The 55394-nt window shown below is 69.2% G+C and carries 54 protein-coding genes (2 of these 54 running past the window's edge); 19 read left to right on the top strand and 35 right to left on the bottom strand.

Annotation, left to right across the window (positions count from 1 at the left end):
- From fliD to ASF54_RS14845, 3 genes are all read right to left on the bottom strand, one after another.
- Positions 1–922 carry the 5' portion of a flagellar filament capping protein FliD gene (gene fliD, locus ASF54_RS14855; protein WP_055964821.1) on the bottom strand. It extends 461 nt beyond the left edge of the window, so 922 of the gene's 1383 nt are visible here — the first part of the coding sequence; the start codon lies at positions 920–922; its stop codon lies off the left edge, out of view.
- A 128-nt stretch (positions 923–1050) separates the two neighbouring features.
- A complete protein-coding gene (locus tag ASF54_RS14850) occupies positions 1051–1899 on the bottom strand; it encodes a flagellin N-terminal helical domain-containing protein (RefSeq protein WP_055964817.1) in 849 nt (282 codons plus the stop codon).
- Between the two features lie 113 nt (positions 1900–2012).
- The gene (locus ASF54_RS14845; protein WP_055964815.1) at positions 2013–2846 is read right to left on the bottom strand and encodes a sigma-70 family RNA polymerase sigma factor; all 834 of its coding nucleotides are present in this window, start codon (positions 2844–2846) and stop codon (positions 2013–2015) included.
- Between the two features lie 539 nt (positions 2847–3385).
- Here ASF54_RS14845 and ASF54_RS14840 point away from each other — a divergent pair.
- The 7 genes from ASF54_RS14840 (at position 3386) to ASF54_RS14810 (ending at position 8990) form a co-directional block, all read left to right on the top strand.
- On the top strand, positions 3386–3874 hold the full coding sequence (locus ASF54_RS14840; protein WP_055964810.1) for a flagellar protein FlgN: 489 nt from the start codon (positions 3386–3388) through the stop codon (positions 3872–3874).
- A complete protein-coding gene (flgK, locus tag ASF54_RS14835; protein ID WP_055964807.1) occupies positions 3874–5292 on the top strand; it encodes a flagellar hook-associated protein FlgK in 1419 nt (472 codons plus the stop codon). The genes ASF54_RS14840 and flgK overlap by 1 nt, the downstream gene beginning before the upstream one ends.
- Positions 5292–6182, top strand: coding sequence for a flagellar hook-associated protein FlgL (gene flgL / locus ASF54_RS14830; RefSeq protein WP_055964804.1), 891 nt, complete (start codon positions 5292–5294; stop codon positions 6180–6182). The genes flgK and flgL overlap by 1 nt, the downstream gene beginning before the upstream one ends.
- A complete protein-coding gene (locus ASF54_RS14825; RefSeq protein ID WP_084816331.1) occupies positions 6179–6610 on the top strand; it encodes a flagellar assembly protein FliW in 432 nt (143 codons plus the stop codon). Before flgL ends, ASF54_RS14825 begins: the two co-directional genes overlap by 4 nt.
- A gap of 61 nt (positions 6611–6671) precedes the next feature.
- Positions 6672–7832: a tetratricopeptide repeat protein gene (locus ASF54_RS14820; RefSeq protein WP_055964801.1), complete on the top strand. Its 1161-nt coding sequence runs from the start codon at positions 6672–6674 to the stop codon at positions 7830–7832.
- 3 nt (positions 7833–7835) lie between these two features.
- Complete coding sequence (locus tag ASF54_RS14815; RefSeq protein ID WP_055964798.1) at positions 7836–8291, top strand: SprT-like domain-containing protein; 456 nt, start codon at positions 7836–7838, stop codon at positions 8289–8291.
- A gap of 45 nt (positions 8292–8336) precedes the next feature.
- Positions 8337–8990: a CGNR zinc finger domain-containing protein gene (locus ASF54_RS14810; protein ID WP_055964796.1), complete on the top strand. Its 654-nt coding sequence runs from the start codon at positions 8337–8339 to the stop codon at positions 8988–8990.
- Positions 8991–9052: 62 nt separating this feature from the next.
- On the opposite strand, the gene ASF54_RS14805 is transcribed toward ASF54_RS14810, so the two are convergent.
- The 4 genes from ASF54_RS14805 to ASF54_RS14790 form a co-directional block, all read right to left on the bottom strand.
- Positions 9053–9346, bottom strand: coding sequence for a DUF427 domain-containing protein (locus tag ASF54_RS14805; RefSeq protein WP_055964793.1), 294 nt, complete (start codon positions 9344–9346; stop codon positions 9053–9055).
- A gap of 38 nt (positions 9347–9384) precedes the next feature.
- Positions 9385–9930 (bottom strand): hypothetical protein, encoded by a 546-nt coding sequence (locus tag ASF54_RS14800; protein ID WP_055964791.1) that lies wholly within the window; start codon positions 9928–9930, stop codon positions 9385–9387.
- A gap of 110 nt (positions 9931–10040) precedes the next feature.
- A complete protein-coding gene (locus ASF54_RS14795; protein WP_055964789.1) occupies positions 10041–10688 on the bottom strand; it encodes a DUF1684 domain-containing protein in 648 nt (215 codons plus the stop codon).
- Positions 10685–11212: a hypothetical protein gene (locus tag ASF54_RS14790; protein ID WP_055964785.1), complete on the bottom strand. Its 528-nt coding sequence runs from the start codon at positions 11210–11212 to the stop codon at positions 10685–10687. The genes ASF54_RS14795 and ASF54_RS14790 overlap by 4 nt, the downstream gene beginning before the upstream one ends.
- Before the next feature lie 333 nt (positions 11213–11545).
- Here ASF54_RS14790 and ASF54_RS14785 point away from each other — a divergent pair, with 333 nt between their 5' ends.
- Together ASF54_RS14785 and ASF54_RS14780 are read left to right on the top strand one after the other, a co-directional pair.
- On the top strand, positions 11546–13378 hold the full coding sequence (locus tag ASF54_RS14785; RefSeq protein ID WP_235481101.1) for a DEAD/DEAH box helicase: 1833 nt from the start codon (positions 11546–11548) through the stop codon (positions 13376–13378).
- 176 nt (positions 13379–13554) lie between these two features.
- A complete protein-coding gene (locus ASF54_RS14780; RefSeq protein ID WP_055964782.1) occupies positions 13555–14493 on the top strand; it encodes an alpha/beta hydrolase in 939 nt (312 codons plus the stop codon).
- A 128-nt stretch (positions 14494–14621) separates the two neighbouring features.
- On the opposite strand, the gene ASF54_RS14775 is transcribed toward ASF54_RS14780, so the two are convergent.
- A complete protein-coding gene (locus ASF54_RS14775) occupies positions 14622–15383 on the bottom strand; it encodes a GDSL-type esterase/lipase family protein (protein ID WP_055964779.1) in 762 nt (253 codons plus the stop codon).
- Positions 15384–15647: 264 nt separating this feature from the next.
- Here ASF54_RS14775 and ASF54_RS16565 point away from each other — a divergent pair, with 264 nt between their 5' ends.
- The gene (locus ASF54_RS16565) at positions 15648–15830 is read left to right on the top strand and encodes a hypothetical protein (RefSeq protein WP_157510221.1); all 183 of its coding nucleotides are present in this window, start codon (positions 15648–15650) and stop codon (positions 15828–15830) included.
- A gap of 78 nt (positions 15831–15908) precedes the next feature.
- Here ASF54_RS16565 and ASF54_RS14770 read toward each other — a convergent pair whose 3' ends face one another.
- On the bottom strand, positions 15909–16556 hold the full coding sequence (locus ASF54_RS14770; protein ID WP_055964776.1) for a TetR/AcrR family transcriptional regulator: 648 nt from the start codon (positions 16554–16556) through the stop codon (positions 15909–15911).
- A gap of 73 nt (positions 16557–16629) precedes the next feature.
- Here ASF54_RS14770 and ASF54_RS14765 point away from each other — a divergent pair, with 73 nt between their 5' ends.
- A complete protein-coding gene (locus ASF54_RS14765; protein ID WP_055964774.1) occupies positions 16630–16815 on the top strand; it encodes a hypothetical protein in 186 nt (61 codons plus the stop codon).
- A 130-nt stretch (positions 16816–16945) separates the two neighbouring features.
- Here ASF54_RS14765 and ASF54_RS14760 read toward each other — a convergent pair whose 3' ends face one another.
- The 5 genes from ASF54_RS14760 to ASF54_RS14740 form a co-directional block, all read right to left on the bottom strand.
- The gene (locus ASF54_RS14760) at positions 16946–18898 is read right to left on the bottom strand and encodes a hypothetical protein (RefSeq protein WP_055964771.1); all 1953 of its coding nucleotides are present in this window, start codon (positions 18896–18898) and stop codon (positions 16946–16948) included.
- A gap of 211 nt (positions 18899–19109) precedes the next feature.
- Complete coding sequence (locus ASF54_RS14755) at positions 19110–20660, bottom strand: GMC family oxidoreductase (RefSeq protein ID WP_055964768.1); 1551 nt, start codon at positions 20658–20660, stop codon at positions 19110–19112.
- Positions 20657–22123: an alpha/beta hydrolase gene (locus ASF54_RS14750; RefSeq protein WP_055964765.1), complete on the bottom strand. Its 1467-nt coding sequence runs from the start codon at positions 22121–22123 to the stop codon at positions 20657–20659. The genes ASF54_RS14755 and ASF54_RS14750 overlap by 4 nt, the downstream gene beginning before the upstream one ends.
- Before the next feature lie 205 nt (positions 22124–22328).
- Positions 22329–22871, bottom strand: coding sequence for an NUDIX hydrolase family protein (locus ASF54_RS14745; RefSeq protein WP_055964762.1), 543 nt, complete (start codon positions 22869–22871; stop codon positions 22329–22331).
- Between the two features lie 36 nt (positions 22872–22907).
- Entirely contained in the window at positions 22908–23318 is a 411-nt protein-coding gene (locus ASF54_RS14740; protein WP_200919633.1) for a DUF5684 domain-containing protein, read from the bottom strand.
- A gap of 69 nt (positions 23319–23387) precedes the next feature.
- On the opposite strand from ASF54_RS14740, the gene ASF54_RS14735 reads away from it, so the two are divergent.
- On the top strand, positions 23388–24041 hold the full coding sequence (locus ASF54_RS14735) for an alpha/beta hydrolase (protein ID WP_055964759.1): 654 nt from the start codon (positions 23388–23390) through the stop codon (positions 24039–24041).
- Between the two features lie 115 nt (positions 24042–24156).
- Here ASF54_RS14735 and ASF54_RS14730 read toward each other — a convergent pair whose 3' ends face one another.
- From ASF54_RS14730 to ASF54_RS14710, 5 genes are all read right to left on the bottom strand, one after another.
- Positions 24157–25077 carry a quinone oxidoreductase family protein gene (locus tag ASF54_RS14730; protein ID WP_055964757.1) on the bottom strand — a complete coding sequence of 307 codons (921 nt, stop codon included), beginning with the start codon at positions 25075–25077 and terminating at the stop codon, positions 24157–24159.
- Between the two features lie 48 nt (positions 25078–25125).
- The gene (locus ASF54_RS14725; RefSeq protein WP_055964754.1) at positions 25126–25656 is read right to left on the bottom strand and encodes a gluconokinase; all 531 of its coding nucleotides are present in this window, start codon (positions 25654–25656) and stop codon (positions 25126–25128) included.
- A gap of 153 nt (positions 25657–25809) precedes the next feature.
- Positions 25810–27084: an MFS transporter gene (locus tag ASF54_RS14720; protein WP_055964751.1), complete on the bottom strand. Its 1275-nt coding sequence runs from the start codon at positions 27082–27084 to the stop codon at positions 25810–25812.
- A complete protein-coding gene (locus tag ASF54_RS14715) occupies positions 27081–28064 on the bottom strand; it encodes an aldo/keto reductase (protein WP_055965430.1) in 984 nt (327 codons plus the stop codon). Before ASF54_RS14715 ends, ASF54_RS14720 begins: the two co-directional genes overlap by 4 nt.
- A 66-nt stretch (positions 28065–28130) precedes the next feature.
- Positions 28131–28775 carry an FMN-dependent NADH-azoreductase gene (locus tag ASF54_RS14710; protein WP_055964748.1) on the bottom strand — a complete coding sequence of 215 codons (645 nt, stop codon included), beginning with the start codon at positions 28773–28775 and terminating at the stop codon, positions 28131–28133.
- 156 nt (positions 28776–28931) lie between these two features.
- Between ASF54_RS14710 and ASF54_RS14705 the strand changes: the two genes are divergently transcribed.
- The 3 genes from ASF54_RS14705 to ASF54_RS14700 are packed head-to-tail and all read left to right on the top strand — an operon-like array spanning position 28932 to position 34667.
- Positions 28932–33725: an Lhr family ATP-dependent helicase gene (locus ASF54_RS14705; RefSeq protein ID WP_055964745.1), complete on the top strand. Its 4794-nt coding sequence runs from the start codon at positions 28932–28934 to the stop codon at positions 33723–33725.
- Positions 33722–33898 (top strand): hypothetical protein, encoded by a 177-nt coding sequence (locus ASF54_RS16560; protein WP_157510219.1) that lies wholly within the window; start codon positions 33722–33724, stop codon positions 33896–33898. Before ASF54_RS14705 ends, ASF54_RS16560 begins: the two co-directional genes overlap by 4 nt.
- On the top strand, positions 33891–34667 hold the full coding sequence (locus tag ASF54_RS14700) for a DNA-formamidopyrimidine glycosylase family protein (RefSeq protein WP_055964742.1): 777 nt from the start codon (positions 33891–33893) through the stop codon (positions 34665–34667). Before ASF54_RS16560 ends, ASF54_RS14700 begins: the two co-directional genes overlap by 8 nt.
- A gap of 119 nt (positions 34668–34786) precedes the next feature.
- On the opposite strand, the gene ASF54_RS14695 is transcribed toward ASF54_RS14700, so the two are convergent.
- The 9 genes from ASF54_RS14695 to ASF54_RS14655 all read right to left on the bottom strand — a co-directional run bounded on the left by ASF54_RS14695 (position 34787) and on the right by ASF54_RS14655 (position 44918).
- A complete protein-coding gene (locus tag ASF54_RS14695; RefSeq protein ID WP_055964739.1) occupies positions 34787–36763 on the bottom strand; it encodes a glycosyl hydrolase in 1977 nt (658 codons plus the stop codon).
- Between the two features lie 119 nt (positions 36764–36882).
- Positions 36883–37614, bottom strand: coding sequence for an HlyD family efflux transporter periplasmic adaptor subunit (locus tag ASF54_RS14690; protein WP_055964736.1), 732 nt, complete (start codon positions 37612–37614; stop codon positions 36883–36885).
- Positions 37611–39560 carry a glycosyltransferase family 2 protein gene (locus ASF54_RS14685; protein WP_055964733.1) on the bottom strand — a complete coding sequence of 650 codons (1950 nt, stop codon included), beginning with the start codon at positions 39558–39560 and terminating at the stop codon, positions 37611–37613. The genes ASF54_RS14690 and ASF54_RS14685 overlap by 4 nt, the downstream gene beginning before the upstream one ends.
- Before the next feature lie 352 nt (positions 39561–39912).
- Positions 39913–40797, bottom strand: coding sequence for a hypothetical protein (locus ASF54_RS14680; protein ID WP_235481100.1), 885 nt, complete (start codon positions 40795–40797; stop codon positions 39913–39915).
- Positions 40798–40821: 24 nt separating this feature from the next.
- Positions 40822–41109, bottom strand: a complete 288-nt coding sequence (locus tag ASF54_RS14675) for a hypothetical protein (RefSeq protein ID WP_157510218.1) — start codon at positions 41107–41109, stop codon at positions 40822–40824.
- A gap of 203 nt (positions 41110–41312) precedes the next feature.
- Positions 41313–41636, bottom strand: a complete 324-nt coding sequence (locus tag ASF54_RS14670; protein WP_055964725.1) for a hypothetical protein — start codon at positions 41634–41636, stop codon at positions 41313–41315.
- A gap of 136 nt (positions 41637–41772) precedes the next feature.
- Positions 41773–42900 (bottom strand): DUF2510 domain-containing protein, encoded by a 1128-nt coding sequence (locus ASF54_RS14665; RefSeq protein ID WP_055964722.1) that lies wholly within the window; start codon positions 42898–42900, stop codon positions 41773–41775.
- Between the two features lie 137 nt (positions 42901–43037).
- On the bottom strand, positions 43038–43889 hold the full coding sequence (locus tag ASF54_RS14660) for a helix-turn-helix transcriptional regulator (RefSeq protein ID WP_055965427.1): 852 nt from the start codon (positions 43887–43889) through the stop codon (positions 43038–43040).
- A 189-nt stretch (positions 43890–44078) separates the two neighbouring features.
- A complete protein-coding gene (locus ASF54_RS14655; RefSeq protein ID WP_084816326.1) occupies positions 44079–44918 on the bottom strand; it encodes a glycosyltransferase family 2 protein in 840 nt (279 codons plus the stop codon).
- Between the two features lie 520 nt (positions 44919–45438).
- Between ASF54_RS14655 and ASF54_RS14650 the strand changes: the two genes are divergently transcribed.
- Positions 45439–46464, top strand: coding sequence for a glycosyl hydrolase family 18 protein (locus ASF54_RS14650; RefSeq protein ID WP_055964719.1), 1026 nt, complete (start codon positions 45439–45441; stop codon positions 46462–46464).
- A 112-nt stretch (positions 46465–46576) separates the two neighbouring features.
- On the top strand, positions 46577–46867 hold the full coding sequence (locus tag ASF54_RS14645) for a hypothetical protein (RefSeq protein WP_162237148.1): 291 nt from the start codon (positions 46577–46579) through the stop codon (positions 46865–46867).
- Between the two features lie 133 nt (positions 46868–47000).
- Here ASF54_RS14645 and ASF54_RS14640 read toward each other — a convergent pair whose 3' ends face one another.
- The 3 genes from ASF54_RS14640 to ASF54_RS14630 form a co-directional block, all read right to left on the bottom strand.
- The gene (locus ASF54_RS14640) at positions 47001–47297 is read right to left on the bottom strand and encodes a hypothetical protein (protein ID WP_055964713.1); all 297 of its coding nucleotides are present in this window, start codon (positions 47295–47297) and stop codon (positions 47001–47003) included.
- On the bottom strand, positions 47297–47893 hold the full coding sequence (locus ASF54_RS14635; protein WP_055964710.1) for a GNAT family N-acetyltransferase: 597 nt from the start codon (positions 47891–47893) through the stop codon (positions 47297–47299). The genes ASF54_RS14640 and ASF54_RS14635 overlap by 1 nt, the downstream gene beginning before the upstream one ends.
- Positions 47894–48134: 241 nt before the next feature.
- Positions 48135–48839 (bottom strand): ScbR family autoregulator-binding transcription factor, encoded by a 705-nt coding sequence (locus tag ASF54_RS14630; RefSeq protein ID WP_162237147.1) that lies wholly within the window; start codon positions 48837–48839, stop codon positions 48135–48137.
- 185 nt (positions 48840–49024) lie between these two features.
- Here ASF54_RS14630 and ASF54_RS14625 point away from each other — a divergent pair, with 185 nt between their 5' ends.
- Positions 49025–50128 carry a glycerate kinase gene (locus tag ASF54_RS14625; protein WP_055964705.1) on the top strand — a complete coding sequence of 368 codons (1104 nt, stop codon included), beginning with the start codon at positions 49025–49027 and terminating at the stop codon, positions 50126–50128.
- A gap of 92 nt (positions 50129–50220) precedes the next feature.
- On the opposite strand, the gene ASF54_RS14620 is transcribed toward ASF54_RS14625, so the two are convergent.
- Together ASF54_RS14620 and ASF54_RS14615 are read right to left on the bottom strand one after the other, a co-directional pair.
- Positions 50221–51306 (bottom strand): alkene reductase, encoded by a 1086-nt coding sequence (locus ASF54_RS14620; protein WP_055964702.1) that lies wholly within the window; start codon positions 51304–51306, stop codon positions 50221–50223.
- A 30-nt stretch (positions 51307–51336) separates the two neighbouring features.
- On the bottom strand, positions 51337–52326 hold the full coding sequence (locus tag ASF54_RS14615) for an MBL fold metallo-hydrolase (RefSeq protein ID WP_084816324.1): 990 nt from the start codon (positions 52324–52326) through the stop codon (positions 51337–51339).
- A gap of 157 nt (positions 52327–52483) precedes the next feature.
- On the opposite strand from ASF54_RS14615, the gene ASF54_RS14610 reads away from it, so the two are divergent.
- Positions 52484–53377, top strand: coding sequence for a glucose 1-dehydrogenase (locus tag ASF54_RS14610; RefSeq protein ID WP_055964699.1), 894 nt, complete (start codon positions 52484–52486; stop codon positions 53375–53377).
- 38 nt (positions 53378–53415) lie between these two features.
- On the opposite strand, the gene ASF54_RS14605 is transcribed toward ASF54_RS14610, so the two are convergent.
- Together ASF54_RS14605 and ASF54_RS14600 are read right to left on the bottom strand one after the other, a co-directional pair.
- Positions 53416–54630: a GAF domain-containing protein gene (locus tag ASF54_RS14605; RefSeq protein ID WP_162237146.1), complete on the bottom strand. Its 1215-nt coding sequence runs from the start codon at positions 54628–54630 to the stop codon at positions 53416–53418.
- A gap of 76 nt (positions 54631–54706) precedes the next feature.
- Positions 54707–55394: the 3' portion of a GH25 family lysozyme gene (locus ASF54_RS14600; protein WP_055964693.1), read on the bottom strand. It continues 227 nt past the right edge of the window; only the last 688 of its 915 coding nucleotides appear in the window; its start codon lies off the right edge, out of view; it ends in the stop codon at positions 54707–54709.

Below are 55394 nucleotides of genomic sequence, written 5' to 3'. Positions count from 1 at the left end.
CGATGGCCTTGCCGGCCGAGTCGGTGCTGTTGACGATGGCGCTCTTGGTCGAGATGAGGCCGAAGACTCCGTTGAGACCGTCGACGAGGCTCGAGGCCACTTTCGACGCGGCGGCGGTGTCTTGCCCGATCGTGATCGTGACCGGATCGGCGGAGGTCTTGCTGACCGTGACGGCGACCCCGGGAAGCAGGTCGCTGAAGGTGTTGGTGCTCGACGTGACCGTCTGCTCGGCGCTGGTGCCGGCCCAGAGGGTGACGCTGGCGTCCTGCGCGGGCTTGGTGACGGCGGCGCCCGGCGCAGTGAGCAGGTTGGTGGCCGTGCCCGACGCGACGTCGGCGGCGGTGCCCTGGTAGACGTCGAATCCGCCCGAGACACCGGTGGTCTGCGACGTGAACTGGAGGCGATATTGCGCGGTGCCGTCGGCGGCGGTGCCCGACAAGACCTTGACGGCCTTGACTCCCGCGCCCGAACCGTTGACGGCGGTGACGACGTCGTCGAGCGATGTCGACGCGGCCGAGATGTCGAACGACTTGCCCGAGGCCGAGACGATGGTGAGCTTCGCAGGATCCGCGGGCCACGTCGAGAGGGCCGCCGTAACCCCCGTCTTCGCCTGCGCCACGGACCCGACCGTGAACTCGATCGAACCGGCGGCCGCGGACTTTCCGGCTGTTGCCGTCGCGGCGGTCGACGAGCTCGTCGCCGTGAAGAGGGAGAGCGAGGTGGCCGACTTGGCCGACGTCGCGGCGGTCGCGAGTGCCGCCACCTGAGAGTTGAGACCCTGGAGCGCCGTGATGGTGCTCTGGGTGGAGGTGACCTTGGCTTTGAGGAGGGTCTGGGGCTGCGACTCGGCGGTCATCAGCGAGTTGATGAGCGACGTCGTGTCGAGGCCGGAGACGAGGCCGTCGACGGCGAGTCCTGCCATGACCTGCTCCTAGGCGATGAGGGCGAAAAGGGGTGGTCCGCGGCGGGGGTGGGGAGAAGACCCGAACTTCCTCTCCTCACCGCCTGCCGCGGATGGGTGGTGCTGTGGTGCTACCGGCTCGCTAGGGACTAGCGGAGGAGGCTCAGCACACCCTGCGTGCTCTGGTTCGCCTGAGCGAGCATCGCGGTGCCGGCCTGGCTGAGGATGTTGGCTCGTGTGTACTTGACCATCTCCTGCGCCATGTCGGTGTCGGTGATGCGCGAGGAGGCGGCCGTGAGGTTCTCCTTGGCGACGTTGGTGTTGTTGATGGCGTGCTCGAAGCGGTTCTGGACCGCACCGAGGCTGGCGCGAGCGGTCGAGATCTTGGTGATCTCGTCATCGATCGTCTTGATCGCAGCCGACGATCCGGCAGCGGTCGAGAGGTCGATTGCTCCGACAGCGGTCGCGGTCTTCGACACGTCGGCCGGCGCGAGGTCGACGGTGATCGTGTTCGAGGCCGCGTCCGAACCAGCACCGACCTGGAAGCTCAGCTTGCCGTCGCCGCCGGTGCCGCCCTTGCCGTCCAGCAGCTGGATGCCGTTGAAGTTGGTGGAGGCGGAGATGCGAGTGAGCTCCGTCGTGAGGGAGTCGGTCTCGGTCTTGATCGCAGCACGCGAGGTCGCGTTGTTCGAGTCGTTACCGGACTGAACAGCGAGGTCGCGCATGCGCTGGAGGATCGACTGCGTTTCGGTCAGTCCACCTTCAGCCGTCTGGACGACGGAGATGCCGTCCTGAGCGTTGCGAGCGGCGACCGTGAGGCCACCGACCTGCGACTTGAGGCCCTCAGAGATGGCGAGACCCGCAGCATCGTCAGCGGCACGGTTGATGCGGAGACCCGACGAGAGCTTCTCGAGGGACTTCGACAGGTCGCCCTGCGTGCTGTTGAGGTTGCGGTAGGTGTTGTTCGCCGCGAGGTTGTTGTTGATCTGGAAACCCATGATGGTTCTCTCTTCCGTGATTTATGGGGTGTGGTGCTGCCGCCCATCCGTGGGCTGACATGGATAGCTATCGGCGGGGGTGTCCGGTCCGTTAGCGGAATGGTGAAAAAGTTTTACGAGGCTGCCGCGGTCTGCTGCACAGGCACGCTCTCGCGCATGGCGGTACCGATACCGACGACCGCGTTGCTGGCCACGCGGGCCAGGTAGGCGGCGCGGCGGGCGGGAGCGGTACGCGACTCGTACGACACCTCGGCGGTCTCGTCGGCGGCTGCGCCGGCATAGTGCGTGTTGAGGCCGTCGCGGAGGAGGCGGATCGCCTCGGTGCGCTGCTGCGACACCGCGGAGTGGGTGATGCCGAGCTCGTCGGCGACCTCGGTGACGCTGCGGTCGCCGAAGTAGACGTTGTCGATGATGAAGCGCATCTTCTCGGGCAGAGCGTCGACCGCGGCACGCAGGTAGCGGGTGCGCTCCTGCTCGAGCAGCGTCTCCTCGGGGAGGATGATGTCGGCGGCGAGCTGGTCGGCGACGGTCTCGTCGATGGCCGTAACGGTGCGGGCGGCATCGGTCAGAGCGTCGGTCGCCGTCTTGCGGTCGACACCGAGCGACGAAGCGATCTCGTCGACGTTGGGGGTGCGGCCGAGGGCGGCAGTCAGGGTCTCCTGCGTCGCAAGCGTCTCTTTGATGCGCTTGCGGGTGCCGCGGCTGGCCCAGTCGCTCGAACGCATGTCGTCAGCGAAGGCACCCATGATGCGGGTGCGGGCGTAGGCGCCGAACGGCACACCCTGGGTGGGGTCGAAGGCGTCGGCCGCCTGGACGAGAGCGAGGGCACCGGCCGAGGCCAGGTCGTCGCGGCTGAGGTGCGTCGCCTTGGCGCACACCTCCGAGACGAGGTAGCCCACGAGCGGGAGGTTCTGAACCACCATCGTGTTGCGCTCTGTCTTGTTCATCGCGGTAACCCTGTCGTTGTCGGCCGAGTGGAAATCGGCATGGCGAAGCACCCCGGCATGACGGCGCGCCGGAGTGAATCGGAAGAAGTGATGGGCTGACCGCTGAGCCGATGGCCCTGTCGGTCGGTGCCGCCGGTGATCTCGGCGACACCCTCAACGCTAGTGAGAGCAGGGGGCCGAAAACTAGGCGTAAAAGACCCCACTCCGGGGGTTTGAGGTGTCATCATTTAGGGGGACAGCCAGCGTTTTTCCCGAATTTTTACCCCCGGACGGGGTGTTGTGAGGCCCCCGCCAACCACCTGGTTCGGTCTCCTTTGCAAATTCGAAGGAGAAACTCGCGCTGGCCCGCCCCGATCCGCATGAATCCGTTCGGCCCGGTGCGTTTCTCCTTCAAATTCGGAGAAAAGAGGGCGAAGGATCCCGGTGCTCACCTAACGACGCCGGGCCACCGGCCGATAGTGGCCGGTGAGAGCAAAACAGCTCCCTGCGGCGGCCACTCGAAAAGGCGGCCGGCACCGCAGCCGACACTTGGAGGGACCGTGGGCGTGAACGAATTGTCCGCCGTGCTCTGGCGTGAGAGAGAGCTCCTCGAGCTGCTCACGTTCAAGCTGGAAGAGGAGCAGCTGCTCCTCACCGCCGGAAAATCCCGCTGGATCGAGCACGCCACTCGCGAGGTCGAGCAGGTCCTCGACCGCCTCCGCACCGCCGGCCTCGAGCGGACCGTCGAGGTCGCCGTCGTCGCCGAGGAATGGGGCACCTCGTCCGAGGCGCCTCTGCGCGAGCTCGTCGACCACGCTCCCGAGGGCCCCTGGGCCGATATCTTCTCGTCGCACCTTCGGGCGATGACCGAGCTCACGCGTCAGATCAAGCAGCTTCGCGACGAGAACGAGCAGTTCTTGCGGGCCGCCGCGCGCTCGACGCAAGAGACTCTCGCGACGGTGTCGTCGGATCCTTCGCTCTATGACTCGCACGGCGCCGGTCGCGCCGCGACGGTCTCGTCGAGCCACCTCTTCGACGGGCGGCTGTAGTGAGCACGTTCTCCGGGCTGAACACCGCGTACCGGGGCCTCACTGCCGCGCGCGCCGGCCTCGACGTCGTCGGCCAGAACATCGCCAACGCCACGACCGAGGGCTACACCCGACAGCGCGTGACGACGTCGTCGATCTCGGCGGTGCAGCCAGGCCTCTTCTCGACGGGCACGGCCATCGGCCAGGGCGTGTCGATCGACGGCTATTCGCGCATCGGCGACGCCACCCTCGACGCGCAGGTGCGCGGCACCGCCTCGTCGGCCGGATACGGCTCGGTCCGCGCCGGTGTGCTCTCGACTCTCGAGACCTCTCTCAACGAGCCCGGCAAGAACGGCCTCTCGACGCAGCTCTCGAACTTCTGGGCCGGCTGGGGCGACGTCTCGAACGATCCGACCGACACCTCGGCGGCGGCGAACCTGCTCGGCCAGGCGCAGGGCATCGCCAGCACGATCGCCACCGGCTACCAGGGTGTCAGCAACCAGTGGAGCGCCGCGCGCAGCAGCGTTGCGACCATGGCCAGCGACCTCAACGCGGCCGCCAAGCAGGTCGCCGACCTGAACGGGCAGATCCAGCAGGGTCTGACCACCGGCGGCAGCGTCAACGAGCTCGTCGACCAGCGGAACCTCCTGACCGAGAAGATCTCGTCGCTCGCCGGCGGCTCGGTCCACGCCAACTCCGACGGCACGGTCGATGTGCTCATCGGAGGCAATGCCATCGTCAGCGGCACGACCCCGCGCACCGTCCAGGTCTCGGGGTCGACGACTCTCGAGGGTGCCGCCGCAGCTCCCGTGACGCTCGAATGGACGCACCGACCGGGTGCCTCCGTCGGCCTCGACGGCGGGCAGTTGGCCGGTACGCTCTCGGTTCTCGCCCCCGCCGACGGCTCGGGCTCGGGTGGCGTCCTCGCCGAGGCGGCCGCCAGTTACAACGCCTTCGCGACCAAGCTCGCGACGAGTGTCAACGCGGTGTACTCCGGTGGATCCTCGCCTAGCGGCACGACCGGCGCCGACTTCTTCTCCGTCTCGTCGACCGGCCCCGCCGCCCTCGGCCTCGGCGTGATTCCGACCTCCGCCTCGGGCATCCAGGCGAGCGCACCTGGCTCGGGCAACACCGGTGGGGTCGCCGACAAGCTCTCCACCCTCGGCGTCGGAGCAGCTTCTCCCGACCGCGTCTGGGCCTCGTTCGTCACGTCCACCGGGGCTGCGGCGAAGTCCGAGATCGCCTCGTCCGACCGCGCGACGCTGGCCGCCACCGCCGCCAAGACTCAGCAGACCTCCACCGCCGGTGTCGACCTCGACGAGGAGAACGTCAACATGCTGACGTTCCAGCACGCCTACCAGGGCGCCGCCCGCGTCATGACGGCCATCGACGAGATGCTCGACACCCTGATCAACCGCACCGGACGGGTGGGCCTGTAATGCTCGGACGTGTCACCAACCAGACCGCCGCCCTCGCGTCATCGCGGATGCTGCAGGCCAACGCTGCTCGACTCGCGCAGCTGCAGGGCCAGGCCTCGTCGCTCAAGGCGATCTCGGTGCCGTCAGACGACCCGACCGCCACCGGTCAGTCGCTGCTGGTCCGTGGTCAGCAGGCCGCCAACGCGCAGTACTCCCGCAACGCCGACAACGGTGTGGGCTGGCTCGCGACGACCGACTCCGCCCTCAGCGACACCAAGAACATCCTCGATCGGGTGCGGTTCCTCACCGTGCAGGGAGCCAACGACGGAGCCATGTCGGCCACCGCCAAAGAAGCGATCGCGACCGAGCTCGACGGCCTCAAGACCGACCTGCTGGCGACCGCGAACACGTCGTTCCAAGGCCGATCCGTCTTCGCCGGTTCGTCCGACGCGGGCGCGGCCTTCACCCCGGGCACGCCGCCGGCGTTCACCGGAATCGCCGGCAGCTCGGTGCAGCGTCGGATCGCCGACGGCACGACAGTCCAGGTCGACACCGACGGTGCAGCGGTCTTCGGCACGGGAGCCGACTCGGTCTTCTCGATGATCGACTCGATCTCGGCCGATCTGCGAGCCGGCGTCAACATCGGCGGCAAGCTCGCCGACATCGACACCCGCCTCACCGCCGTGCGCGGCGCCTGGGGCGACGTCGGAACCCGCCAGGCGCAGCTCGAGCGCGCCCAGGACACCCTGAAAAACACCTCCGTCTCGCTCGAGAACCAGCGATCCGGAATCGAGGATCTCGACCTCGCCAAGGTCGCCCTCGACCTCCAGACCCAGCAAGTCACCTACCAAGCCGCCCTCGCTGTCACCGCCAAGGTGATCCAGCCGACCCTGATGGACTTCCTCCGATGAGCGCTTCTCTCTCCTTCGTCACTCCTCCGCCCGGGCTCGACCCCGTCGTCGACTTCTCCCTCGACGAGGTCAAGGGCGCCAACGGCCTGTATGCCCTGCACGCGGTCGCCGAGCCGTCGACGCGCATGTTCGTCGTGGACGCCGCGATCCACCTCCCCGACTACGCCCCCGAGATCAGCGACGAGCAGGGCGAGGCCCTCGGCCTCTCCGGCCCCGAGAACGCGCTGCTCCTGGTCGTCGCGAACCCGGCCGCGTCGGGCACCACCGTCAACCTCATGGCGCCGATCGTCGTCAACTCGGTCTCGGGTGCCGCCGCGCAGGTGATCCTCGAGAACCAGGACTTCCCGCTGCGGGCCGCTCTCATGCCGGTGTCGGCCGCTCCGGTCGCCCAGCCCGTCGCCCCGGCCCGCGTGGCCGTTCCGGCCTAGCTCGGGCCCGTTCGCGCGCCGATCAGGCCAAAAGCCCCGCGCTCGACTACCCTCGACACCGATGACCGAGCACGACCGTACCGACGACGCCCAGGGCGGCACCACGAGCCACCCTGTGCCCTCGAGCCTGACCGCACCGATCGTGCCGACGGGCCCTTCGGGCACCTCGCACTTCGATCCCGTCAGCCTGCGACCCGCCATCGACGCCTCGGCGCTCGAAGACCGCCTGGCCGAGCTCGGGGCGAGCCGCAGCACCGCCGCCCTCGGCGAACGCGCCGACCTCCTTCGCATGCTGGGCCGCCTCGACGAGGCCCTCGCGATCAGCGAGGAGGCCTTCCGGCTCGCGCACTTCACCGGCGACCGGGCCGACTCGACTGCCGCGCGCATCCGCCGCGCCTACGTCTTCAAAGAGCAGGGCCGCCTCGAGCGTGCTCTGAGCGACCTCCACACCAGCCGCCTCAGCGCCTCGACCGAAGAATGGCACGAGCTCGAGGCCGCCGCCGCCGAGCTCGAGGGCTACACGCTCTACGACCTGCAGCGCTACGAAGAGGCCCGTCAGTCTCTGGCCGCTGCGCTCGAGGCCTACGAGAAGGCCGGTGCTCCCGCCGAGCGCACCAACGGCCTCCGCGTCGCCATCGAGGGCGTCATGCGCGCTGTGCTGCAGGGGTCCGCTCCCGCCGCACCCGAGCCGATCATCGAAACCGAGCCCGAGCCCGCCGCCGAGCCGATGGTCTCGACCGTCGTCGTCGACGCTCCCGTCTTCGCCGACGAGGTGGCCGCCGAGACCACTGCCGTGACCTCAGAAGACGACACCGACGCTCGCGTCACCGACGACCGCGACGACGCTGACGCCACCGGCGACACCAACCCGGCCCCGCTCTTCCGCACCACCGGCTCCCCCGCGTTCCTCGTCTCGCCGTCCGAGCAGGGCTCCCCCGCCCGACTCGACCCGTCGGCCCCGCGCCTCGACCCGTCGGCTCCGACCTCCGAGTCGATCACCGATGCAGCGTCGATCGGAGTCGAGACCCAGGCGATCGCGATCCCGCACGCCACGGCTCCCGGCCGCAGCCGCCGCGACATCGACGACGAAGACCGCAACGAAGACGACGAGCCGGCCAATGGCTTCGACGCCGAGGTGAATCGCGCCCGGAAGGCCGCGCGCAGCATCTGGGGCGCCTTCGACGCCTCGCAGTCGAAGACGCCGCCGAGCGACCGCTCCTAGCGGGTGGCCGATCTGGCCAAGGTCCGCCACTGGGCCTCATCCCTGATCGCGCTCCACCTCGACCCCGGGGTCTGGACGTTCGACTTCGACCGCGCGACCACCCGCGCCGGACTCTGCAACTACACGAAGCACCGCATCACGGTTTCGCGTCATCTAGCCGAACGCTACGACGACGATGAAATCCACCAGGTGCTGCTGCACGAGGTCGCGCACGCGATCGCAGGATCCGCAGCGGGTCACGGCCCGAAATGGCGCACCGTCGCGGAGGGCCTCGGCTATGCCGGGGGCCGCCTGCACGACGGCGCCATCGCCTCTGAGCTCGCCCCCTGGGTGGGGCTCTGCCCGCAGGGCCACGAGCACTTCCGCTACCGCGCGCCGCGGAAGCCGCTCGCGTGCGGCCGGTGCGCGCGCCGCTTCGATCTCGCGAACCTCATCGTCTGGCAGAAGCGCGAGGTCTGAGCACCAGCGAGGACGACCTCTCTTGTCACCGGCTACGCTGGTTACATGACGGTCGAGACGTGGTTCCGCTCCGATGCCGGAGTCCGCTGGCAGTTCGAGACCGGCGCCCTGTGCCTCGACTTCGCCTACCTCGGCGGGTTTCCCGAAGGCGCGTTCGGCCCCGCCTCCGGCCTCCCCGGAGCCACCGCGGCACCCGGCTCACCCCGGTGGGACGGCCTGCTCGTGCCCGCCGACCTCGGCGACTGGCTCGGCGAGCGCTACCCGGGCCTCGGTCAGGCGCCGAGTGACCGTGAGCTGCACGACGCCCGCTCGTTCCGTGGCGCCGTCGCCCGCCTGGCGCTCTGCGCCGCAGACGGCCACACCCCCGACGCCGACGACATCGACGTCGTCAACTTGTTCGCGGCGCTCCCCGATGTTCCTCCGTCGCTCGCGGGTGGTCGCCGTCAGGCGGGTGCGGGTCGGCTGCGCACGGGGCAGGCGCTGGCCTCGGTGGCGCGGGATGCAGTGACGCTGTTCGCGGGGGTGGGGTTTGTCGGGGAACCGGGCCGCCGGATCCTTCGGTGTTCTGCGGACGACTGCGGGCTCGTCTTCTACGACGACTCCCGCGCCGGAACGCGCCGCTGGTGCTCGATGCCGAAGTGCGGCAATCGCTCGAAAGTGCGCGCCCACCGCGCGCGTGTTGCGGCCGCACACGCCTGAGACCTCAAAAACGACCGCAGATCTCGGCGATCAGCGGTCGTTTTTGAGGTCTCGCAAGGTGTCTACTCGACGACCTTGACCTCTTTCCAGAACGCGACGTAGTTCGAGAAATCTTTGCCGACGCGGTCGAACGCGGTCGGGAACGGCGTCGGGTAGCTGAACGCGCGGTCGGGCAGGCCGTTCACCGAGAAGTACTGGCACTCGCCCTTCCACGGGCAGGTGTAGGGGGTGTCGGTCTTCTCGAGCAGCGCGTCGTTGACGCTGGCCGGCGGGAAGTACCAGTTGCCCTCGATCTTGATGAGGTCGGCTTCGGGGGCCTCAGCCACCACGGTTCCGTCGTCGAGTACTGCCTTCATGTTGTCCTCCAGGGGATCGGGATCTACTGGACCGAACGCTACGCGCGCGAGGTGAATTCCCGCAGGACGACCGCCGACGCGGGGCGCGACTCGCGCTGGGCGATCGGATCATCCGCTCCCCCGAGGGTCGCCGACACCGACGCGGTGAGCAGGTGCGCCGTCGCCCTCTGTAGCCCCTGCCAGGCAGCGCAGGCCGCGGCCGCCTCGGGAGACGAGGAGTCGAGGCCTCGGGCGGCGAGCGCGTCGATCACGGCCCCGGCAGCGAGGTGGTCTTCGACGGCAGTGCGAAACCCGTCGGGGTCGAGTGAGCCCGCGCCGATCACTGCGACGACAGCCCGGTCACCGAGCTGCGCTTGAAGGCGAAGGATCCACTTGGCCGCGTCACCGGCACTGGCCTCGGTGACGCAGAGAACGGCCGGGCCACCGGGGCACGCCTCGGCGATGGCTGCGACGAGCTGCGCTCCCGATGCCTCGCCGTGCCCGTCGAGTTCATCCGCGACGACGATGACGTGCGCTCCCGGCGCGATGCGCCGGGCGCCCGCCTCGCCCCACTCGAACCGAACCTGGTAGCGCTGCTGATGCATTGATCCAGGGTAGCGGCGGCTCGACCGTTCAGAACTCTGGCAGAACCGGCTGTATCGGGCCCATCGAGGCGGCTGCGGCTCGCTTTTGCCAGAGTTCTGAACCGTCGGCGTCAGTGCGCGCCCGAGTACCGCTCCCCCACCGGGATGTCGACGGCGACCGTGTTGCCCGGCTGAGCCAGCGGGCACGCCCAGGCCGGGTCGTAGGCACAGCTCGGGTTGTAGGCGAAGTTGAAGTCGAGCACGAGCGAGGTCGGCGCGGATCCTGGTCCGAGGTCGGCACCCTTGACCGTATCGAGCAGGTAGCGCCCGCCGCCGTAGGTGCCACCGGGCTTGCCCGCGAGTGCGTCTTTCACGGGTACGAAGATGCCACCGCCGTAGGTCGCGAGTCGCCACACGTCGAGCGATCCGACACCGGGCACGTCGACGAGGCCGACCCGGTCGAAGAGTACGTCGCCGTCGGTGCCGGTCGGCACGACCATCCGGTGCTCGTCGGCCGGCTGGATCTCGACCTCGAAGCGCCAGTCGCGGTCGTACGGCTTGGTCGGGAGTCCGGTGAAGTCGGGGCGATCCTCGGGCAGCAGCGGCGTCGACGGGTGGTTCGCGAACAGGTCGTCGCGGGTGCGCCGCCACAGGTCGTGCGCCGCCTCGAGGTCGGTCGCCTCGCGGATCGCGCGATACGTGTCGTGGATCGTGCGCCGCCACGACGCGATGTCGAGGGCGTACTGGGCCTGCTGGGCGGTGGTGCGGGTGTCGGTCACTTCGTCTCTCCCGTGGCAGCGGCGGGAGCGGTCGCCGAGTCGGCGGGCGCACTCCATGTGGGGGCGAGCTGCCGCATCCGCCAGCCTCGCCACTGCCAGACCACCCACAGTCCGGGCCACAGCACCGGGGTGAGCAGCCCCGCGTCGAACTCGAGCCGGTCGCGCAAGAGGGTTCCCCGAGCCAAGCCGCTCGAATGCGGTGCGCGCGAGATCGCCATGCGGTGCCTGATCGTCAAGCGGGAGAACTGCCCCGTGACCCCGCGGCCCGTGTCTTCTTGGATTCGTGCGCCCTCGACCTCGTACCAGCGCAGGTCGACGTGGGTGGTGCCCAGTGAGACGAGCCCAAGGATCCGGGCGCTCACCCGCCTCGGCACGTCGTCCCAGCGCCTCGGGAACCCACTCGCCTCCTCCGACCGATAGACCACCAGTGGCTTGGTGACCGCGACCATGACCTCGGGGTTGGCGAGAGCGTCGGCTGCCGCTTCGGGCGAGCAGGCGAGGAGGAGTTTGAGCTGCACGTGCATGAGGCCAGTCTGCTCGGGCTGGTGAACCCTCGGCCTGCGAATTCGAATCGTTCACCACAGAATCGGGCACATTCCGCCGATTTTGCAGGCTCAGGGCACCGAGAACCACCCGAAAATGCGCATGCTGTACGCTTGAACCACTTGCGAGTCGACCCGATCGGCTCCCTGCGTCGTAGTACGCCCCTCCCACACCCCGGCCAGACCGGGGTTCGCGAAGCTCACTCTGCGGCGAAACGATCGAGCAAAACTGCTCCGTCGCCACATCTCGAGTCCAGCTACGCCACCGACAGGCGTATGCCGAAGGGGCTCGAAACCGATGCCCGAAAGGCACCAGTGACTGACACCCTCACCACCCCCGACGTCGCCATCACCGACGACGAAAACCTCACCACGTTCGCCGAGCTCGGCGTTCCGGCCCCGATCGTCAAGGCGCTTCTCGCCGACGGCAAGACCACCGCTTTCCCGATCCAGGTCGACACACTCCCCGACACCCTCTCGGGCCGCGACGTCCTCGGCCGCGGAAAGACCGGCTCCGGCAAGACCCTCGCGTTCTCCATCCCGATGGCTGCGCGTCTCGGCGGCAAGCTCGCCGGTGGCAAGCGCCGCCCGGGCCGCCCGCTCGGCCTCGTGCTGGCCCCGACCCGCGAGCTCGCCACCCAGATCGACGCCGTCCTCGCGCCGATGGCCGCGGCCTACGGCATGAACACCACCACGATCTTCGGTGGCGTCTCGCAGAACCGCCAGGTCCAGGCGCTGAAGCAGGGCGTCGACATCGTCGTGGCCTGCCCCGGCCGCCTCGAAGACCTGATGAAGCAGGGCTTCATCAAGCTGGACGCGATCGAGATGACCGTGCTCGATGAAGCCGATCACATGGCCGACCTCGGGTTCCTGCCCGGCGTGACCCGGATCCTGAAGTCGACCCCCGAGAACGGCCAGCGACTCCTGTTCAGCGCGACGCTCGACAACGGCGTTGACAAGCTGGTCAAGCAGTTCCTCCACAACGAGGTGCTGCACTCGGTCGACGAGGCGAACTCGCCCGTCGCGAAGATGACCCACCACGTGTTCGAGACCGAGTCGGTCGAGACCAAGAAGGCCCTGATCAACACGCTCGCCTCGGGCAAGGGTCGCCGCATCCTGTTCATGCGCACCAAGCACCACGCCAAGAAGCTCGCGAAGCAGCTGACCGAATCGGGCATCCCCGCGGTCGACCTGCACGGCAACCTGTCGCAGCCGCAGCGTGACCGCAACCTGGCCGCGTTCCAAGACGGAACCGCCCGCGTGCTCGTCGCCACCGACGTCGCCGCCCGCGGTGTGCACGTCGACGACATCGAGCTCGTGATCCACGTCGACCCGCCGACCGAGCACAAGGCGTACCTGCACCGTTCGGGCCGTACGGCTCGTGCCGGCGCCGAGGGCGACGTCGTCACCCTGATCATCCCGAGCCAGCGTCGCGACGTCGCTCAGATGATGAAGAAGGCTGACATCAAGGCCACCCCGGTCGCCGTGAAGCCCGACTCGAAAGAGGTCAAGGCTCTCGTCGGCGAGGTCGCCGCGTACGTGAAGCCCGCCCCGAAGTCGGAGCGTGTGCACGAGCAGCAGGGCGGCGGTCGCTCTCAGGGCGCCAACGCTCAGCGCAAGCGCGCTGCTCGCCAGACGTCTGACGGCTCGCCGATCGCCCGCAAAGACCGCTCGGGTCGCCCCGCGTCCGACAACTCCGCAGGATCCGACGGCTCGGCTCGTCGCCAGGGTGCCGGCTCCGGTCGCGGCCAGTCCGCTGGCGGGCGCTCGGCCCAGGGTGGGCGCAACGGTGGCCGTGACGGCCGTCGCGACGACGCTCCCCGCAGCGGCAGCAAGAGCTTCTACTCGACCGAGTCCGGCTCCGGCTCGACCTCGGCGGCCACGGCTCGCGACGAGCGCCGCGATGAGCGTCAGCCCCGCCGCGCTCAGAGCGACGGCGGCTCCAGCCGCACCAACGGCGTGCGCAACGACCAGGCGGCGTTCGCGGCCGAGCAGTCGGGTGGCGCCCCCCGCGGCGGTTCCGACCGCAACGGTGGCGGCTCGCGTCGTGCCTCGTCGGCCGGCGGTCGCCCCGCTTCGCTGAAGGTCGGCTCGCTCGTGCGCGGATCCTCGCCCCGTGGCGGCTCGGCCGGTGGCCGCGGCCGCTGACCCACCCGCACCTCAACGAACCCCCGTCGCTCACTGCGGCGGGGGTTCGTCGTGTGCGATGCCACTTCACGGCGTCGAGACCGGTTTTCGGCGAAACCGCCGCCGAAAGACGGTGCCTTTGCCGCAAAGCCGTGCCGAGCCGAACCGAACGACGGCAAACGTGGTGACCTAGAGGCATGGCTGACAGACAATTCGTGCTCGAATCAGGCCGTGGCATCGGCATCTCGGCGGCGGGCGACCCCGGTGCCCGGCGACTCGTGGTGCTCTGCCACCCCACCCCGGGGGCGGGCGGGCTGGATCCTGATCCCCTCGTCACCGGCCCGTGGGGCGTGCACCTGCTCTCGCTCGATCGCCCCGGCTACGGTGTCTCCGACCCGCTGAGCAGCGACTCCGAGGCGACGTTCGAGCATCGCGCAGACGACATCGCCGAATACGTGCGCCGCTCCGAAGACCAGGCGCACGAGACGCAGCGCGTCGACTTCGGCGCCGTCGGAGTCGTCGGCTGGGGCACCGGCGGTCGCGTGGCGCTGGCGTTCGCCGCCCGGCACCCCGACCTCGTCGACAGGGTCACCGTGGTCGGCACGTCGTCGCCCAAGCGGTCGAAACCCGAGAGCCGAGGATCCCACCCCCTCGAGTTCCTCCCCGTTAAGTCGAACGCATCGATCGAGACCCTCTCGGCCGCCGTCGCAGACCGCTCGACCGCGGGTGGTCGCGCGGTCGACCGCGACTCGGCCGGGCAGACACTCTGGCGCCTTGCCGACCTCGGCATCGCCGACGACGACCCCACGCTCGCGGGCCTCGAGGGCTACGAGGCGCAAGGGCTCCGGTCACGCCTGGAGCTGATGCTCGAGGAAGCCGTGCTGCAGGGCGATATCGGCGTAGCCACCGACCTCGCCGCAATCCACGACGACTCGTGGGCGAAGTCGCTCGGGTCGATCACCGCGTCGGTGCAGCTCGTCTACGGCGACGACGACCCGGTGGCGACCGTCGACGACGGGCACTGGTACGAGAGCAGGATCCCCGACGCCACGACGATCCGCGTGCAGGGCGCCGGCCGTCTGGCGTTGGTCGCGTCATGGCGGAACATCCTGTCGCACGTCGCGCCCCAGGCCTGACTCTTCTGTCGCCCCCGGGTGGCTGTTCTGTCGCCCCGGGGGCGGTGAGTGTCCACGATCTGCTGGTCTGACGCACGCTGCATCAGCAGATCGTGGACACTCACCGGCCTGGGGAGAGGCTTAGAAGCTCAGACGAGCGGCGCTGGTGCGGCGGGACGCGCGGGGCTGGCGGCCCGAACCATGGCCGGGGCCAGCGCCTGAGCCCACATGCGGTGCATGGTGGAGAACGAAAAGACCTGCTCGTGGAGCATCTCGCTGACGCGCCACGACGGAAAGGGGACGAACTCGGCGCCCAGCGCACTCGCCACCCGCTCCGATTCGCGGTTGAGACGGGCGATCTGGGCGGCGATGACGGCACGTCCGGCGGGGGCAATCGGCCGGAAATCCTGCATGGGTGGGATGCCTGCGAGAACGACGCGGGTGTCGGAGCCGTAGCGCGCGCGGATTGCTACGACGAGTCGTTCGAGGTCGTCACCCCAGTCGGTGCTGCGCGTGATGAGCAGAACGTCGGGGATGCCGAGCATGACGACGGCGACGTCGAAGGCGTCTAGTTGCGGGAGGAGCCGTTCGGCCCGGACCGCCCGGAGACTCGGCGTGCCCACCGCGTGCCAGGAGGCACCCCGGGTGGTCTCGGAAGCGAAGCAGGCCGTTGCCTGCGCCGGAACGGCCATCCCGTCGTGCAGAACTCCGAACCCACTGACCGCGATGTCGCCGACGAAGAGGAAGCGGACCGGGTCGGGCCCGGGTCGAGCCGGTGCAGGATCGCCGTCGGGGAAGATCCCCTTGCTTACCGTGTGCGAGTAGATCACGAAGTGGATGAACAGCAGCGGACGGGCCGCCAGGTAAAGAGCCTGGAGGATCCAGGCGGGGAGGTGGGATGCGCGGGTCATGGGAGGTTCAAGCGATCATGTCGAGTGACGAGACGGTTCTGCCCGGGATGGGGGCCGAGCCGTGGTGCGGGTGTGACACCAGAGTGGCAGAAATGAGGACACCGTGCTGTCCCCCAATCCGGGTGTCGAGAGCAGCCGACTTTCAGACGACAACGGGTGTCGCCGAGTCGCCCCGCCCGGAACGGGGTACGACCTGGGTCGACCACGATCGCGTCGGCCTACCGTTGTGCTCCAACCCGCTTTGACGGATCAGGACGGATCACCGTGACTTACCGAGCGACCATGCTCTACGAGGGCGACATCGGCGGCGTCCACCACGCCGAGGGCACGGCTGGCACGCGCGCGGGGGCATTGGCCGTAGCCGAACGTGAGGTTCCCGCCGGCACGCGCGTCGTGGGCGTCGTCGTGGCCGACGACGACTCGCGGTTCGAGACGCGACTTGACTGACCCGACCTGCCCGACCCGACCCGACCCGACCCGACCCGACCCGCCTGACGTGACCCAGCTGACCCGACTGGGCCTTCGTCAGGAGTCGAGGTTCCAGACCGGCGCGACGTACGCGCGCTTCCACCCGTGGCGGAGCCGCGTGACGGCACGGTCGTAGGCGTCAAGCAGATCCATGCGGGGCCGCACCATCGACTGCAACTGCAACCCCTCGTAGAGCGCGATGAGCTGTTCAGCTCCGCGCGTAGGATCCATCGTCTCGGGTTCACGACCCATCTCGACGTCGCGGGCCAGGCTCGCCTGCACCATGCTGTGGAAGCGGTGCCAGTCCTGATGGAGTAGCGGCGCCATCGGGTGCCCGGGAGTTGCGGCAATGCCGAGGAGCGACGTGAGAAGCCGCATCAGCGCGGGGTCGTCGATGTTGGCCTGAACGATGCCGCGGAGGAACGCGACCGTCCCGTGCGAAGCCGAGACGCCCCGCAGCGGCGCCATCCGCTCGGCGTTCCACCGGTCGACTGTCGAGAGCACGAGGCTGTCCCAGGTCGGGAACTGCGACTGAACCCTCTCGAGCGGCAACCCCGCGGCCTCTGCGACGACCTCGAGGGAGGCTTCGTGGAACGTGGTGACCCGGAAGACCTCCATCGCGGCGTGGATGATCGCGATGCGCAGTTCGGTGGCGGCGTTGAGGGGGTCGACGAAGGAAGGCGAGGGGGTGGAAAGTTCTGGCACGAGAACCAGATAACCAGGGCCGGGGTTCCGGCGATATGCCCCGTTCTGGGGCACCGCGGCGTAACGTCGAGGCATGACTTCCGACGACGAGATGACCTTCGACGAGAAGCGTCACGACCAGCTGACGCGGGCGCCCAAATCCGACGAGAGCGATGCCGCGCCGCGCATCACGAAATCGGAGGCCCCCGACGGCACGACTCGCATCGACGTGGCCGACACGGCGAAGGTCGTCCCCGGCAAGGCGCCGCGCACGAGCTGACGCGGCGCCGGTCGTTGCCGGACGCGGTCCGGGGCTACGCTCCGCCACCAACGAACGCAAAAACGTCACCGGACCGCGTTTATTCGCGGTCGGGTGACGTTTTTGCGGTCGGGCTCCGGGCCCTGCCGAGTCAGCGGATCGAGCGACCCCGGCGACGAACCGACGCGGCGAGCATCGCGGCAACGCCACCGCCGAGCAACGCGAGCGCTGCCCAGAGCGAGCCCTCGACGTCGGAGCCGGTGAATGCGAGCTGGGTGCCGGGCGTGGCCGCGGCAACGGCAACGGCGGGCGTGCCGGTCAGGTTGATCGCGATGACGTCTCCGGCAGCCGAGTACCGCAACGCGGCCGGATCGGCCTTGTCGACAGCGAACGCCGTCACGAAGTACGCGCCCTTGGCGAGTGCGAGCGTCGTCGACCACTTCCCGTCGGCACCGACCGTCACGCTGCCGTCATAGGCCGGAACGGTCGACTCGGGCACGTTCGGCAACAGGAAGCTCTGCGCGAAGTAGTCGGGGTAGAGACCCTGGAAGTACGGGTAGGCGACCGACGGCTTCGCGGCGTAGAGCTGGATGCCCTGGCCAGCGGTTCCGGTGCCCGACACGGTCACCAGCAGCTTGCCCGGCTCGGTGGGGTCGGGCTGGCCCTTGACCTGAATGCCACTGCCGGCGACGATCTCGTCGAACTCGTCGAGAAGGAGCTTCGCCTGCGCCGGGGTCAGGACGACGCCGGGGCCGGGGTAGGTCAGTTCGTCTCCGGCGGCGGGCGCTTCGGCAGCGGGCGCTTCGGCAGCGGGCGCTTCGGCAGCGGGCGCTTCGGCAGCGGGCGCTTGGGCAGCAGCGTCGCCGTCACCCGAGGCGGCGGGAGCGTCGGCCGTCGCATCTCCGGCAGCAGCCGCAGCGGAGGCAACCGCCGAGGCCTCGACGGGGACGGCTGCATCAGCGGCGAGAGACTCCGCCGAGACGGTGATGCCGCGGGCTGCCGCAGCGGCCTTGACCCGCCCCAGAGTGTCGGCTGCGGTGGCGGCCGTGGCGGATCCTTCGGTCGTTGTCGACGAACCGGACTGTGTCTCGAGAAGCGGGGCCTTTGCGGCCGATTCGACGGGGACGGACGATCCCGAGTAGGTCACCTCGCCCTCAGACGACGAGAAGAGCGAATCGGGATCGGACGGGCTCGTGATGCGCGGTGCGGCGATGAAACCGGCCGGCGTGGTGAGGTCGACGGAGACCGTGGCCGAGGGATCGGACGGGTAGGTGATTCCCTGACCGTCGACGTCGAAGGCCTGGGCACCCGCGGTGAACGCCTTCGTGCCGTAGGGCGAGAGGATCGACTGCGACCAGGTGCCGTCTTTCTTCACGAGCACGGGGAACGTGAAGGACTCGTCGGCGTCGCCGTCGACCGGTGTCACGGAGACGTAGTCGCCGGGGGTGGCCGTTCCGGTGAAGGTCACGAGCGCGCCCTCATTGAACGGCGCCGGGGCTACGGCCAGGCTCTCGCCGTCTGCGGGCGAGGTGATCACGGGAGTGACGCTCGAGGCAGCGGGCAGGTTGAGGTTCGCGAAGTACGACGTGAGCTCGCCGCCCCTGCGCGACGTGCCATCGATGAAGACGTACTGGTTGTAGGCGAGGTCGTCGGCGTAGGTGACCGAGACCGTCCATTTGCCCGCCGAGTCACTGACGGCGGTGCCGAGGTCGTTGTCGTCGATGTCGGTGATGGCGATTTTCGCGCCGACGGGGGCCTTGCCGGCAAAGACGACGGTGCGGCTGTCGACGACGATGGCGTCGTCGGAGTCGTAGTCGTCCGAGATGCCCGCGGGCGACGTCACCGTGAGGTCGGTGGGGAGCTTGGTGGCCGGGGTGGGCGCGGCTGAGGCCATCGGGGTGGCTGTCGCGGTCGGTGCTGGCGCTGCGGCTGGCGTCGGGGCGGCGGTCGCAGGCGCTGATGTCGCCGCGGCGGCCGCAGGCGCCGTCGTGTTCGTGCCTGCAGCCAGGGCGGGCGCGCTGACCAGCAGGCCGCCTCCCATACTGATCAGGACGACGGCCGGAACAGCGACCGCCTTGAGGGCGAGAGCCCGGGATTTCTTCATCGGTCGGGTCGTCTTTCGGCGTGGGCCTGGCTGTGTTCGCGCCGCTCAGACCCACCCCCGAGCGACGGGTCGACGCTCGTGATCGGAGGCGTTGACCGAAGATACCAGGATCCGGGGCTCCGCCCCGCCGCCGCCGCTGAAGCCCACGATGCGGACTCGGCACCACAGATGAGCGTGGTGCGGAGTCCGCATTGTGGGCGGTAACGGGCGGTTACGCCCCCGCAGCGACGAAGCGATCGGCCGTCCGCAGCGCCAGGGCCATGATCGCCAGCGCCGGGTTCGCGATGACGGCGCTCGGGAACACCGAGTTGTCGGCGATCCACAGGTTCGGAATGTCGAAGCTGCGCCCGTCGGCGTCGACCACGGCGCTGTCGGCCGACGTGCCCATGCGCGCGGTGCCGATCGTGTGGGCGGTGCGCGCCAGCACGGTCGTCGACGTGGCGCCGGCGGCTTCGACGATCGAGGTCATGGTGCGGATCGCGTGCTTCTCGATCGCGTCTTCGTTGTCGTGCGCGGTGAACGAGATGCGCGCCTTCGGAATGCCGAAGTCGTCGAGCTCGTCGGTGAGAGTGAGCCGGTTGTCTTCGTGCGGCAGGCACTCGGCGTTGATGCCCACGCCGGCCATGTACCGGTAGGAGTCCATCATGTCGACCATGTCGCGGCCCCACAGCCCGCCGCCACGCGCGAGGGTCGTCGACAGGGTCAGCGGTACGACGCCGAGGCTCTGAATGAGGTAGCCCCCGGCGAAGTCGGCGTCGGCCGGCCTCACGGTGTCTTCGGTGATGATCGACGACGGGTAGCCGCGGTGGCTGCGCATCTCGGTGGGGAATTTGCCCCACACCTGCGTCGCGCCGTGCGCCATGTAATTGCGGCCGACCTGGTCGCTCGAGTTGGCGAGGCCGGTGTGCAGCAGCAGTCGAGGCGTCTCGACCCCTCCGGCACAGAGGAAGAGCGCCTTCGTGCGCTGGCGGTGCTCGATGCCATTGCGCGTGTAGACCACGGCGGACACGCGCCCGGACGCATCGAGCTCGATCCCGTGCACCATCGAATCGGCGCGGATCTCGGCACCCTTCGCGACGGCGAGCGGCAGATACGTGGTGTCCATGCTGACTTTGGCGCCCGAGCGGCAGCCCTGGTGACAGCTTCCGCAGTTGGCGCAGGCGGGTCGCACACCGTGTTCGGGCTGATGCCAGTCGCGTGTGACGAGGGCGGCGGGCCCGTCGGTGGCGGTGATGCCGACGGCCTCGCAACCGCGGATCATCATGTCGGACGACGCGTTCCGCGCGACCGGCGGCAGGTCGTAGCGGCGGGTGGGATCCCACGGATAGTGCGCGGGGCCGGCGACACCGACGAACTTCTCGACCTTCTCGATGTAGCCGGTCAGCTCGTCGGGGTCGATGGGCCAGTCTTCGCCCAGGCCGGAGTCGGTCTTGAGCTTGAGATCGCGGGCGTCGGGCCGGGGCGTGAACGCTCCCCAGTGCAACGTGGAGCCGCCGACGCCCTTGCCGCTGTTGTTCTGCCCGAACGCGGTCGGGTTCTCGCCGTCGCTGAGGCGCTCCTCCATCCAGTTGATGGCGACCGCCTCGGTCTCATCGGAGGTGTACTTCGACGCGTCGAAGTTGGCGCCCGCCTCGAGGGCGACGACTCGGAGCCCGCGCGAGGCGAGCGAAGCGAGGATCGGCGCCCCGCCGGCACCGGTGCCGATCACGACGGCGTCGACGACCTCGGAGTCGTCGTAGGTGCGCATTCCGTCGAGCCTCATCGAACGGTCTCCTTCTCGGTGTCGGTGATGCCGGTGTCGGTGATGCCGGTGTCGGTGGTTTCGGTGGTGCTGGCTCCGGTGTCGCGAGCGGAAGGGCCTGGCATCGCCGGCTCCCAGGCTTCGCGGCGATCGGCGCCCAGCTCGGTGAATCCCTGGATGCGAATCACGTCGCCTCCGTTGGCGAATCCGTCGAAACCGATGCGCTCCATCGTGGCCGGGTGGGCCAGCCAGGTGCGGGTGAGGTCGACGCGGCAGTCTTCGAACCAGAGCGTCATCTGCTCGGCGGTGAGGGTGCCGGCCCGAGGGGCGTACTGCTGATCGACGATGGCCTGGATCCTTGAGTCTTTTGCCTCGTCGTCGAGGGTCGCGAAATCGTCGAGTGCGTCGAGCCCTAGCCGGTAGGCCTCCTGGTCGGGCGGCAGGGCGGCATTGCGCCACCCGTCGCTCACGCCTCGAGCGAGCGCGGCATCGACGCGACCGGCGATGTCAAAGGGGGCGGGGCCCTGTGGCACCACCCGCTCGGCGACCAGGCGCAGCGTCGCGAACTGCGCGGCGTCGAGCACCTGCGGGGTGTAGTCGGGGTCGTCGGGCAGGGCCCGTCCGGCCAGGATCGCGCGCGTCTGCGAGCTCGTGCGGCCCGACCCGATGACGCGGCCGAATCCCGGTGAGACGAACGGCCCCGAGCCCACGCGTTCGCGCCAGAACACGCGGATCAGGTCGGCCAGCTCGTCGGGTCGTTCGAGCGGCAGCAGGTGGCCCGCACCGGCTAGCACCTCAAGCGTTGCCCGCGGGTACATCGGCAGGTTGTGCTCGCGCTGGCCGGCCTCGCCGAGGGGCCCGTCAGACCCGCCGGCGACGATCAGGGCAGGAACATCGAGGATCCCGACCTCCGCCGCTCGGTCTTCCAGACTGCCGCGTTCGAACCAGGCCAGCCACGCCTCCGCCGCCGAGCGCAGCACATCGCTGAGGGCGCGGTCGTCGTTTTCGGGGCTCAGCGGTGCGCCGACATTGTCGTCGATGAACGTGCGCGCGTCGGCGGTCGCGAGGTGGCCGTCGCCCGAGATGCCCGCCCGGGCCCACGAGAGCATCTGCGCTCGGGCGTCGTCGCCCATCGGCTCGGGCGAGGGCGGTGAGCCCGCGAGGAGCACGACACCGGCGAGGCCGAAGAGCCCCGAGCTGCCGTCGAGAGTGCGCGCGGCGACGAGGCTCGCGATCTTGCCGCCCATGCTGTGCCCGACGAGCACAAAACGCGTGGAGCCGTGGCGCCGGATCTTACGGACGACGTGGCCGACCATCTCGTCGACACTCGTGCCGGTGGCGGCCGACGCCTCGCCGAAGCCGGGCAGGTCGATGCCGACGACGTCGAAGTCGTCGGCGAGCAGCTCTCGCAGAGCGTCGAATTCACGAGCGCTGGAGCCGAGCGCGTGGAGGCAGAAGAGTGTGGGGCGGTCGTCGTGGGGCACACCTTGGACAGTACGCCGAGCCGCCGACACCGAACCGGCTCGGGGTACGGGCGGCCGCGCTGTGCTGGCGCGGGTGGGCGGGTGCCGCCCGTGAGTCGGCGGGTGTTACGCGGAGTGGGCGGGTGCTCCAGCACCCGCCCACTCTCGAAAACACCCGCCGACTCAGAGACCCGGCCCGAGCGGGCACACGCCGCAGAAGTGCGAGCTACGTCAGCGCACCGACCGACGCGAGCGCAGTCCGCAGCAGAGCACCGCGTCCACCCTCCATCTCGGCCGCGACCTCGGCACTCGCGGCGGTCTGGGGGCTCATCCAGGTGATCTCGAGGGCGTCCTGGCGCGGTTCGCAGGTGCCGGTGACGGGCACGACGTAGGCGAGCGACACGGCGTGCTGGCGCTCATCCGTGTAGACCGAGGCCCCCGGGAACGGGAAGTACTCGGCGACGGAGAACGGCACCGGCGACGGCGGGAGCTGCGGAAAGGCCATCGGCCCGAGGTCTTTCTCGAGGTGGCGGAACAGTGCGGTGCGGAGCGACTCGCCGTACATGACGCGCCCGGAGACGAGCATCCGCGTCATCGTGCCCTCGCTGTCGGCACGCAGCAGCACGCCCACCTCGGTGACGACCCCCTGCCCGTCGATGCGAACGGGTACCGCCTCGACGTACAGGATCGGGAGGCGCTGCCGGATCTGGAACAGCTCCTCCTCGGAGAGCCAGCCGGAGTTGGGGTCGGGAGTCTGAACGGAAGCCATGCGCCATTCTTACCGGTCGGGCCTGGCTATTCGGGGCTAGTACCCCTTCGTGTTGCGGTTCGGCTGCGCGCTGCCGAAGCCGAGGATCAGATAGCCGATGAACGGGAGCAGGAACAGCAGGAAGAAGCTGAAGACGCCTCCCTTGCCGAAGACCCGTCCGACACCGAGCGCGACGATGATGGCGAAGACGATGTTCACGAGGGGAATGATGAACAGTAGAAAGAGCCAGCCGTTGCGCCCCGACAGCTTCACCAGTGTGTAGGCGTTGTAGAACGGGATGATCGCGGCCCAACCGTGCAGGCCCGCCTTCTTGAAGGTCACCCAGAGCCCGATGATCGTCAGAACCGTGAAGAGCAGGCCGCCGGGCGAGGCCGCCGCGTTGGTTGTCGGCGAATAAGAGACCGAAGGATCCGTCGTGGCGAGCAGGAGGGCGAGCGTCGAGTTCATGGGTTCCCCTTGGGTGGTGCGGTGTGATCGAGTCGCACCAGGGTAGCGGGGCGTCACTACGCTGGAGCAATGGTCTCGATCGATCCCTCCGCCGTCCAGTGGTCCCTCCCTGAAGAGGAGCGCCGCGGCAAGCCGCTCGTGCTGCTCCTGCACGGAGTCGGCTCACATGAGGGCGACCTGATCGGCCTCGCACCGCACCTTTCGCCCGAATTCGTCTACGCCTCCCTGCGCGCGCCGCTCCCGTGGCCCCAGGGCCCGGCCGGCGGCGCCTGGTCGTGGTACCCGCTGTCGCTGCCGGGCGCACCCGACCCGGCACCGGTCGATGCCGCTGCCGACGCCGTGCTGGCCTACGTCGACTCGCTGGCCGACGCGCATCCGACGGTCGGTCTCCTCGGCTTCTCGCAGGGCGGCTCGCTCTCGCTGCAGCTTCTCCGCCGCCGCCCCGGCTTCTTCGACTTCGCGGTGGTGCTTGCGGGGTTCGTTGTGCCCGGCGCCGATACGGCGGTCGATGCAGCGGTGGCCGCCTCGGATCCTCGGGTCTTCTACGGTCGGGGCGATGCCGACCCGATCATCCCGGCCGATGCCGTGGAGCGCACTGAGCAGTGGCTCCAGACGAACGTGCCGGGTGCGACGCTCTCGGTGTACCCGGGCCTCACGCACGGCATTTCGCAGGAGGAGCTCGGCGACGTGAACGCGTTCCTCGCCGAGGTGCACCCCGCCTGACCGGGGCGTTGCCCGGCCCGCCGCACGACGTATCGCGGTCACGCCAACGCGCCGCGGCACGTCTGCCTGTCCGCACGACGTATCACGGTCAGGCCCACGCATCTCGGCAGACGCCCTAGGGGACGAGCGCGAGCTTGCCGCCCGGGTGGCCCGTCGCGAGCAGCTCCAACGCGGCCGGCGCCTCGGCGAACGGGAACGTCTTCGCGACCGGCACCACGAGGTCGCCCTTGCCGGCGAGCGCCACCAGCGACGACCGGATCTCGTCGCGATACCGCGCACTCTCGGGCATCGCTCCGCCGATGACGCGGTAGCCGTCGCGCTCTGCCCGCCCGAACGCCGCGATGCTGACGATGCGCCCGCGATCCTCGACCAGTGCGAGCGATACGTCGATCGCCTCGTCGGTGCCGACGCAGTCGAGTGCGGCGGCGATGCCGTCGGGGGCGAGCGACCGAACGCGCTCCTCGAGCCCGTCGCCATAGACGACGCCGGTCGCGTCGAACTCTTCGACGACGCCGAAAGTGCGCTCGGACGCTGTGCCGATGCAACGGATGCCCCAGAGTGCCGCCTGCTGCAGCACGCTCACGCCGACAGCTCCCGACGCCCCGTGCACGAGGATCGTCTCGCCCGCCTTCGCACCGGTGACGTGCAGCATCTCGGCGGCGGTCGCCCCGGCGAGCAGCAGGTTCGCGGCCTCCGGCCAGCCGAGCGACTCGGGCTTGGCGAAGACGTCTTTTGCGGGCACCGTGAGCTCGGTGGCATACCCGCCGGTCACCCGAAACGCGATGACCTCGTCACCCGGTGCGAACGGGGCGTCGGCCCCGGCGGCGGTGATGATTCCCGCGACTTCGAAGCCGAGGGGCGTCATGAGCGAACCGGGATCCTCGGCGGTCAGGACGGTCTTCACGTCGACGGGGTTCATACCCACGGCCTTGACCTGGATGGTGACCTCGTCCGCTTTCGGTGCGGGCGGGTCGACGACGATGAGCTCGAGACCGTCGAGAGAGCCGAAGGTCGAGACGATCCATTTCTGTGCCATGCAGACAGATAACTCCCCCGCACCTGAAGGGATCGAAGGCGTGGGGGACTACCCCTGCGCGACGGGCGAAAGACCGAGCTTGCGGATGATGTCGGCCACCTCGACCGCTGGCTCGCGCCCCGCGTCGACGACGATGTGCTGTTCGTCGTCGCCGAGGGGTTCGAGGGTTGCGAGCTGCGAGGCGAGCAGGGTCGACGGCATGAAGTGGCCGGTGCGGTGCGAGATTCGCTCGCCAATCAGCTCGGCCTCGCCCCGCAGGTGAACGAAAACGACGTCGGGCCCCCTCAGTACGTCGCGATAGGCGTGCTTGAGCGCCGAGCACGTGACGATGCCCGGGCGACCGTGTTCGGTGTGCCCTCGGATCCACGCCGCGACCTTGTCGAGCCACGGCCACCGATCGTCGTCGTCGAGGGGAATGCCGGCCGCCATCTTGTCGATGTTCGACTGCGGGTGCATTGCGTCGCCCTCGGCGAAGTCCCAGCCGAGCTCAGTGGACAGCGCCTCGGCGACCGTCGACTTACCGGAGCCGGAGACCCCCATGATCACGAGGATGGGCTGCTGCATCGCTGAATCGGTCATCAGAGGAACACTCCCAGGAGAGGGGCGCCCCGCGCAACCCGGCCGAGCCCCTCGACGCCACGGCTGCCGCCTCACACACCCGATCCGGCTCGCGAGACCTCAGAATCGACCTCTTTATATCGGATTCGGTGGTCGATTGTGAGGTCTCACAGCTCAGGATCCGCCTACCGGCAGCCCCTCGACCCGGCGCCGCCGGTGCCACCGGACACCTGCAACAAGCGCCACCACGACCGGTAGCGGCGACAGGGCTGCAACGACCCCGAAACCGGCGTCGGGCGGCCCGGCTTCGTCGACCACCCCGCCGATGAACGACCCGAAGGCCATGGCCCCGACGACGAACGCCGACACCCACGCCAGCGCCTCGGTGAAGACCGTCGGAGACACCGCGTCGTGCACCACCCGATTGGTCGAGATGGTGAACGGCGTGATGGTGGCACCGGCGAACAGGCCGATGGGAAACAGCCAGTAGGGGTTTGGTGCAAGCGAGAGCGCACCCCAGAAGACCCCGAGCGCGAGCGACGAGACGACGAAGAGGCGGTAGGCCGGGATCCTGCCCGGAACGAGCCCCATCAAGAAGCCGCCGGTGACGCTGCCGATCGAGTAGGCGGTGAGCACCAGCCCGGCGATCTGGGGTGCCCCGATGCTCGTCGTCCACGAGACGACCGTGACGTCGTTGACGCCGAAGATGACGCCGACGGCGGCATTGGCGAGCAGAACGCCGACGAGACGGCGCGAACGCCAGGGCCGGAAGGTGTGCCGAGGGCCACTCGCAGGAGGCGGGATGACGGCCACGTCGGCACCGCGCAGCAGCCAGATTGCGCCGGCCGTTCCGAACAGGGCCGACAGCACGAGGCCGGCCGACGGGCTGATGGTGCCGGCGACGAGTGCGGCGAGAGCGGGGCCGAAGACCCAGACGAGCTCGTCGGCGATGGCCTCGAGCGAGAACGCGACCTGCAGGAGCGGGGTGGCGCCGAGCTGCCCCGACCAGCGCGCCCGCATGAAGGCGCCGACCGGCGCGATGGACCCGCCGACGCACACCACGACCACGCAGACGAGCGCGGTGGGCGCGCGCCAGACGCCGAGGCAGATGAGGAGCGCCACCATCACGGGGTGAGCGACCGCCGCCACTATGAGCGCCCCGCGCTGACCGCGTCGGTCGGCGATCCGCCCGAAGAGCGGGCTGACGACAGCCATCGCCGCTATCGCGAGCCCAGACGCGAACCCCGCTGCGGCGAACGAACCCGAATACGCCTGCACGAAGAACAGCACGCTGTAGCCGACGATCGCCAAGGGCACACGCGCGACCACCCCGGCGGCGAACAGCGCGCGGCGGTCGACGGGCCCGAGCAGTTCGCGGTAGCCGGTGAGACCCGACGAAGGATCCGGCCCACCGCCCGCCCCACCCGACTTGGAGGGCGCCTCGCTCACCAGCGGTGGTGCACGGCCGCCCGGAAGTACCGGTCGTAGAGCCGCTCGGCGCGATCGTGGAACTCTTCGCCGAGGTCGAAGACCTGACCGGCTTCGGCGTTGGAGCGCGCCTGCTCGACGTTGCGGGCCCCGGGAATGACGGTGGTGACTCCGGGCTGCTCGATGATCCACTTGAGAGCCGCCTGCGCGGTCGTGACGCCCTCGGGTACGAATTCGGCGAACGCGAGCGCGGCCTCGACGCCGGTCTCGAAGTCGACGCCGGAGAAGGTCTCGCCCTGGTCGAAGGCCTCGCCGTGACGGTTGAACGAACGGTGGTCGTTCGGCGCGAACTGCGTCTCGGCGGTGTATTTGCCGCTCAGCAGACCACTGGCAAGAGGCACTCGGGCGATGATGCCGACGCCGGATTCGACGGCCGCCGGCAGCACCTCGTCGAGCGGCTTGAGCCGGAACGCGTTCAGGATGATCTGCACCGTGGCGAGGTGCGGCCTCTCGATCGCCTTGAGCGCCTGCGCAGTCTCTTCGACGCTGACGCCGTAGGCCGCGATCATCTGCCGCTCGACCAGCTCGTCGAGGGCGTCGTAGACGGCGTCGCTCGAGAAGACGGGGGTCGGCGGGCAGTGCAGCTGGACGAGATCGAGGGTGTCCATGCCCAGGTTGCGGCGTGACCGGTCGACCCAGGCGATGAAGTTCGTGCGGTTGTAGTTCGCGGCCTCCTGCGCTTCACGCCGCCCCATCTTGGTGGCGATGGTGAGCGGGGCGTCTTCGTTGCTGCGCCGCCACTTGGCGATCGTCTGTTCGCTGCGGCCGTCGCCATAGACGTCGGCTGTGTCGAAAAAGGTCACGCCCGCCTCGCTCGACGCGTCAAGCACCGCGAACGCATCGCTCTCGGGAACGTCGCCCCAGTCGCCGCCGAGCTGCCAGGTGCCGAGGCCGACGACGCTGACGTCGCGGCCGGTTCGTCCGAGTGTGCGCTGTTCCATGTCGGTCACACTACGGGCCGCGACCGACATCGGGAACGCGGACCGCAGGATCCTGCGCGACCCGCCTCAGCCCAGCCGCTTGGCCGCGGCCACGGCCCGCTCGTGCCCCGCCGCCAGCTCGGCATCCTGCTTCTCGACCTCGCCGCTCGGGCCCCCGAACCGCTCGGTCAGCGTGCGCGTGGCGATGATCGTCTCCACCGTCATTCCAAGGGCCGCGCCGAGCACGATCGAGAGAGCCGGAACCGCGTGGTCGTCGTATTCGCTCGGAGTGCCCGCGTCGTAGGCGCCACCCCGCGTCGACATAAGTACGACGGTCTTGCCCTTCATCGGCTGGGTCGGGTCGTCGCCGAAAGGCGCCGTGACGGTCGGCACGTGGATGTGGTCGACCCACGCCTTGAGGGTCGAGGGCATCGAGTAGTTGTAGAGGGGTACGCCGATCACGACGACGTCGGCGGCGAGCAGCTCGGCGATGACCCCGGCCTGGAGCGACTCGGCGGCAGGATCGATGTGCGATCCCGCTGGGCGGAGCGCCTTCGGAAAGTGCAGGTCGGCGTCGGCCAGGTGCGGCAGCGGCTCGCGGTGCAGATCGCGGTGGACGACCACGTGATCTTCGCCGAGGGCGGTCCAGGCGTCGGCGAAGGTCGCCGTGAGGGAACGCGAGCGCGACGTCGTGAGGTCGGCGGACGAGTCGAGCTGCAGGAGTGTGGGCATGCGTTCACGGTAGCCCTCGGCCGGCGGAGGTTTCGAGTGGGCGGGTGTTCTGAGGAGTGGGCGGGTGCTGCAGCGCCCGCCCACTCTCGATAACACCCGCCGACTCCGAGCGTGAACGAGCCCGATGTCAGTGGGTGGGGGCAGGATGGCCTGACCATGACAGACGTCCTCGACCGCTTCTCGCCCGCCACCGCCACGTGGTTCCGCGGGGCGTTCGCGCGTCCGACTCACGCCCAGGAGGGGGCGTGGGAGGCCATCTCGGGCGGGCAGAACGCACTCGTCATCGCGCCCACCGGCTCCGGCAAGACCCTCGCGAGTTTTCTCTGGTCGATCGACAAGCTGGCGTCGTCTCCGCCGCCCGAAGAGAAGCAGCACCGCACGAGGGTCCTCTACATCTCCCCCCTCAAGGCGCTCGGCGTCGACGTCGAGCGCAACCTCCGCTCCCCGCTGGTCGGCGTCACGCAGACTGCACGCCGCCTCGGCACCGAGGCCCCCGAGATCACGGTCGGCGTGCGGTCCGGCGACACCACGTCGTCCGATCGTCGGCTGCTCCAGCGCACACCCCCCGACATCCTCATCACGACGCCCGAGTCGCTCTACCTCATGCTTACGTCGGCCGCCCGCGAAAACCTCAAGGGCGTCGAGACGGTCATCATCGACGAGGTTCACGCCGTCGCCTCCACCAAGCGGGGCTCTCACCTCGCCGTCTCCCTCGAACGTCTCGACGCCCTGCTCGACAAACCGGCGCAACGGATCGGGCTCTCGGCGACGGTCCGCCCGCCCGAAGAGGTCGCGAGATTCCTGGGTGGCTCGAGCCCGGTCACGATCGTGGCTCCCCCGTCCGAGAAGAAGTTCGACCTGCGGGTCGTCGTGCCGGTCGACGACATGACCGAGCTCGGCACGGCCACTCCGCTCGAAGGCTCCGCGGCCGGCGCGGCACCCCAGGGGTCGATCTGGCCCCACGTCGAAGAGGGCATCGTCGATCTCATCCTCGAGCACCGGTCGACGATCGTCTTCGCCAACTCCCGCCGCCTCGCCGAGCGCCTGACCGCCCGCCTCAACGACATCTACGTCGAGCGCACCTTCGGCGAGGCAGCCGAGGCCGGCGAGCAGGCCGAGACCGAGCTCGTCGAAGTCGGTTCGCACACGCAGACATCCCAGACGATCGAGGGCGCAGGATCCCGCCCGACCCCGCTCACACCCGCCCCGGCAGGCTCCCCTCCCGCACAGGCTGTGCCAGCCCAAGCTGTGCCCGCCCAGGCTGTGCCGGCCCAAGTCATGGGCGGCTCCGGCCAGACGACGGGAGCCGAGCCCCTCCTCGCCCGGGCCCACCACGGCTCCGTCAGCAAAGACCAGCGCGCCCTGATCGAAGACGACCTCAAGAGTGGTCGTCTGCGATGCGTCGTCGCGACGAGCTCGCTCGAGCTCGGCATCGACATGGGCGCCGTCGACCTCGTGGTGCAGGTCGAGTCTCCGCCCTCGGTCGCGAGCGGGCTGCAGCGGGTCGGCCGCGCCGGCCACCAGGTCGGCGAGGTATCGCGCGGCGTGCTGTTCCCCAAGCACCGCGCCGACCTCATCCACTCGGCCGTCGCCGCCGAGCGCATGGTCTCCGGGCTGATCGAAGAGCTCCAGATGCCGGCGAACCCCCTCGACGTGCTCGCCCAGCAGACCGTGGCCGCGGTGGCCCTCGACGAGATCGACGCCGACGAGTGGTACGACACGGTCCGCCGCAGCGCGCCCTTCGCGAACCTGCCGCGGTCGGCCTACGACGCGACCCTCGACCTGCTGAGCGGCAAATACCCGTCCGACGAATTCGCCGAGCTGCGCCCCCGCATCGTCTGGGATCGCGTGCACGGCACGCTCTCCGGGCGCCCCGGCGCGCAGCGCCTCGCCGTCACGAGCGGCGGCACCATTCCCGACCGCGGCCTCTTCGGCGTCTTCATGGTGGGCGAGAAGGCCGCCCGCGTCGGCGAGCTCGACGAAGAGATGGTCTACGAATCCCGGGTCGGCGACGTCTTCGCGCTCGGTGCGACCAGCTGGCGCATCGAAGACATCACCCACGACCGGGTGCTGGTGTCTCCCGCCTACGGCCAGCCGGGCCGCGTCCCCTTCTGGAAGGGCGACGGTATCGGGCGTCCGGCCGAGCTCGGCCGCGCGATCGGCGCCTACACGCGTGAGCTCTCCAATTCGAGCCTCGCCGACGCGACGGCGCGCGTGGTCGCCGGCGGGCTCGACGAACGCGCCGCGAAGAACCTCCTCGCCTTCCTCACCGAACAGCGCGACGTCGCGGGGCACGTGCCGACCGATACGACGCTCGTGGTCGAGCGGTTCCGCGACGAACTGGGCGACTGGAGGCTCATCCTCCACTCGCCCTACGGCATGCGTGTGCACGCACCGTGGGCACTGGCGGTGAGCGCACGAATCCGCGATCAGCTCGGCATCGACGGTTCGGCGATGGCGGCTGACGACGGCATCGTGGTGCGCATCCCCGACACCGACGCCGAGCCTCCCGGAGCCGACCTCTTCACGTTCGAACGCGACGACCTCGACGCCATCGTCACCGAGGAGGTCGGCGGCTCCGCCCTGTTCTCGTCGCGCTTCCGCGAGTGCGCCGCGCGAGCGCTCCTGCTCCCCCGCTACAACCCGGGTCGCCGCTCCCCGCTCTGGCAGCAGCGCCAGCGAGCGTCGCAGTTGCTCGACGTCGCCCGCAAATATCCGCAATTTCCGATCGTGCTCGAGGCGGTCCGCGAGGTGCTGCAAGACGTCTACGACCTCCCGGCGCTGATGAGTCTCACCGATGCCCTCGCCCGGCGAGAGATCCGAGTCGTCGAGACCGAGACGCAGATGCCGTCGCCCTTCGCCCGGTCGCTGCTCTTCGGCTACGTCGCGGCGTTCCTCTACGAGGGCGATTCGCCCCTCGCCGAACGGCGAGCCGCAGCCCTCTCGCTCGACTCGTCGCTGCTGGCCGAACTCCTCGGCCGGGCCGAACTCCGCGAGCTGCTCGACGCCGACGTCATCGACCAGCACGAGCGAGAGCTGCAGAAGCTCGTGCCCGAGCGGCGCGCCCGCGACATCGAGGGCGTCGTCGACCTGCTGCGGCTGCTGGGGCCACTCGCGACCGACGAGATCGTGGAGCGGAGCTGGCTGGCCGAGGGCGCGGCCGCCGCACCCGACGCACTCGATGCGGCTCGACGCGAGCTCGACACGGCGTTGGGTGAGCTGGTGCGGTCGACTCGGATCCTGCGCTTTACCCACGCGGGCGTGGAGCGCTGGGCAGGCATCGAAGACGCCAGTCGCCTGCGCGATGCGCTCGGCGTGAACCTGCCTATCGGCGTGCCCTCGGCATTCGTCGAACCCGTCGACGACCCGCTCGGCGACCTCGTCGGCCGATTCGCGCGGACGCACGCGCCGTTCGGGCCCGTCGAGGTGGCGCAGCGACTGGGGCTCGGCACGGCCGTGGTGCTCGAGACACTCCGCCGCCTGGGCACTCAGCGTCGGGTGATGGAGGGCGAGTTCCGGCCCGACCGTCAGGGCAGCGAGTGGTGCGACGCCGAGGTGCTGCGACGCCTCCGCAGTCGTTCATTGGCTGCGCTGCGCCACGAGGTCGAGCCGGTGTCGCACGACACGCTCGGCCGCTTCCTGCCCGCGTGGCAGCACGTCGCCACCGGCGTCAAAGGGTCGGGGCTGCGCGGCATCGACGGGGTCGTTCAGGTGATCGACCAGCTCAGCGGCGTCGCGCTTCCGGCCTCGTCGTGGGAGACACTCATTCTGCCCTCGCGTGTCACCGACTACTCGACCGGCATGCTCGACGAGCTGACGGCGACGGGCGAGGTCATCTGGTCGGGTGCCGGTTCGCTCGCGGGCAACGACGGCTGGGTCAGCCTGCACCTCGCCGACGGGGCCCAGGTCACGCTGGCGGAGCCCTCCGGCGACGAGACCACCGAGCTGCAACGCGAGATCCTCAGCGCACTGGCCGGGGGTGGCGCCTACTTCTTCCGGCAGCTGAGCGACTCGGTGGGTGCCACCGCATCATCACCCCTGCTCGACACCGACCTCGTCACCGCCATCTGGGATCTCGTCTGGCAGGGCCAGATCACCAACGACACCTTCGCGCCGCTGCGCACCCAGGTCAGCGGCAAGGCGCCGCGCACCCGGACGCCGACCACTCGCTCCCGCGCCTCCTATCGCGGACGGGTGCCGCGCTCGGCGATGCCGCGCCAAGCCGGGCCTCCGACCGTGGGCGGGCGCTGGTCGCTGCTGCCCCTCGCCGAACCCGACGCCACCGTCCGCGCCGCCGCTCAGGCCGAGATGCTGCTCGAACGTCACGGGGTGGTCACCCGTGGCGCTGTGACGAACGAGGGAGTTCGCGGCGGCTTCTCGACGGTCTACAAAGTCCTCTCGACGTTCGAAGAGACCGGCCGGGCGCGTCGCGGCTACTTCGTCGAGGGCCTCGGTGCCGCGCAATTCGCCACCGGACCCACCGTCGACCGTCTTCGCGCGTTCGTTCGCGACGACGACCGCGAGGGCTCGGAGGCGCTCGCGTCCGCAGGTCGAGGCGACGCCGTTCCCGTCGTCACCCTGGCCGCGACCGACCCCGCCAACCCGTACGGTGCCGCGCTGCCGTGGCCGACCGCACCCGACGATGCGCCCGAGGGCGCGCCTCGGGGCCACCGCCCGGGCCGCAAAGCCGGGGCGCTCGTCGTTCTCGTCGACGGGCGGCTCGTCGTCTACGTCGAGCGGGGCGGCAAGACCGTGCTGACCTTCGGCGATCCGACCGAGCGCGATCTCGCCGTCGCCGCTGCGTCGCTGGCCGGTGTCGTCCGGGCGAGGCTCGGCAAGCTCGCGGTCGAGCGGGTCGACGGAGAGTTCGTGCTCGGCAGCCGGTTCGGCGACGCACTGCGGGAGGCCGGGTTCGCGCCGACCCCGAGCGGCGTGCGGTTGCGGTCGTGATGGGCACTGCGGCCGTGACGGGCCCCGCGGCCGAGATGGTCACCGCAATCCGACGTGAATCGGCCAATCTGACCCGGCGCGCCACGTCGTCATGGCCGAATCGCGTCGCTTCGCTCGCCGGCTCCACGACGCCGACCGCGCCGGCCACCCCGACCGGAGCCGACCATGCCTGAGGGCGACACCGTCTACCGCGCCGCCAAAAACCTCGATGCGGTACTGCGCGGGCAACGGCTCACGAAATCCGACTTCCGGGTGCCCGAGTTCGCCACGATCGACCTCGCCGGCGAGATCGTCGACGACGTCATCAGCCGCGGCAAGCACCTGCTGCACCACATCGGCGACGTGACCTTGCACACCCACCTCAAGATGGAAGGATCCTGGCACGTGTACCGGCACGGCACCAAGTGGCGCCGCCCCGCGTACCAGGCCCGAGTCGTGCTCGAGACGGAGGAGTGGGTCGCTGTGGGCTTCGACCTCGGAATCGTCGAGCTCGTTCCCCGCGACGACGACGACAGCGTCGTTGCCTACCTGGGCCCCGATCTGCTCGGCCCCGACTGGAACGCCGAGATCGCCCTCACCAACATCGAACGCGACCCCGCCCGCGAGATCGGACTCGCCCTGCTCGACCAGCGCGTCCTCGCCGGCGTCGGCAACGTCTACCGCAACGAGCTCTGCTTTTTGCGGGGCGTGCTTCCCACCCGGCCGGTGAGCGAGGTGCCGCAGCTACCCAAGATGGTCGACCTCGCGCATCGGCTGATTCACGCCAACAAAGACCGGGTGGAGCGCACCACGACCGGCACCCTCCGCGGCACCACCGACTGGGTCTACGGCCGAGCCGGCAAGCCGTGCCTCCGGTGCGGAACGAAGATCAAGCGGGGCGAGCTCGGCGAATCCGAGCTGGAACTGCGCGAGACGTACTGGTGCCCGCACTGCCAGACCTGAAACCCTCGCCTGACGCCGACCCGCACCAGCGAGGTGACGCGAATCGGCCGACGTCGCGCGCCGCGGCACTGTGACATCGGCCGATTCGCGCGAGGTCACGCCCGGTCGTAAGGCGCCAGCTACGCCCCGGCCTCCTGCGCCATGATGTACGCCAGCAGGTACGTGCGCGAGTTGCCGTTGTCGATCGCGGTCGACGGCAGCTTCTTCGCCGCCGCGAGTGCCGAGGCCGCCGCATTCTTACCGGCAAGCGACTCGTACATGAGCACGTAGTCGATCAGCGTCTCGTCTGCGCCCCCGGTCAGAGCTGCCGCGACCAGCTTCTTGATGTGCGAGGCGCCCCCGCCCGCCGACGACCCGAGGTACGTCGACACCGGGCTCATCGGGATCAACTGGATGCCGATGATCGCGCTCGGCGCCGCCGAGAACCAGGTCGCGTAGTCGCGCTTGCCACCCCAGTTGAGCGACACGAGGTCATGCGAGAAACCGTCGAACTGCGGCTCGTCGAGCGACGGGTTGACGTAGTAGGCGAGCGCCGACGCGGTCTCGCCGCTGAGCAGCCAGTTCGCCTCGCCCTCGAGGGCCGTGTCTCCGGAGGCTTTGGCCCAGAGGGCGAGCCCCGTCCAGGCGTTGACGGCTTCGGAAGACGACTCCTGGTTGTTCCCGTCGGCGAAGGGCGAGTAGCCGGACGCCCAGCTGTGCGAGAAGTACGGGTCGTAGACGCGGGTGTCGGGAAAATATTTGCCCGAGCCGTCGCCGGTGTTGGTGGCGATGTCGGCGGCGAGCAGGTTCATCACCGGTGCCCACTTGGCGGCGAGCGACGGCGTCGACTGGGCGACCACGCCGGCCGCGTAGAGGAAGTACCCGTAGTGGAAGTGGTGATCGTTGTCTTCCTCCGACCCGAACGAGTTCGCGAGCCCCACGATGGTCTTGAGCTTCGCGTCGTAGACGAAGCACTCCTGTGCGCGCGTCGTGCAGCCGCCCGGTTCCATCCACTTGTCGATCTGGGTGGTCAGAGCGGTCGTCAGCGTCTTCTCGGAGGCGTCGTCGCCGAGCTCGCGGGCGAGCTGCAGCAGCATGGCGGCGCGGTAGAGCGATTTTCCGCCGTAGTAGGTGTCGGTGGCGAAGGTCGGCAGCAGCTTGACGTCGACCTCGAGCTGCGACTTCAGCGCGGCCTTGTTCGACGACGAGACCTTCGTCAGGTCGAGGCTCGACGTGGCCGCGATCGTCGGCGTGGTGAACGACAGGCCCGACGAGATGCAGAGCGGCGTCGTGCCGTAGAGGCCGGCATACGAGGCGGAGGTGCAGCCGGCGGAAGCGTCTGCGCCCTGGTGCGGCAGCGGCACGACGAGAGTGCTGCCGGGGGCTTTAGTCGTGCTCGCCGCGGTCCGGTAGGCGAGCTTCGTCTTCTGCCCGGCCGACGTCGACGCGTAGGTCGTCGTCACGCCGGTCAGTGGCGAGGCCGCGGCCTTCTGCAGAGCGGTGAGATCGGTCGCGGACGTCCCCTCGGGCACGGGGAACAGGGTCAGCGAGCCGCCCTTCTGCAGCGTGACCTCGGGGCCCGCGATGGTGGCATCACTCGTCGCCACCGACCACTTCTGGCCCGAGACCGTGAGCGTGCCGTCGGATCCTGAGGTGTCGATCGACCCGTTCAGGGTCACCGAACCGGCACGCGCCGCGGTGTACGAGACGAGCGGCGAGCCCTCGGCGATGGTGACATGGCCGAGGATCCGACTGCCCGACAGATACTCGATCGTCACCGACACGGAGTCGTACGCGCTGACGATCGCGCTGTCGGCGCCGAGGTCGGCCGAGACCTGGGTGACGGCTTCACCGAAGACGGTGTTCTCGGTACCCGTGACGGTGGGCAGACCGGTGTCGAACCCGGTGGCGGTCTGCTGGAACGACAGCGGGTAGGGGAAGACGGCCATCGGGGTGTCGCCGAAGACCAGGCCGGAGAACCACTTGTTCGTCGGCGGGGTGAGCCCCTCGGCGAGGCGCATCTTCGGCGTCGCCGCGATCGACCTTGTCACGAGCTTGTCGAGGAGCGGCCCGACGGTGTCGTCACCGAGCACCTTCTGCCCGGCGCCGAGCGGCACCGATGATTTCGACGGAGTGGGGTCGGCAGTGGGCCCTGCGGATGTGCACCCGGTCACCACGAGGGCGACGGCTGCGGTGAGGGCGAGGAGTGCGGTGGCACGAGTGCGGAACGCGATGGCTACAGGCCGATCTTCTGGACGAACGCGAGCATGGCATCCTGCGCGCCGGCGAACATGCCGTCCTGACGCAGGGAGAGGGTGGCCGTGATCGGCGTGCCCGGGTTGACGAGACCGGAGTAGGCACCTTGCACGAGGTACTTGCTGGCCACCTCGATCTCGGTCTCGGCGTTGCCCTCGGTCGTCTGCACGGAGACCTTCTTGACCGTCCCGTCGACCGTCGTCTGGTTCGGCAGCATGAGCTCGACGGTGGCGCCGTCCTGGATCCGCTCGTAGTCGCGCGGCGTCAGCTTGTAGTCGCCGAGCACATACAGACTGTCGGCCCGGTCGATGGTGGCGAGGTCGGCGCCCGATTGCACGAAGCCGCCCTCTTTCGTGTCGATCTTCGAGACGATTCCGCTGACCGTCGCCAAGAACGTCATGGTGCCGTCGGGGGTGACGGTGTAGCTCGTGCTCTTGTAGCTGAGCAGGTCGGACCGCACGTCTTGCAGCACCGAGAGGCTCTTGATCTGGAAGAGCTTGTCGCCCTTCGTGACCTTGTCACCGACCTCGACGAACTGTTTGACGATCGAGCCCGAGTAGTCGGTTCCGATCTCGTACTCCTCCGCCTGGATGCTGGCACTCGTGGAGACGACCTGCGACTGGCGCTTGGTGAAGATGACGGTGAAGGCCGCCACAAGAACGATCACGACGAGGATTCCGGCGAGGAGCTTGAAACGGCTGGACCAGGTCATGACGCGACCCTTTCGTCGGAGGTGGCGCTGCGGCGACCGGTGCGGGTGGCGAGGATCTGCTCGCGGGGAAGGGTGTCTTCGAACGTGGCCGCGAGCAGCGCGACCTCTTCGGGCGTGCGCGGCGCCGGCCGGGAGATCTGGGTGCGCGTCGGGGTCGTCGTGATGTGCTTCGGCGTGGCCTGGTCGAGGTTCGCCGAGACGACGAGGTCGCCACTCGCGGCCAGCTTGTTCGCCTTGCGGATCTCTTTGGCCTCACGGCCGGCGACGATGAGGAACGACAGCAGGATCCCGGTGTTCAGCAGGTTCCAGAAGGTCGCCAGGGTCCACACCCCGTTCTGCATGTCGCGGTAGATGGCGACGACGCTGGTGAGCGCCAGGAAGACGAAGAAGAGCACCTGCGGGATGATGAAGTTGAACGGCGACTTCTGCACGTTCTTACCGCCCGTCACGTGCCATCCGACGTCCTTGCCGGTCATGACGTTCCAGAACGCCTTGACGTAGATCGGGAACGACACCGTCGCCAGCATCAGCACCTCGTACCGGAACGATCCCAGCGTGTAGAACGCCAGCAGGATCTGCATCAGGTAGAAGCTGCAGTAGTAGAGGATCCACTGACCGAGCGAGATCGTCAGGTTCATCGGGCGAAGGTCGAAGAAGATCTCCATCGGCGGCACGAGCAGAAGCAGCAGCGGCGCGATTCCGGTGAGGTAGTTCGTCGCGGTGACCATGTACTGCAGGCGCTGGTCCATCGTCAGGGTGCGCTTCGGCGACAGCGGGTTGTGCTGGAACAGGATCTCGAATCCGCCGGAGGCCCAGCGCAGCTGCTGCTTCGAGTACGCCTCGATGGTCTCGGGGGCGTCGCCGACCGCAAGGGTCAGGGGGATATAGATCGAACGCCAGCCGGCCTCGTGGAGGTGCAACGAGGTCCAGACGTCTTCCGACTTCGAGTCGGTGACCATGCCGCCGATATCGTCGATGGCGGCACGGCGGAAGATCACGTTGGTGCCGACACAGAACGCCGCGTTGAAGCGGTTGCGGCCCGGCTGGATGAACTTGTAGAAGACGGCCTGCATGTAGCCGGCACCGCGGGAGACGAGCGAGGCGAGGTTGCCGTACGCCTGCGGCGTCTGCACGAACGCGACCTTCTCGTCGATGAAGAACGGCACGGTCTCGTGCAAGAACTCGGGTTTCGGCACGAAGTCGGCATCGAAGATCGCGTAGTAGTCGCCCTTGGCGAGAGAGAGCGCGTGGTTGACGTTGCCCGCCTTGGCTCCGTGGTTGGTCAGGCGGCGCACGTAGCGGGCGTTGTGGCGGGCCGCGAGGTCGCGCACCTCATCGCTCTTGCCGTCGTCGAGGATCCAGGTGCGGTGCTCGCCCTGAAGCGCGATCGCCGCGGTCAGCGTCGCCTCGATCTTGGCGATCTCTTCGCCGTAGACCGTGATGAAGACGTCGATGATCTTCCGCTCGCCGTCGACCAGCATCGGCCAGAGGTGCGGCTGGTCGCGGATGCCGAGACGGTCGATTGCCTCCTCGTCGTACAGGGTGTCCTGCGTGTTGTGGAAGTCGAAGTCGCGCGGGTCGGCGCCTCCCGAGAGGATCGTCCACATCGCCAGCAGTGCCTGGATCACGACGACGGCTTCCGCCACGATGACCATCGTGTACGGCAGCAGGTCACCGCGGTTCGCCGGGTTGAGGAGGAACTGGCCGTAGACCAGGATCCCCAGCGTCGAGACGAGCACGAGCAGCACCATCACCGGAGAGTGGGTCCGTCCCTCGGGCCGTCCGCCCGCGGTGATGTGCTCGGTGGTGTGGACCTTCCGGGCCTTCACGGGCTTGCGTTCCGCCCGCTCGGCCTCGAGGCGACGGCGCTCCGCGTCGAGACGCGATGCGTCGTTCTGGGCGCTGCGGCGGGCAGACCTACGGTCGCCGGGCATGGTTCGGGACATGCGGGGGTGTTCTCCTGGTTCGGGTTCAGGGGAGGTGCCGCGTGTCGAGGGCGTCGTGCGGAAGCGGCCATCGAGACGAGACGATGTCGGCTACGGCGGCGACTGAGTGTGCGACGCGACAGGAATCGCGCCACGTGTGCTGGTGAAGCAGCAACCGGCTGGGTAGGCCGATCTTGTGGGTGTCAACAGACTAGGGGACGGTCCCCCTTTCGGAGGGCCCCCGTTTGGGGTGCAAAAAAGGATGGGGTATGCCCTGTTCCCAATTTTCCGGGCCTCTCACCCGCTCCGATCACCCGTCTCAGGCGGTTTTACGCGCGAGGACGACACCATTCGGGGTACACGCGTCGAATGGTCAGGAGACCTGCGTCAGCCACTCCGCCAGGAATTCCGCGCCGGCCTCGTCGTGGATCGCCCCGGTCGCGCTGGTGCGGATCGGGTATGCCTTCTCCGGCACGCCGTCGCCCGGCCGGACGTCGACATGCTCGACCTCGTAACCACCGGCGTGCAGCCAGTCGGCCATGGCGTAGTCGCTGCGGGAGTCGCCGACCGTGCGCCACGCCAGTGGCAGCTCGCCGTCCAGGGCGAGGAGTTCGAGTGCCCGACGGGCACCGAGGTCTTTGCCGAGCAGCACCGATTCGATGTCGGTCGAGATGATCGTGGGGTCGATTCGCCACTGCACGTCGCCGTGAGCGTCGGGCCGCACGTCGTCGAGACGGCGCACGCCGAAGCCGCGCCGCGCGAGCGCCTCCCGGGCGACTTCGTCGAAGAGCGGCTGCATGGCGAGATAGGTGGAGTTCTCGATCGAGGTGAGCTGCTCGACCGACACCATCGCCCTCTTCGTGCGATCGAAGAAGACCCGGTCGGCGAATCGCTCGGCGACCACGGCCTCCATCTCGGCCGCGAAGTCGGCGGGCATGGTGAGCGACTCGTCGATCTCGAGCTCACCCATGCCCCCGTCGAACCGCGGCCCGATCGAGAACCACACGGCGCCCTTCTCGCAGACTCCGTGCACCCTGGCGTGATCGGGCAGGCCCGCAGCGATGAGCGGCCCGACGACCTCTTCGCGGATGAACGCGTCAGAGCGCCCGGTGTTGAAGACCAGGGGGATTCCCGCGTCGGCGAGCGCGACCAGATCGCGCGTGATGGCCGGGAGGTCGATGGTGCGGGTGATCGGGCTGGCGATGGGGCCGTCGACGTCGAGGAGCAGGCCAAGGGCGGGGGCAGAGGTCGAGGGCATGCCCTCGATCATTCCAGGTCTTCGCTACGCGTCGACGAGCTCGTCGACAGGCACGACCGACTGCGAGAAGAGGAGCTCCTGGTAGGCGAGCTCTTCGGCCTGCTTCTGCGCCTTGCGCAAGCGCAGGTCGCGGCGACGCGCTGGCTCGTTCACGGGGGCGTCACCGGCGAAGAGCGGTCGCAACTCGTCGACCCGACGGGCGATCCGATCACCCAGCTCGCCGAAGAACTCATCACGGCCCGGCATGTCGAGGAAGCGACGCTCATCGGCCGCTCGCCAGAGATCGCTGGCGAGCTCGCCATACGCGTTCATCTGCCCCTGCTTCATAACCGAGCCCCCGCTCCGTCAGTCGTTCCGTGTGACTAGTCCACAGCACCCGCCAAGAAGGTGCATCAGCCTCAAGACTGATCCTTCGAACTATCGGTCGGCACGCAGGTACCACTGAACATCGTGAGAGACCGAACATCAGGATCCCACCACCCGCCAGACGACGCCGCCAGCGGTCGAGATCGACTCTAGGCCGAGCGCCCGTTTCCGTCGTGGGCATGCTCGAGCACGGCGCGCGCCGCGACCTGCAACACGTCGTGTGCATCGCAGCGGCGTTGCTCGGCGACCGCACCGCTCAGGCCGGTCGTCATCGCAGCACTCGCCACCGCCAGGGCGCTCACGACCTCGGCTTGACGTGCCGAGAGCGGCTCGTCGCTCAGCGTGTTCACGAGCTCGATCAGGCCGCGTTCGCTGGACTGTTGAGCATCGTCGCCACCGTCGAGGGAGGCCGTGGCCACCGCGACGAGCGCCAGCGCCAGCGCGGCTGCTTCGCGTTCGGTCAAGTGGTCCATGCCGTGCACGGTACCCCGCCCGGCCGTGCGGGGCCGGAGGCGTCTCCCAGGTCGAGGGCCCTGACACCGCAAATCGGGCCGAACTCCATCCTTCGACGGTGTCCGGCCCGATTTGTGGTGTCGCGCTCGAAAGGCGCTAGAGCGACGATCCGATCGCCGAGAAGACGCCGACGATCAGGGCCGTGAAGGCGATGATGTTGATGACGACGATCGCGATGCTGATCCACAGCGGCAGCAGGCCACGGCCCGAGCGACGGTGCACGACGACCGAACGGCCGATGATGTACACCAGCGGCGTGAAGAGCGCGAAGAACGACCAGGCCCAGTGGAACGGCCTGACGACGCCCTGGCGCTGCAGAGCCTTCCAGTCGAAGTAGGCGAGCACGACCGTCGCGGCGGCGATGAGGAGCCCGAGGATCGAGGTGAGCCCGGAGCTGGCAGTCGTCGTTCCGAAGCCCTGCGCCGAGTTCGGGTTCGCCTCGATCTGGCGGATGGCGTCTTCGAGGACCGGCTGCAGGCTCGCGAACGACAGGAGGCTGATGATGAGCGAGATGATCGGCAGGCCCACGATGACCCAGATGAAGATGTTGGTGACCTTGGCGTCTTTCGGCGCCTTCGGGATCTCCTGGCCGTAGCCATACTGCTGCTGACCGTACTGATTCTGGCCGTACTGATTCTGCTGGCCGTAGGGCTGCTGGCCGTTCTGCTGCTGACCGTACTGGTTCGGGGCGTACTGGTTCTGGCCGTACTGGTTCTGCTGCCCGTAGGACTGCTGTCCGTACTGTGCGGGCGCCTGGCCCTGCTGCGGCTGCTGACCCTGCTGTCCATACGGCTGCTGCTGACCGTACTGGCCCTGCTGGCCGTACTGACCCTGCTGGCCCTGGCCCTGCTGGCCGTACGGCTGCTGCTGACCGTACTGCCCCTGCGAACCGGCCGAGCTCTGCTCGGGCGCCGACCCGGGCGTCTGGTACCCGGGGATCCGCTCGCCGTAGGCGGGCCGATCGCGGTCGTCTCGAGCGGCGGGCGCCTGAGGTTCGGGCTCGACGGCCGAGCTGGGCGCGGCTACCGAAGCGATCTCGGCCTGCGGTTCGGGCCGAGCGGCCTGCTGCGGCGGCGCGTCGTGCTGGTGCAGCGGCGCCTGAGGTTCGGGGCCACGGACGTGCTCCGTCCAGGCGCGGCCGTCCCACCAGCGGTAGCCGGGATCACCGGACGGGTTCGGATACCAGCCGGGCTGCGGCAGTGCATTTCCGGTCGAGTCGGTCACGAGGGTTCCTTTGCAGTAGTGACGCAGCTGCAGTAGTGACGCAGCGTGGCGTCGTCGTCAGGTCGACAACGGGGTCGTTCGTCGCCCAGCCTAGGTCGAGGATCCTTGCAGCGACCAGAGAATGAACCCTCAGACAGCTAAGCGGCCCCGCCGGCGAACGACTGCCGTCCGACGACGGCGAGCAGATCGAGCTTCTCGGCCGACTCGCTCCCCGGCACGGCGGTGAAGACGAGCAGTCGTTGCGAGTCATCGTTCGGCGTCAGGATCTGGCAGTCGACCGCGATCACCCCGAGCTCCGGGTGGACGATGCGCTTCTCTTCGCCGCGCCGTTCGGCCACGTCGTGTTTCTGCCACAGGAGCCGGAACTCGGGGCTCCGCTCGAGGAGGCTGTCGACGATCGCGTGGGCGCGCGGATCCTTGGCTCCCCGTCGTGTCACCGAGACCCGCAGGTCGGCCACCTGCACCCGACTCTGGTGATCGTGGTCTTCGGCGGGGTAGACGTCGCGGCCCTCGGGGTGCGTGAACCAGCGGTGCACCTGGCTGCGGTCGAGCCCCTCGTAGCGGAAGTCGTCGCCGAGGAGCGCCTGCGCGGCGGGATTCTGGGCGAGGGTCGTGCCGAGGTCGTCGATCACCTGGGCGGGGGTGTCGTGAAGACGGTCGAGGATCCGAAGGAGCGTCGGGTGCACATGCTCGCTCAGCGCCTGCCGCTGCGGCGGGTTGTGGCCGGCGAGGCGGTGCAGGTGATCCCGCTCGTCCACCGTCAGCCGGAGCGCCCGCGTGATCGCCCCGAGGATCTGCTCGGACGGTTGGGTGGCGCGCTGCTGCTCGAGGCGGCTGACGTAGTCGACGCTCATACCGGCGAGCATTGCGACCTCTTCGCGGCGGAGGCCCGGCGTGCGGCGGCGGGCTCCGGCGCCGAGCCCGACGTCGGCCGGGCTGAGCGCCTCGCGGCGGCGGCGCAGGAAGTCGGCGAGCTGGGCGCGGTCCATGTCCATGCGTCGATTCTCCGCCCGCGCGGGGTGCCGAGCCAGGGATCGCCGCTCCCCCGCCCTGCTCGATCCCCCCCTTCGCCAATTTGCGACCGATCGGAAGACAGGGCCCGAAGTCACGCGTGACGGGAGTGACTCGAGGTTGGTTTCGCTCGCAAAATTGCGGGGCCGACGGTCGGGGCAGACGGGTCAGCGCCGGGCGAATCGCTGTTCGACCTCGACGCGGAAGGGGGCGACGATCGGGGCGGCCACGACGATCGGCTCGCGACGGATGTGAGCGAGAGCGGCGTTCTCGCGGCGCCTCTCGTCGAAGATCGTCTTCAGCACACGGATGCCGTCACCGATGGCGTCGAGATTCGACTCGCTGTGGACGCGGTGCTTCTCGAACGACGGCACCTCGACGACGCGCAGCTTCGCGGCCGCGAAACGGCAGGTGAGGATCGTGTCGATCTCGAAGCCGTCACCCCAGAGCATCGCGCCGTCGGAGGGAGCCTCGACCGCCGAGTCGACCATCTCGAGGGCGGGGAGCACGTCGCGCCAGAACGCGTTGTAGCCGTAGCACAGGTCGGAGTAGCGGGTGCCGAGGAGCACGTTGCAGATCAGGTTCAGGCCGAGATCCCGACCGGAGCGGAAGAGGTTCAGGTCGGCGGAGCCGCCACCCCTGCGAAAGCGCGAGCCCTTGGCGACGTCGGCACCCTTGACGAGAGTGTCGACCAGGGCGGGGATGTCTGCGGGGTCGGCTGCCCCGTCGGCGTCGAACAGGACGATGATGTCGCCGGTCGCGGCCTCGAAGCCGCAGGCGAGAGCATTGCCCTTGCCCGTGCGGGTCTGCTGGACGATCTTGATCCCGGGGAAGGCGCGGAGGGCGGTCTCGACGGTGCCGTCCACCGAGTCGCCGTCGACCAGGATGACCTCGTACGCGTCGGGGAGCTGAGGCAGGATCACCTCGAGGTTTGTGGCCTCGTTGCGAGCGGGAACGATGATCGAGATGGTCGGGTTCGATGGGCGCGGGGCAGTGCGGAACGTCATGTCGGGGAGCCCATTCGGGTAGGCGGTGCGTTCGGGAGTGGTGCAGACGCTCCTCGGCCTGGGTAAGACCTCGGTGCGCCGTCGGGTACCGCACAAGCTAGCTTCGAACGCTGGCCTGCGCGAACCCCCCGCTCGGGGGGTGGGCAGACGAACGACAACCGTTCGAGACCCCGTTCGGGTGTCTTTTTGTCACCCGATGGAGGGGGTGATGGCTGACCCGAGTCCTCGACGAGGAGGACACGCCTGTACCCCGAGCTGCGCCACGCCTCCATCGGGAGTCCTCCATTGTGCGGACACGCGCGAACCCTGTACCCCTCGACCCTCGAGACGACGGCTCCAAGGATCCGCCGCCCACGCCTCTCGAACCGACGTTTCTGACCCCTTTTCAGCCGCGCCCCACCCCTCCCCCAGCCTTGCGTTCGAAGTGGCTCTGTCACCCGAACTGGGGGCACGTTTTCGTCTCGTGCAGCAGCGGCCGATTACGCAGGTCGACCACTGGGCATCCCACTACCCTCGATCCATGACCACACGATCGCCGCTCCGGCTCCTGATCGCCTCGGCGGGAGTGGCGGCGCTCCTCGCCCTCGCCGGCTGCTCGAGTGCGGCTGGCCCGGCGAACACGGCGGAGATTCCGACCGGGGTGGCGTTCGAGGGCTACGCCGTCGCCGGCGACTCGGCCTTGAAGGCTCTCGCGAGCGACTCCGCCGCCCTCGACACGGTCGCCATCTCGGGTGTGAGCCTCACCTCGGAGGGCGGCGGAGTGGCTGCGTCGTCGAGTGACGCGCTCGCCCTGCTCGCGAAGGCGCACTCCGCGACGAAGAAGGCGGAGCTCGTCGTCGACAACATCGACGCGAGCAAGGGCGTCTACAGCCAGGCGATCGCGACCAAGATGCTCTCGAGCGAGTCGAACCGGCAGTTCGTCATCGCCGGCCTCGCCGGAGAAGTGGAGCACGGCGGCTACGACGGCGTGCAGCTCGACTTCGAGAGCCTGTCGGCGTCGAACTCCGACGACCTCGTCTCGTTCGCGAGCGAACTCCGCGAGACGCTTCCGGCGAAGGCCACGATCTCGATGGCGCTGACCGCGCAGACGTCGGCGAGCGGCTACCTCGCCGCCGGCTACGACCTGGCGAAGCTCACGGCGTCGATCGACCGCTTCGCGCTGCTGGCCTACGGCGAGCACGGCAGCTCGTTCAGCGAAGCCGGGCCGGTCGGCGGGCTTCCCTGGGCACAGCAGGCGCTGGCGGCGCTCCTCACTCTCGTTCCGGCGAAGACGGTCGATCTCGCGGTGGCGGGCTACGGCTCGACCTGGCCGACCACTGGCAAGGGTGGCGTGATCTCGCCCGCCGAGGCCCGCGATCAGGCCGGAAGCCGCGCCAACTGGGTCTCCGCCCAGGGGGAATGGACGGCCAAACTCGCCGACGGCACCGTGCTCTGGTGGTCTGACGCGAGGTCGCTCACAGTGCGCGCGAATGCCGCGAAATCGGCCGGCCTACACGGCGTCGCGCTGTGGCAGATCGCGACGGCCGACCCCGTCGGTAGAGGGTAGCGACGGGCTGGCGGATCCTCGTCCTCGAAATTCGGTTGGCGAGTCGTCGCTCGACGACGTAGAGTCCCGGTAATCGAACGTACGTTCGAATGAGAGGGGCGAGGTGGACGTCATGACCCGGGTCGACGAGGAGGTGTCTGTGTGGGTGTCCGAAGAGGGCATCCCGCAGCGGATCGTGTGGAAGGCCGAGCGGTTTCGGGTGAGCGATACCCCGACGCGGCTGAATCCCACGTATCCCGGCTGGCAGACCGAGGCGGCATTCGACCCCGCCTTCACGCACCCGCCCGAGCCGCGCGAATCATGGCGATTCCAGGCCACCGCCGAGAGCGGGCAGACCCTGGTCTTCGATGTGAGCCGCGAGCCGTATAACTCGCGCTGGCGCCTGCTGCGCACCTACGACTGAGCGGGTCTGTCTGCCGCCTGCCGCCTGCACCGAATTTGAAGGAAAAACCGTGGCCGGGGGCCCGCCGATCCGCTTGTCTTCGTCGAGCGGCGGCGGCTTCTCCTTCGAATTTGCAAGAGCTGCGAGCTGCCAGCTACGCGTACGGCAGCCGCGTCCAGGTGCCGCCATCGCGCCGTGTCAGCGCCACCCGCTGCACCTCGGCGAGCGCCGTCGTCGCCGTCGCCACGAGGTCGGCCACGCGGGCGGCCTGGCGGTCGGCATCCGCCGTGAAGCGGACCACCAGTCGGGCCTCGCCCCGCACGACCGCGACATCGCGCGCCTCGACGGTGACCTCGGCCGCCGCCGCCTCGGCTGCGCGGGGCAGAACGGCGTCGGGAGCGACCCCGCGCGCCAGCCGTCCGATGGTGAGGGTCACTCGATACGAAGCCATCAGGCGTGCCCGGCGAGACGCTGAGTCAGCGACTGCCGCACGGTCGGCCATTCGCTGTCGATGATCGAGAAGACGACGGTGTCGCGGATCGTTCCGTCGGGCCACACCCGGTGATTGCGCAGCACTCCGTCTTGCTTCGCGCCGAGACGAGCCACCGCGGCCCGCGACTGCTGGTTGTGCCAGTGCACCCGGAATTCGACGGCGATGCAGACAAGGCTCTCGAACGCGTGCCGGAGCAGCAGCAGTTTCGCCTCGGTGTTGATGCCGGTGCGCTGCGCCTCACGGCCGAGCCAGGTAGAGCCGATTTCGAGCCGGCGGTGTTCCGGCTCCAGGTTGAGCAGCGTGGTGATGCCGACGGCGTGGCCGCTGCGGGTGTCGATCACCGCCCACGGCACCTGCGTTCCGGCCCGGTGCAGTGCGATCCTCGCTCGGATGTCGTCCGCCATGTCGTCGGGCGCCGCGATGTGTGTCGCGTACCAGGTGCGCCAGAGGTCTCCGACGGCGACGGCCTCGGCGAGATCGGCGGCGTGGGTCTCCGCCAGCGGCTCGAGCCGGACCCGGTCGCCGACGAGGGTGGGAAGCGCGGTGAACTCCATGCGTCGACCCTATTGGCGCCGCCGCGTCACTGCGGTGTGGCGGCACTGCGGTGTGGCGGCACTGCGGTGTGGCGGCCTCCGAATTCGAAGGAGAAACCGCACCCGGGGGCCCGCCGATCCGCATAACTTCGTCGAGCACCTCGCGTTTCTCCTTCAAATTCGAAGGGACCGCCAAATTCGAAGGGACCGCAGGATCCGGCACGCCGACCTCACCTCAGACCCGCTGCGCCACACAACCCCGCTACGGCCGGATCAGCGCCGGCAGCAGCTGCGACGCCTCCACATACTCGGGCGCCGCGATCCCCGAGACCAGGATCTCCCACATCTCGCGGACCCTCACGAACAGATCGGGCCCGTGCCCGAGTGAGTTCGAGACGAGATTGACCCCGACGAAGGCTCCGACGACGAATCGCGAGAGCTTCTCCGGGTCGAGGCCGGACCGGAGTTCGCCGTTCTCGACGCCGCGCCGGAGGAGGTCGACGGTCAGATCCGTCCACAAGTCGTAGGGCGCGCTGATGTCGAGCTGGGCGACGAGCTCCTCCGTCGTCAGCTTGACGCCGGCCGCGACGACGGCATCGTCGACGATCTGCGCGGCGAGGTTGCGGTGGAGCCGGATCATCGTCTCAATCACGGAGTAACCCGCATCGAGGGTTTCTTGCGCCCGAAGCGCAGTCAGCCGCGTCTCTTCGGCGATCACGGCATTTGCGAGGTCGCGCTTCGACGAGAAGTGGAAGTACAGAGCACCCTTGGTCACCCCAGCCTCGACGGCCACCACGTCGAGGGTCGTCCGGGCGTATCCCCGTTCGGCGAAGACGGTCGCCGCGGCCTGAATGATGGCGCTCTGAGTCGCCTGCGCACGCTCTTGGCGCGGCTTGGGAAGAGCCGGGGGCGTTGGTCGGTCGCCGTGCCCCTGCCCGTTGTTCGTGACGCCATCGTCATCACTCACGATGTCACCGCCGTCTTTTCTCATTGGCAGTCTCCACACGGCCTGACCCGTGCGTGCTCATGCTAGACCGCGACCGAGCGGTCTACGGCGTCTGGCTCGAGATGGCGTTTTCGGGATAGACGTGGGGCGACGGCTGTCGGGAGGTGGGACGGCGGGGCTGGGGCAGGGGACCGTAGGGTCAACCCATGAGGATCGTCATCGCCTGCGACTCGTTCAAGGGCTCGGCCACCGCCGCCGAGGTGTGCGCCGCCCTCCGCCGTGGCTGGCAGCGGGTGCGACCGGCCGACGACATCATCGTGCGCCCCATGGCCGACGGCGGCGAGGGCACGCTCGACGCCTTCGAGGCCGGCGTTCCCGGTGCGGTCCGGCATCCGATCCGGGTGACAGGGCCTCTCGGCGAGGCCCACGAGGCGTCGTTCCTCACACTGCCCGACGGCACCGCGGTCGTCGAGCTTGCCTCGATGAGCGGCATCACGCTGGTGCCGGAAGGTGGGCTCCGGCCGCTCGACGCGACCACGACGGGATTTGGGCAGGCGGTCGCGAGTGCCCTCGGGGCGGGGGCCGTCCGTGTGCTGCTCGCCGTCGGATCCTCGTGTTCGACCGACGGCGGCGCCGGCGCCCTGACCGCCCTGGGTGCGCGGTTCTCGAGAGCCGACGGCAGGCCGATCGCCCGTGGGGCGCGAGGCCTCGCCGACCTCGCCTCGGTCGATCTCGACGGACTGCCGGCACTGCCCGCGGGAGGAGCGGTCGTGCTGTCGGACGTGACGAACCCGCTGACCGGGCCGACCGGGGCCGCCGCGGTCTTCGGTCCGCAGAAGGGAGCTACCCCCGACGACGTCGTGCTGATCCACCGCTGGCTCACCCACTATGCCGAGCTCATGCCGGGCGACCCGGGGTCAGCGACCGCGCCGGGTGCCGGCGCGGCCGGCGGCACCGGGTTCGGGCTCCTCGCCTGGGGAGCCACTATCCGAAGCGGCGCCGGCTTCGTCGCCGACCTGCTCGACCTGCCCGGAGCGATCGGGGAGGCCGACGTCGTCATCACGGGCGAGGGCCGGTTTGACGACCAGTCGGCCGCGGGCAAGGCCCCGTCGGTCGTGCTCGACCTCGCAGAACAGGCCGACGTGCCCGCGCTGCTCGTCGCAGGGTCGATCACGGCCGACACGACGCGATTCGCTGCAACCGTGTCACTCAGCGAGCTGGCGGGCGAGACGGCGAGTGCGCTTCAGGATCCGACGCGCTGGCTCGAGCGGGCGGGCGAGACTCTCGCCATGGCCCAGCCGGCGACCTGACGCGAATCGGCCGACATCACAGCGCCGCGGCGCGCGATGTCGGCCGATTCGAGCGAGGTCACACCAGAGCACCTCGTGACGCGGGCGACGCTCTACGCGTCGGCTCGCACCTGCAGGCTCGGGTAGTCCGTGTAGCCCTCGGCGCCCGGGCCGTAGAACGTGCCGGGGTTCGGCTCGTTCTCGTCGGCCTCGGCCTGCCAGCGCTCGACCAGGTCGGGGTTCGCGATCGCGAGACGGCCGATGGCGATGGCGTCGGCGTGGGCCGACTCGATGAGCTCGGTGGCCTCGGCGCGGGTGGTGACCTGCCCGAAGCCGGAGTTGACGACGAACGCGCCGCCGAACCGCTCGTGCAGGTCGGTGACGAGCGCACCCTCGAGGTCGGCCTGCAGAATGCTCACGTAGGCAAGGTCGAGCGGTGCGAGGGCGTCGATCAGGATGCCGTAGGTCTCGTGCACGTCGGCGGGATCGGTCTCGGCGATGCCCTGGATGTTGTGCGCCGGCGAGATGCGGATGCCGGTGCGGCCGGCACCGATCGCCTCGCGGACGGCCTTGACGACCTCGATGACGAAGCGGGCGCGGTTCTCCGGGCTGCCGCCGTACTGGTCGTCGCGCTCGTTTCCGCCGGGTGCCAGGAACTCGTGCAGCAGGTAGCCGTTGGCCGAGTGGATCTCGACGCCGTCGAAGCCGGCGCGGATCGCGTTGCGGGCTCCGACCACCAGCTGCTCCTTGACGTCGGCGAGCTCGTCGATCGTCAGGGCGTGCGGCACGGGGAAAGCGACCTTGCCCTCGGCGGTGTGGGTCTCGCCCTCGATCGCGATCGCCGACGGGGCGACAATGCGGTCGGTGCCGGTGATGTCGGTGTGCGAGACGCGGCCGCCGTGCATGAGCTGCAGCACGATGGTGCCGCCGCGGGCGTGGACGGCGCTGGTGACGACCTGCCAGGCCTCGACCTGCTCGTCGGTCTCGATGCCGGGCTGGCCCGGGTAGGCCTTGCCCTCTTGTACGGGCCAGACGCCCTCGCTGACGATCATGCCGAACGAGGCGCGCTGCGCGTAGTACTCGACGACGAGGTCGCCGGGAACGCCGCTCTCGCTGGAGCGGAGGCGCGTAAGCGGCGCCATAGTGACTCGGTTGTCGAGTCGGAGGTCGCCGAAGACGGCGGGTGTAAAGAGGTCCATTCCGCCGAGTTTAGGCCCGACAACAGGCAACTACCGTCGCCCGCCGACGTATTCACGGTGCAGCGCGGTCTGCGACAGCGCCGACCACAACTGAAACCCGGTGAGATTGTCGAAACCCGCAGTCCAGGTGAGCTTTGAGGCGATCTCCCAGATCGAGAGCGAAGGATCCGCGGCCACCGTAGCCCGCACCTCCGCCGTCCGCCGGAGGTGATGCTCTGCCGTCTCCGCCGCCCGCTCGGCCACCCCTGTGAACCGGAAGCCGTGCCCCGGCAGCACCTCTACATCTTCCGGTCGCGAGATGCGCTCCAGCGCCTGCAGGTAGTCGGCGAGCGGATTGGTCGTCGACGCTCCGCCGAGACCGAGGCCGCTGAACACGGTCGGCAGCAGGTGATCGCCGCTGAAGAGGAGGCCTCGGCCGGTGTCGCGCAGACACAGGTGACCGGGCGTGTGGCCGGGTGTGTGCACGACGTCGAGCGCGAAGCCGGGCACGTCGAGGCGGTCGCCGTCGGAGAGCAGCAGGTCGATCGCGGGGACGATCACGGGCGGCATGGCGTCGGCGACGTTGACGAGCTCGGCCGAGCGTTCGACGGGGACTCCCCACTCGCGCGCCTGCTGAGCGGTGCCCTCGCGGGTCGGCGGGTGCTCGGCCAGGGTCTGCAGGGCCGCCGCCTCAGCATGGTGCAGGGCGAGCGTGGCGCCGGAGGCGTGCTGGATCCTCGTCGCCATTCCGAGATGGTCGGCGTGCAGGTGCGTGACCGTCACGGAACGGATCGCGTCGGGTCGGGCGTCGAGGGAGGCCAGCGCGTCGACGAGGCGGCTCCAGTTGTCGTCGCCGTCGGTGCCGGGGTCGATCACGTGGAATCCGCCCGACGAGTCGCGGAGGAGATAGAGGAGCGACGCCGGCAGATGCTCGCCCGGCATCGGCTGGCCGAGAGCCCAGACGTCGACGCGCACCCGTTCGAGGCCCGGCACATCGAATGCCGCGCTCGCGTCGAACTGGGCTGCGCTGGTCGACTCCATGCGGTCAGCCTACGAGCGTCGCGCACGGCCAGGCACGACCGCGAAGGAGCGCGCGACCGGCACGGCCGAACCCCCTGTACCCCGCTTCGCTCACCGGACTACCGTCGGGCCCGGATACCCGTGCTCCGGTATCTCCCGCGACAGCGAAAGGCACTCCATGGCTCCCGATCAGTACGCATTCGAAGATCCCAGCAAGAAGTACGAGATGACCCCGCCCGAGCAGTATCTCGAGGGCGCCGGCAAAGACGAGGATCTCGCGATCCCCGCCGACCACGGCGAAGAGACCTACCGCGGCAGCGGCCGCCTCGAGGGGCGCAAGGCGCTCATCACCGGCGGCGACTCCGGCATCGGCGCGGCTGTCGCCATCGCGTACGCCCGCGAGGGCGCGGACGTCGCGATCAGCTACCTCCCCGAAGAGCAGGAGGACGCCGACAACATCGTCGCCCTCATCGAGAAGGCCGGGCGCAAGGCTGTGGCCATCCCCGGTGACATCAAAGACGAAGCCTTCTGCGAGCAGCTCGTGAAGACGGCGGTCGACGGTCTCGGCGGCCTGGACATCCTCGTGAACAACGCAGGCAAGCAGCAGCATGTCGAAGACCTCCTCGAGCTCACCACCAAGAACTTCGACGACACGTTCAAGACGAACGTCTACGCCATGTTCTGGATCACGAAGGCGGCGCTCCCCCACCTCACGCCCGGCTCGAGCATCATCAACACGACCTCGATCCAGGCGTACAGCCCGGCCGAGTTCTTGGTCGACTACGCGTCGACGAAGGCCGCGATCAACACCTTCTCCAAGGCCCTCTCGCAGCAGCTCGCCCCCAAGGGCATCCGGGTCAACGCGGTCGCTCCCGGCCCGATCTGGACCCCGCTGCAGCCCGCCGGCGGCCAGCCCGCCGATGCCCTGCCCGAGGTCGGCGACGAGACGCCGCTCGGTCGCTGGGGTCAGCCGGCCGAGCTCGCTCCCGCCTACGTCTTCCTGGCGTCGGGCGAGTCGAGCTACGTGATCGGCGAGACGCTGCACGTCAACGGCGGTATGCCCACGCCGTAATCCGGCGCTGCCCTGGCGCCTTGCGCCCGTCGTCCCGCTCAGGCGGTGACGGCGGGCACAGTGCCGAGGGCGACTTCGCGTTGCACCGCGAGAGCGAGTTCGCGAAGCAGAACGAGGTCGACACTGTCGGCCGGACGCGGCCGCGAGTCGATCACGCAGAGCGCACCGATCCGGATTCCGCCGGGCCCCTCGATCGGGTAGCCGGCGTAGAACCGCGCGGCGGGGTGTGTGACGAACCGGTCGTCGGCCCAGAGGTCGGGCACGATGAACGGCCCCGACCCCTTGATGGTCTCGGCGCACATCGCTCCGCGCAGCGGAATCTCGCTGGCGTAGGCACCGGCGATCGCCTTGTTCCACACGCGATCGGGCCCCACGATCGAAAAGGCCGCGCCGGTCGCAGCCAGAAGGATCCGCGCCCGCTCGACGATGTCGTCGAACCGTCGCTCGCGCTGCGAGTCGAGGATCCCGAGGTCGTAGATGACGCCGAGCCGCTCGGACTCGGTCTGGGGTGAATCACGGAGCGGGCAGATCTCTCGCCCCGCCGCGAACTGCTCGTCGAGGGGTGCCCGGAGGCGCGCCGCGAGCATGTCGGCCACGGCGCGATAGACGTCGGAAGACTTCGTGGGTGCTGCATGGGCGTCCGATGCCTGCCCATGGGGAAGGGCGACGAAACGTACTCCCGGCAACTCGTCGCAGAGGTCGGCGGCCTCCGCGTTGAGTCGATCGGCGTGCTCGTCGAGGATGCTGCCCGGTGTGATGTCGAAGAGGCTCAGCGTCGAGGGTCGATCGATCTCGAGCACGACGATCTCGGCACCGTCATGGCGGTGCGCAATCGCCCGGGCGAGCACGGCCGCCAGCGACTCGCGGTAGCGCGCAACCGACGTCATGCGCAGGGCATCACTCAGCCCGAGCACCACGACGATCGCGTCGTAGGCGCCGAGACGGCCGAGAGGCAACGCGGCCGCCGCGGAGGTGATGGTCATTGTCGGGTCGGCCACGACATCGACGTCGGTGCCACGCCCGGTGCGCATGCTCACGCTGCGTGCGAGATGACCCGGCAGCGCCAGGTCGTGACTCCGCACACCCCAGCCCACGGCCTCGCCGTTGCCGAAGATCAGAATGCGGTCGGGATCGACTCCCGGTGCGTGCGCCCAGGGGGCGTCATCCGGGCGGGGCAGCGTCAGCCGAGCGCCAAGGCCGGCGAAGCGCCCCCGGAAGAACGGGAGGGCAAGCGAATGCGGCAGAGAGGGCACGGTGGTTCCGATCGGCTTGCGGGTGAGGCGCTGACACAGGTGACTCTTGACTATCACCCGTGCGTCACCCCCGAGGCTAGTCCCCAGATGCGGGGGTGATCCGATCGGTCTGTAGTTCGGGGAGGGCTTCGAACTGCGATTCGGCGAGCGCCACGAGGTCGTCGAAGGACCCGGCGAAGAGGTTTTCATCGGACGCCGCGACGTCACCCTTGGTGCGGTTCGTGATGCCCTTGTAGCGCGACCCCGTGCTCGTGTACTGCCAGATGGTCCAGCCCGGCCAGCCGTTCGGGAGGTCGATCGATCCGCCGCCGACATCGTCGACGTAGCGGGCGAGGAACAGCGGGTACGACGTGAAGTCGGTCGATCCTCCGGTGCAGGTCTTCCACCAGTTCGCGTTCGTGTAGATGGCCGGCACGCGCCCGGTGAGCCCCGTCACGGTGTCGAGATAGGCCGACACCCAGCGCTGCATCTGCTTCGGTGTCAGGCCCCAGCAGGAGTTCGTGCCGTCTGACGCGGCGTAGGGATTGAACTCGAGGTCGAGAAGCGGCGGCAGCGTCCAGCCGCCGTCGACGCGGCCACCGCCGAGCTCGCCGAGCGACGCCACGAAGTACTCGGCCTGCTTCACCGCGGTCGAGGTGTTCGGTTTCGCGAAGTGATAGGCCCCACGAATGAGACCCGCTGCCTTCGCGGTCGTGTACTGGTTGGCGAGACGCGCACTCGTGTAGGTGTCGCCCTCGGTCGCCTTAATGTAGACGAACCGTGCG

This window comes from Frondihabitans sp. Leaf304 (genome assembly GCF_001423105.1).
In the GTDB taxonomy this organism is placed as follows: domain Bacteria; phylum Actinomycetota; class Actinomycetes; order Actinomycetales; family Microbacteriaceae; genus Frondihabitans.
Note: the sequence above shows the minus strand (reverse complement) of the source record. Positions and strands in the feature narration are given on the sequence as shown.

Bases quoted from the DNA above. Each gene is read 5' to 3' on its own strand.
- ASF54_RS14850 (WP_055964817.1), bottom strand. From the start codon at position 1,899: ATGGGTTTCCAGATCAACAACAACCTCGCGGCGAACAACACCTACCGC.
- ASF54_RS14845 (WP_055964815.1), bottom strand. From the start codon at position 2,846: ATGAACAAGACAGAGCGCAACACGATGGTGGTTCAGAACCTCCCGCTC.
- flgL (WP_055964804.1), top strand. From the start codon at position 5,292: ATGCTCGGACGTGTCACCAACCAGACCGCCGCCCTCGCGTCATCGCGG.
- ASF54_RS14825 (WP_084816331.1), top strand. From the start codon at position 6,179: ATGAGCGCTTCTCTCTCCTTCGTCACTCCTCCGCCCGGGCTCGACCCC.
- ASF54_RS14820 (WP_055964801.1), top strand. From the start codon at position 6,672: ATGACCGAGCACGACCGTACCGACGACGCCCAGGGCGGCACCACGAGC.
- ASF54_RS14810 (WP_055964796.1), top strand. From the start codon at position 8,337: ATGACGGTCGAGACGTGGTTCCGCTCCGATGCCGGAGTCCGCTGGCAG.
- ASF54_RS14805 (WP_055964793.1), bottom strand. From the start codon at position 9,346: ATGAAGGCAGTACTCGACGACGGAACCGTGGTGGCTGAGGCCCCCGAA.
- ASF54_RS14800 (WP_055964791.1), bottom strand. From the start codon at position 9,930: ATGCATCAGCAGCGCTACCAGGTTCGGTTCGAGTGGGGCGAGGCGGGC.
- ASF54_RS14790 (WP_055964785.1), bottom strand. From the start codon at position 11,212: ATGCACGTGCAGCTCAAACTCCTCCTCGCCTGCTCGCCCGAAGCGGCA.
- ASF54_RS14780 (WP_055964782.1), top strand. From the start codon at position 13,555: ATGGCTGACAGACAATTCGTGCTCGAATCAGGCCGTGGCATCGGCATC.
- ASF54_RS14775 (WP_055964779.1), bottom strand. From the start codon at position 15,383: ATGACCCGCGCATCCCACCTCCCCGCCTGGATCCTCCAGGCTCTTTAC.
- ASF54_RS14765 (WP_055964774.1), top strand. From the start codon at position 16,630: ATGACTTCCGACGACGAGATGACCTTCGACGAGAAGCGTCACGACCAG.
- ASF54_RS14760 (WP_055964771.1), bottom strand. From the start codon at position 18,898: ATGAAGAAATCCCGGGCTCTCGCCCTCAAGGCGGTCGCTGTTCCGGCC.
- ASF54_RS14755 (WP_055964768.1), bottom strand. From the start codon at position 20,660: ATGAGGCTCGACGGAATGCGCACCTACGACGACTCCGAGGTCGTCGAC.
- ASF54_RS14745 (WP_055964762.1), bottom strand. From the start codon at position 22,871: ATGGCTTCCGTTCAGACTCCCGACCCCAACTCCGGCTGGCTCTCCGAG.
- ASF54_RS14740 (WP_200919633.1), bottom strand. From the start codon at position 23,318: ATGAACTCGACGCTCGCCCTCCTGCTCGCCACGACGGATCCTTCGGTC.
- ASF54_RS14735 (WP_055964759.1), top strand. From the start codon at position 23,388: ATGGTCTCGATCGATCCCTCCGCCGTCCAGTGGTCCCTCCCTGAAGAG.
- ASF54_RS14730 (WP_055964757.1), bottom strand. From the start codon at position 25,077: ATGGCACAGAAATGGATCGTCTCGACCTTCGGCTCTCTCGACGGTCTC.
- ASF54_RS14725 (WP_055964754.1), bottom strand. From the start codon at position 25,656: ATGACCGATTCAGCGATGCAGCAGCCCATCCTCGTGATCATGGGGGTC.
- ASF54_RS14715 (WP_055965430.1), bottom strand. From the start codon at position 28,064: ATGGAACAGCGCACACTCGGACGAACCGGCCGCGACGTCAGCGTCGTC.
- ASF54_RS14710 (WP_055964748.1), bottom strand. From the start codon at position 28,775: ATGCCCACACTCCTGCAGCTCGACTCGTCCGCCGACCTCACGACGTCG.
- ASF54_RS14705 (WP_055964745.1), top strand. From the start codon at position 28,932: ATGACAGACGTCCTCGACCGCTTCTCGCCCGCCACCGCCACGTGGTTC.
- ASF54_RS14700 (WP_055964742.1), top strand. From the start codon at position 33,891: ATGCCTGAGGGCGACACCGTCTACCGCGCCGCCAAAAACCTCGATGCG.
- ASF54_RS14690 (WP_055964736.1), bottom strand. From the start codon at position 37,614: ATGACCTGGTCCAGCCGTTTCAAGCTCCTCGCCGGAATCCTCGTCGTG.
- ASF54_RS14685 (WP_055964733.1), bottom strand. From the start codon at position 39,560: ATGTCCCGAACCATGCCCGGCGACCGTAGGTCTGCCCGCCGCAGCGCC.
- ASF54_RS14680 (WP_235481100.1), bottom strand. From the start codon at position 40,797: ATGCCCTCGACCTCTGCCCCCGCCCTTGGCCTGCTCCTCGACGTCGAC.
- ASF54_RS14675 (WP_157510218.1), bottom strand. From the start codon at position 41,109: ATGAACGCGTATGGCGAGCTCGCCAGCGATCTCTGGCGAGCGGCCGAT.
- ASF54_RS14670 (WP_055964725.1), bottom strand. From the start codon at position 41,636: ATGGACCACTTGACCGAACGCGAAGCAGCCGCGCTGGCGCTGGCGCTC.
- ASF54_RS14660 (WP_055965427.1), bottom strand. From the start codon at position 43,889: ATGGACCGCGCCCAGCTCGCCGACTTCCTGCGCCGCCGCCGCGAGGCG.
- ASF54_RS14655 (WP_084816326.1), bottom strand. From the start codon at position 44,918: ATGACGTTCCGCACTGCCCCGCGCCCATCGAACCCGACCATCTCGATC.
- ASF54_RS14650 (WP_055964719.1), top strand. From the start codon at position 45,439: ATGACCACACGATCGCCGCTCCGGCTCCTGATCGCCTCGGCGGGAGTG.
- ASF54_RS14645 (WP_162237148.1), top strand. From the start codon at position 46,577: ATGACCCGGGTCGACGAGGAGGTGTCTGTGTGGGTGTCCGAAGAGGGC.
- ASF54_RS14640 (WP_055964713.1), bottom strand. From the start codon at position 47,297: ATGGCTTCGTATCGAGTGACCCTCACCATCGGACGGCTGGCGCGCGGG.
- ASF54_RS14635 (WP_055964710.1), bottom strand. From the start codon at position 47,893: ATGGAGTTCACCGCGCTTCCCACCCTCGTCGGCGACCGGGTCCGGCTC.
- ASF54_RS14625 (WP_055964705.1), top strand. From the start codon at position 49,025: ATGAGGATCGTCATCGCCTGCGACTCGTTCAAGGGCTCGGCCACCGCC.
- ASF54_RS14620 (WP_055964702.1), bottom strand. From the start codon at position 51,306: ATGGACCTCTTTACACCCGCCGTCTTCGGCGACCTCCGACTCGACAAC.
- ASF54_RS14615 (WP_084816324.1), bottom strand. From the start codon at position 52,326: ATGGAGTCGACCAGCGCAGCCCAGTTCGACGCGAGCGCGGCATTCGAT.
- ASF54_RS14610 (WP_055964699.1), top strand. From the start codon at position 52,484: ATGGCTCCCGATCAGTACGCATTCGAAGATCCCAGCAAGAAGTACGAG.